The organism is Nocardia speluncae NBRC 108251 (assembly GCF_001613245.1).
Lineage (GTDB): Bacteria > Actinomycetota > Actinomycetes > Mycobacteriales > Mycobacteriaceae > Nocardia > Nocardia speluncae.
On sequence record NZ_BDBZ01000021.1, the window covers coordinates 1 to 56,453 of the forward strand.

General features: G+C 67.3%; 56 protein-coding genes, 1 pseudogene and 1 riboswitch (1 of these 58 running past the window's edge). Of the genes and pseudogenes, 27 read left to right on the top strand and 30 right to left on the bottom strand.

All coding sequences use genetic code 11. The features are described 5' to 3' along the window. Both NS6_RS35230 and NS6_RS20055 read left to right on the top strand, forming a co-directional pair. Positions 1-548 (top strand): Rv0361 family membrane protein (locus tag NS6_RS35230; protein ID WP_443093656.1); only part of this gene is annotated, 548 nt, incomplete at its 5' end. Between the two features lie 197 nt (positions 549-745). Further along, positions 746-3,346, top strand: coding sequence for a LuxR C-terminal-related transcriptional regulator (locus NS6_RS20055; protein ID WP_068044001.1), 2,601 nt, complete (start codon positions 746-748; stop codon positions 3,344-3,346). Between the two features lie 74 nt (positions 3,347-3,420). On the opposite strand, the gene NS6_RS20060 is transcribed toward NS6_RS20055, so the two are convergent. Continuing rightward, complete coding sequence (locus NS6_RS20060) at positions 3,421-3,837, bottom strand: SRPBCC family protein (RefSeq protein ID WP_068044004.1); 417 nt, start codon at positions 3,835-3,837, stop codon at positions 3,421-3,423. A gap of 166 nt (positions 3,838-4,003) precedes the next feature. Here NS6_RS20060 and NS6_RS20065 point away from each other — a divergent pair, with 166 nt between their 5' ends. Both NS6_RS20065 and NS6_RS20070 read left to right on the top strand, forming a co-directional pair. Continuing rightward, complete coding sequence (locus tag NS6_RS20065) at positions 4,004-4,852, top strand: helix-turn-helix transcriptional regulator (RefSeq protein ID WP_157112848.1); 849 nt, start codon at positions 4,004-4,006, stop codon at positions 4,850-4,852. A 200-nt stretch (positions 4,853-5,052) separates the two neighbouring features. Next, positions 5,053-5,340 carry a hypothetical protein gene (locus tag NS6_RS20070; protein ID WP_157112849.1) on the top strand — a complete coding sequence of 96 codons (288 nt, stop codon included), beginning with the start codon at positions 5,053-5,055 and terminating at the stop codon, positions 5,338-5,340. Between the two features lie 190 nt (positions 5,341-5,530). Here the strand turns inward: NS6_RS20070 and NS6_RS20075 are convergent, their stop codons facing one another. Next, positions 5,531-5,755: a hypothetical protein gene (locus NS6_RS20075; RefSeq protein ID WP_068044008.1), complete on the bottom strand. Its 225-nt coding sequence runs from the start codon at positions 5,753-5,755 to the stop codon at positions 5,531-5,533. Between the two features lie 60 nt (positions 5,756-5,815). Between NS6_RS20075 and yczR the strand changes: the two genes are divergently transcribed. Continuing rightward, complete coding sequence (gene yczR, locus NS6_RS20080; RefSeq protein ID WP_068044010.1) at positions 5,816-7,321, top strand: MocR-like transcription factor YczR; 1,506 nt, start codon at positions 5,816-5,818, stop codon at positions 7,319-7,321. On the opposite strand, the gene NS6_RS20085 is transcribed toward yczR, so the two are convergent. Beyond that, positions 7,315-8,517 carry an acetate kinase gene (locus NS6_RS20085; protein WP_068044270.1) on the bottom strand — a complete coding sequence of 401 codons (1,203 nt, stop codon included), beginning with the start codon at positions 8,515-8,517 and terminating at the stop codon, positions 7,315-7,317. The genes yczR and NS6_RS20085 overlap by 7 nt on opposite strands. Before the next feature lie 26 nt (positions 8,518-8,543). Beyond that, positions 8,544-10,616 carry a phosphate acetyltransferase gene (pta, locus tag NS6_RS20090; RefSeq protein WP_068044012.1) on the bottom strand — a complete coding sequence of 691 codons (2,073 nt, stop codon included), beginning with the start codon at positions 10,614-10,616 and terminating at the stop codon, positions 8,544-8,546. Between the two features lie 164 nt (positions 10,617-10,780). Between pta and NS6_RS20095 the strand changes: the two genes are divergently transcribed. Both NS6_RS20095 and NS6_RS20100 read left to right on the top strand, forming a co-directional pair. Continuing rightward, positions 10,781-11,608 (top strand): alpha/beta fold hydrolase, encoded by an 828-nt coding sequence (locus NS6_RS20095; RefSeq protein ID WP_068044014.1) that lies wholly within the window; start codon positions 10,781-10,783, stop codon positions 11,606-11,608. Positions 11,609-11,713: 105 nt separating this feature from the next. Next, positions 11,714-12,655 carry an AraC family transcriptional regulator gene (locus NS6_RS20100; RefSeq protein ID WP_084471236.1) on the top strand — a complete coding sequence of 314 codons (942 nt, stop codon included), beginning with the start codon at positions 11,714-11,716 and terminating at the stop codon, positions 12,653-12,655. A gap of 173 nt (positions 12,656-12,828) precedes the next feature. On the opposite strand, the gene fgd is transcribed toward NS6_RS20100, so the two are convergent. After that, positions 12,829-13,839, bottom strand: coding sequence for a glucose-6-phosphate dehydrogenase (coenzyme-F420) (gene fgd, locus NS6_RS20105; RefSeq protein WP_174552614.1), 1,011 nt, complete (start codon positions 13,837-13,839; stop codon positions 12,829-12,831). A 193-nt stretch (positions 13,840-14,032) separates the two neighbouring features. On the opposite strand from fgd, the gene NS6_RS20110 reads away from it, so the two are divergent. Next, positions 14,033-14,809: an HAD-IIA family hydrolase gene (locus tag NS6_RS20110; RefSeq protein ID WP_068044275.1), complete on the top strand. Its 777-nt coding sequence runs from the start codon at positions 14,033-14,035 to the stop codon at positions 14,807-14,809. 84 nt (positions 14,810-14,893) lie between these two features. On the opposite strand, the gene NS6_RS20115 is transcribed toward NS6_RS20110, so the two are convergent. From NS6_RS20115 to NS6_RS20125, 3 genes are all read right to left on the bottom strand, one after another. Continuing rightward, a complete protein-coding gene (locus tag NS6_RS20115) occupies positions 14,894-16,108 on the bottom strand; it encodes an O-succinylhomoserine sulfhydrylase (RefSeq protein ID WP_068044017.1) in 1,215 nt (404 codons plus the stop codon). Then, complete coding sequence (locus NS6_RS20120) at positions 16,105-16,521, bottom strand: rhodanese-like domain-containing protein (protein WP_068044019.1); 417 nt, start codon at positions 16,519-16,521, stop codon at positions 16,105-16,107. The genes NS6_RS20115 and NS6_RS20120 overlap by 4 nt, the downstream gene beginning before the upstream one ends. 16 nt (positions 16,522-16,537) lie before the next feature. Beyond that, positions 16,538-16,650: riboswitch (SAM riboswitch) on the bottom strand. 64 nt (positions 16,651-16,714) lie between these two features. Beyond that, positions 16,715-17,185 carry an Rv0361 family membrane protein gene (locus NS6_RS20125; protein WP_157112850.1) on the bottom strand — a complete coding sequence of 157 codons (471 nt, stop codon included), beginning with the start codon at positions 17,183-17,185 and terminating at the stop codon, positions 16,715-16,717. 225 nt (positions 17,186-17,410) lie between these two features. On the opposite strand from NS6_RS20125, the gene NS6_RS20130 reads away from it, so the two are divergent. After that, positions 17,411-18,799 carry an FAD-dependent oxidoreductase gene (locus NS6_RS20130; RefSeq protein ID WP_068044023.1) on the top strand — a complete coding sequence of 463 codons (1,389 nt, stop codon included), beginning with the start codon at positions 17,411-17,413 and terminating at the stop codon, positions 18,797-18,799. A gap of 71 nt (positions 18,800-18,870) precedes the next feature. Then, positions 18,871-19,767, top strand: a complete 897-nt coding sequence (locus NS6_RS20135) for an amidohydrolase family protein (protein ID WP_068044025.1) — start codon at positions 18,871-18,873, stop codon at positions 19,765-19,767. A 111-nt stretch (positions 19,768-19,878) separates the two neighbouring features. Here NS6_RS20135 and NS6_RS20140 read toward each other — a convergent pair whose 3' ends face one another. Next, positions 19,879-20,361 (bottom strand): DUF456 domain-containing protein, encoded by a 483-nt coding sequence (locus tag NS6_RS20140; RefSeq protein ID WP_068044277.1) that lies wholly within the window; start codon positions 20,359-20,361, stop codon positions 19,879-19,881. Between the two features lie 143 nt (positions 20,362-20,504). Here NS6_RS20140 and NS6_RS20145 point away from each other — a divergent pair, with 143 nt between their 5' ends. Continuing rightward, entirely contained in the window at positions 20,505-21,311 is an 807-nt protein-coding gene (locus NS6_RS20145) for an MOSC domain-containing protein (protein WP_068044027.1), read from the top strand. 137 nt (positions 21,312-21,448) lie between these two features. Here NS6_RS20145 and NS6_RS20150 read toward each other — a convergent pair whose 3' ends face one another. Continuing rightward, positions 21,449-21,994: a PadR family transcriptional regulator gene (locus tag NS6_RS20150; RefSeq protein ID WP_068044029.1), complete on the bottom strand. Its 546-nt coding sequence runs from the start codon at positions 21,992-21,994 to the stop codon at positions 21,449-21,451. Positions 21,995-22,039: 45 nt separating this feature from the next. Here NS6_RS20150 and NS6_RS20155 point away from each other — a divergent pair, with 45 nt between their 5' ends. The 4 genes from NS6_RS20155 (at position 22,040) to NS6_RS20170 (ending at position 24,897) form a co-directional block, all read left to right on the top strand. Beyond that, complete coding sequence (locus NS6_RS20155) at positions 22,040-22,606, top strand: peptide deformylase (protein WP_068044032.1); 567 nt, start codon at positions 22,040-22,042, stop codon at positions 22,604-22,606. A 281-nt stretch (positions 22,607-22,887) separates the two neighbouring features. Continuing rightward, a complete protein-coding gene (locus NS6_RS20160) occupies positions 22,888-23,817 on the top strand; it encodes an ABC transporter ATP-binding protein (RefSeq protein ID WP_068044034.1) in 930 nt (309 codons plus the stop codon). Beyond that, positions 23,814-24,665, top strand: coding sequence for an ABC transporter permease (locus NS6_RS20165; protein ID WP_068044035.1), 852 nt, complete (start codon positions 23,814-23,816; stop codon positions 24,663-24,665). Before NS6_RS20160 ends, NS6_RS20165 begins: the two co-directional genes overlap by 4 nt. Next, entirely contained in the window at positions 24,655-24,897 is a 243-nt protein-coding gene (locus tag NS6_RS20170) for a helix-turn-helix transcriptional regulator (protein WP_068044037.1), read from the top strand. The genes NS6_RS20165 and NS6_RS20170 overlap by 11 nt, the downstream gene beginning before the upstream one ends. A gap of 48 nt (positions 24,898-24,945) precedes the next feature. Here the strand turns inward: NS6_RS20170 and NS6_RS20175 are convergent, their stop codons facing one another. Then, positions 24,946-25,323 carry a MerR family transcriptional regulator gene (locus NS6_RS20175; RefSeq protein ID WP_084471237.1) on the bottom strand — a complete coding sequence of 126 codons (378 nt, stop codon included), beginning with the start codon at positions 25,321-25,323 and terminating at the stop codon, positions 24,946-24,948. 51 nt (positions 25,324-25,374) lie between these two features. On the opposite strand from NS6_RS20175, the gene NS6_RS20180 reads away from it, so the two are divergent. Continuing rightward, complete coding sequence (locus NS6_RS20180; RefSeq protein ID WP_068044040.1) at positions 25,375-26,004, top strand: NAD(P)H-dependent oxidoreductase; 630 nt, start codon at positions 25,375-25,377, stop codon at positions 26,002-26,004. 80 nt (positions 26,005-26,084) lie between these two features. On the opposite strand, the gene NS6_RS20185 is transcribed toward NS6_RS20180, so the two are convergent. Beyond that, a complete protein-coding gene (locus NS6_RS20185; RefSeq protein WP_068044279.1) occupies positions 26,085-26,888 on the bottom strand; it encodes an alpha/beta fold hydrolase in 804 nt (267 codons plus the stop codon). A gap of 83 nt (positions 26,889-26,971) precedes the next feature. After that, complete coding sequence (locus NS6_RS20190; protein WP_068044042.1) at positions 26,972-27,511, bottom strand: methylated-DNA--[protein]-cysteine S-methyltransferase; 540 nt, start codon at positions 27,509-27,511, stop codon at positions 26,972-26,974. 149 nt (positions 27,512-27,660) lie between these two features. On the opposite strand from NS6_RS20190, the gene NS6_RS20195 reads away from it, so the two are divergent. The 3 genes from NS6_RS20195 to NS6_RS20200 all read left to right on the top strand — a co-directional run bounded on the left by NS6_RS20195 (position 27,661) and on the right by NS6_RS20200 (position 29,508). Continuing rightward, positions 27,661-28,761 carry a CaiB/BaiF CoA transferase family protein gene (locus NS6_RS20195; RefSeq protein WP_068044044.1) on the top strand — a complete coding sequence of 367 codons (1,101 nt, stop codon included), beginning with the start codon at positions 27,661-27,663 and terminating at the stop codon, positions 28,759-28,761. A 130-nt stretch (positions 28,762-28,891) separates the two neighbouring features. Then, a complete protein-coding gene (locus NS6_RS34100; protein WP_084471239.1) occupies positions 28,892-29,110 on the top strand; it encodes a type II toxin-antitoxin system VapB family antitoxin in 219 nt (72 codons plus the stop codon). Continuing rightward, entirely contained in the window at positions 29,107-29,508 is a 402-nt protein-coding gene (locus NS6_RS20200) for a PIN domain nuclease (protein ID WP_068044047.1), read from the top strand. The genes NS6_RS34100 and NS6_RS20200 overlap by 4 nt, the downstream gene beginning before the upstream one ends. A gap of 36 nt (positions 29,509-29,544) precedes the next feature. On the opposite strand, the gene NS6_RS20205 is transcribed toward NS6_RS20200, so the two are convergent. The 3 genes from NS6_RS20205 to NS6_RS20215 are packed head-to-tail and all read right to left on the bottom strand — an operon-like array spanning position 29,545 to position 34,412. Continuing rightward, entirely contained in the window at positions 29,545-31,986 is a 2,442-nt protein-coding gene (locus NS6_RS20205) for a serine/threonine-protein kinase (protein ID WP_068044049.1), read from the bottom strand. Between the two features lie 6 nt (positions 31,987-31,992). Then, positions 31,993-33,042, bottom strand: coding sequence for a glutamate ABC transporter substrate-binding protein (locus NS6_RS20210; protein ID WP_084471240.1), 1,050 nt, complete (start codon positions 33,040-33,042; stop codon positions 31,993-31,995). After that, entirely contained in the window at positions 33,039-34,412 is a 1,374-nt protein-coding gene (locus NS6_RS20215; protein ID WP_068044283.1) for a GlnX family signal transduction membrane protein, read from the bottom strand. The genes NS6_RS20210 and NS6_RS20215 overlap by 4 nt, the downstream gene beginning before the upstream one ends. A gap of 185 nt (positions 34,413-34,597) precedes the next feature. Between NS6_RS20215 and NS6_RS34105 the strand changes: the two genes are divergently transcribed. From NS6_RS34105 to NS6_RS20230, 3 genes are read left to right on the top strand one after another with little or no spacing between them, the layout of a single operon-like run. Further along, entirely contained in the window at positions 34,598-35,347 is a 750-nt protein-coding gene (locus tag NS6_RS34105) for an NUDIX hydrolase (protein WP_084471241.1), read from the top strand. Then, positions 35,347-36,153 carry a RibD family protein gene (locus NS6_RS20225; RefSeq protein ID WP_084471242.1) on the top strand — a complete coding sequence of 269 codons (807 nt, stop codon included), beginning with the start codon at positions 35,347-35,349 and terminating at the stop codon, positions 36,151-36,153. The genes NS6_RS34105 and NS6_RS20225 overlap by 1 nt, the downstream gene beginning before the upstream one ends. Further along, positions 36,123-36,575 carry a deaminase gene (locus NS6_RS20230; RefSeq protein ID WP_068044051.1) on the top strand — a complete coding sequence of 151 codons (453 nt, stop codon included), beginning with the start codon at positions 36,123-36,125 and terminating at the stop codon, positions 36,573-36,575. Before NS6_RS20225 ends, NS6_RS20230 begins: the two co-directional genes overlap by 31 nt. Before the next feature lie 209 nt (positions 36,576-36,784). On the opposite strand, the gene dnaE is transcribed toward NS6_RS20230, so the two are convergent. Continuing rightward, complete coding sequence (dnaE, locus tag NS6_RS20235) at positions 36,785-40,321, bottom strand: DNA polymerase III subunit alpha (protein WP_068044292.1); 3,537 nt, start codon at positions 40,319-40,321, stop codon at positions 36,785-36,787. A gap of 138 nt (positions 40,322-40,459) precedes the next feature. On the opposite strand from dnaE, the gene NS6_RS20240 reads away from it, so the two are divergent. Next, entirely contained in the window at positions 40,460-41,464 is a 1,005-nt protein-coding gene (locus NS6_RS20240) for a LysR family transcriptional regulator (RefSeq protein WP_068044052.1), read from the top strand. A gap of 320 nt (positions 41,465-41,784) precedes the next feature. Next, the gene (locus tag NS6_RS20245; protein WP_068044054.1) at positions 41,785-42,900 is read left to right on the top strand and encodes a CHAP domain-containing protein; all 1,116 of its coding nucleotides are present in this window, start codon (positions 41,785-41,787) and stop codon (positions 42,898-42,900) included. Positions 42,901-43,070: 170 nt separating this feature from the next. On the opposite strand, the gene NS6_RS20250 is transcribed toward NS6_RS20245, so the two are convergent. The 5 genes from NS6_RS20250 to NS6_RS34865 all read right to left on the bottom strand — a co-directional run bounded on the left by NS6_RS20250 (position 43,071) and on the right by NS6_RS34865 (position 47,007). Beyond that, the gene (locus NS6_RS20250; protein WP_084471253.1) at positions 43,071-43,958 is read right to left on the bottom strand and encodes an adenylate/guanylate cyclase domain-containing protein; all 888 of its coding nucleotides are present in this window, start codon (positions 43,956-43,958) and stop codon (positions 43,071-43,073) included. A gap of 581 nt (positions 43,959-44,539) precedes the next feature. Next, positions 44,540-45,307: an ABC transporter permease gene (locus NS6_RS20255; RefSeq protein ID WP_068044056.1), complete on the bottom strand. Its 768-nt coding sequence runs from the start codon at positions 45,305-45,307 to the stop codon at positions 44,540-44,542. After that, positions 45,307-46,299 (bottom strand): ABC transporter ATP-binding protein, encoded by a 993-nt coding sequence (locus NS6_RS20260; RefSeq protein ID WP_068044295.1) that lies wholly within the window; start codon positions 46,297-46,299, stop codon positions 45,307-45,309. Before NS6_RS20260 ends, NS6_RS20255 begins: the two co-directional genes overlap by 1 nt. A gap of 196 nt (positions 46,300-46,495) precedes the next feature. After that, positions 46,496-46,801, bottom strand: coding sequence for a hypothetical protein (locus NS6_RS20265; RefSeq protein WP_068044058.1), 306 nt, complete (start codon positions 46,799-46,801; stop codon positions 46,496-46,498). After that, entirely contained in the window at positions 46,801-47,007 is a 207-nt protein-coding gene (locus NS6_RS34865) for a hypothetical protein (protein WP_157112851.1), read from the bottom strand. The genes NS6_RS20265 and NS6_RS34865 overlap by 1 nt, the downstream gene beginning before the upstream one ends. A 167-nt stretch (positions 47,008-47,174) precedes the next feature. Between NS6_RS34865 and NS6_RS20270 the strand changes: the two genes are divergently transcribed. After that, complete coding sequence (locus NS6_RS20270; protein ID WP_068044060.1) at positions 47,175-48,335, top strand: helix-turn-helix domain-containing protein; 1,161 nt, start codon at positions 47,175-47,177, stop codon at positions 48,333-48,335. A gap of 93 nt (positions 48,336-48,428) precedes the next feature. On the opposite strand, the gene NS6_RS20275 is transcribed toward NS6_RS20270, so the two are convergent. Genes NS6_RS20275 through thiO form a run of 3 tightly spaced genes read right to left on the bottom strand, consistent with a single transcriptional unit; the run spans position 48,429 to position 50,522 of the window. Then, positions 48,429-49,196, bottom strand: coding sequence for a thiazole synthase (locus NS6_RS20275; RefSeq protein ID WP_068044062.1), 768 nt, complete (start codon positions 49,194-49,196; stop codon positions 48,429-48,431). After that, positions 49,189-49,437 carry a sulfur carrier protein ThiS gene (gene thiS / locus NS6_RS20280; RefSeq protein WP_068044064.1) on the bottom strand — a complete coding sequence of 83 codons (249 nt, stop codon included), beginning with the start codon at positions 49,435-49,437 and terminating at the stop codon, positions 49,189-49,191. The genes NS6_RS20275 and thiS overlap by 8 nt, the downstream gene beginning before the upstream one ends. Then, positions 49,434-50,522, bottom strand: coding sequence for a glycine oxidase ThiO (thiO, locus tag NS6_RS20285; RefSeq protein WP_068044066.1), 1,089 nt, complete (start codon positions 50,520-50,522; stop codon positions 49,434-49,436). The genes thiS and thiO overlap by 4 nt, the downstream gene beginning before the upstream one ends. A gap of 52 nt (positions 50,523-50,574) precedes the next feature. Here thiO and thiE point away from each other — a divergent pair, with 52 nt between their 5' ends. Further along, complete coding sequence (thiE, locus tag NS6_RS20290; RefSeq protein ID WP_068044298.1) at positions 50,575-51,270, top strand: thiamine phosphate synthase; 696 nt, start codon at positions 50,575-50,577, stop codon at positions 51,268-51,270. A 321-nt stretch (positions 51,271-51,591) separates the two neighbouring features. Here the strand turns inward: thiE and NS6_RS35235 are convergent, their stop codons facing one another. From NS6_RS35235 to NS6_RS34115, 5 genes and pseudogenes are all read right to left on the bottom strand, one after another. Then, entirely contained in the window at positions 51,592-51,747 is a 156-nt protein-coding gene (locus NS6_RS35235) for a CG2302 family histidine operon protein (protein WP_168443537.1), read from the bottom strand. An 87-nt stretch (positions 51,748-51,834) separates the two neighbouring features. Continuing rightward, positions 51,835-52,125, bottom strand: coding sequence for a site-specific integrase (locus tag NS6_RS35965; RefSeq protein WP_245669430.1), 291 nt, complete (start codon positions 52,123-52,125; stop codon positions 51,835-51,837). A gap of 111 nt (positions 52,126-52,236) precedes the next feature. Next, positions 52,237-52,404 carry a hypothetical protein gene (locus NS6_RS35970; protein WP_245669431.1) on the bottom strand — a complete coding sequence of 56 codons (168 nt, stop codon included), beginning with the start codon at positions 52,402-52,404 and terminating at the stop codon, positions 52,237-52,239. Positions 52,405-52,553: 149 nt separating this feature from the next. Further along, complete coding sequence (locus NS6_RS20300; protein ID WP_068044068.1) at positions 52,554-53,795, bottom strand: amidohydrolase; 1,242 nt, start codon at positions 53,793-53,795, stop codon at positions 52,554-52,556. A 519-nt stretch (positions 53,796-54,314) separates the two neighbouring features. Then, positions 54,315-54,476, bottom strand: a pseudogene (locus NS6_RS34115) (DUF3703 domain-containing protein); the annotation flags it as partial. Positions 54,477-54,823: 347 nt separating this feature from the next. On the opposite strand from NS6_RS34115, the gene NS6_RS20310 reads away from it, so the two are divergent. Beyond that, on the top strand, positions 54,824-56,453 hold the 5' portion of the coding sequence (locus NS6_RS20310; RefSeq protein ID WP_068044071.1) for an acyclic terpene utilization AtuA family protein. It continues 86 nt past the right edge of the window; only the first 1,630 of its 1,716 coding nucleotides appear in the window; the start codon lies at positions 54,824-54,826; its stop codon lies off the right edge, out of view.

Consider the following 56,453-nt stretch of genomic DNA (forward strand, 5'->3'; position numbering starts at 1 on the left):
CGGCGCCCTCACCTGCCGACCTGAAACCCACTGTGGCCGAACAGCGGGTCGCGCAGGCGCCGCCGCAGCGGGCCCAGCCGCAGCGGGTGGAACCGGCACCGAGCCCCGCGGCGACGGGCAGCAGCAACAAGAATTGGCTGATCGCCGGTGGCGTAGCCGTGGCGCTCGTGGTTGCGTTGATCGCGATCCTGGTGGGTGCCGGGTCCGGTGACGATTCTCCGCAGGCCCGGATCAGTGCTGCTATCGGCGATTACACCGGTGCGCTGGAAAGCGGTGACCTGCCGGCATTGCGCAATATCACCTGCGGTGCGCTGCACGACTACTACCAGGGTCTGTCGGAGGAGCAGTTCGCCGGTGTCCATCGGCAGGCGGTGAGCGAAGGCAGCATTCCCGAGGTCACCGGTGTCGACGCGGTCAAGATCACCGATCGCACGGCTTTGGCGCAGGTCACTGTGCAGACCGATGCGGAGGAAACCACCCGCACCTTCGACCTGCAGGAAACCGACTCCGGTTGGAAGGTGTGCGATCCGCCGGCGGGCGCACGGTAGATGCGGTGCATGCGCGACCGGGAACGAGGGGCTTTCACTTTTCCCGGTTGCGCGTGCGGAGGGGGAGTACCCCACGGTCCGGTCTGTGAACTGGGCGAGGGGCCGACCGGGTTCCCGGGTTCGCTCACGCAGTGCCGGTGGCGCCGTGGACAGTTCGCGCCGATCCCTCGGTAATTGCCGGCCTATACAGTAGATATATGGCTCGGAACTGGCCGATGATCGAACGGGCGAACGAGTTCGAAGCGATTCGCGCAACGCTCACCGGCTCGGATCACGTCGGCGCTGTACTCATCGGGGAACCCGGTGTCGGTAAGACCACCCTGGCGCGGCGGGCGGCCACGGCAGGTAGCGGAAATATCCGCTGGGTCGCGGGCACCGAATCGGCGCGCAGTATTCCGCTGGGCGTGTTCGCGCATATGGTCGGTGTGTACACCGCGCACGATCCGGTGACCTTCATGGCCGCGGCCCGGGAAGCGTTGCTCGCCGACGGACTCACGATCATCGGGGTCGACGACGCGCATCTGCTCGACCAACTCTCCGCGACTCTGCTGCTGCAATTGGCGATCGACAAGGCGGCGCGGATCGTCGCCACCGTGCGCGACGGTGTTCCGGTGCCGGATGCGGTGACCACACTGTGGAAAGACGGTCATCTACTGCGGATCCAGCTGCCCCCGTTCACTCAGCAGCAGAGTGTGGACCTGGTGGAATCGATGCTGGACGGGCAACTCGAGGGTTTCACCGCCAACCTGATGTGGGAGTCCTCGGGCGGTAACGCGCTGTTCCTGCGGCATCTGGTGGAGGGTGCACTGGAGGCGGGTTCGCTGCGACAGGTGAACGGGGTGTGGCAGTTGCGGGGGCGGGCCGCGGTCACCTCCGAATTGGCCGCGCTACTGGAGGACCGGGTCGAACAGCTACCCGAATCCGTGCTGCGGGTACTCGAATTGCTCACCTTCTGTGAACCCGCGGATTTTCAGGTGATGGCCGAGCTCGCCGGTGAGGAGGCGGTGGAAGCGGCGGAGAACGGTGGCGTGATCCGAGTGGTGGAGGACGGGCGCGACTTGGTGGTGCGGTACACCCATCCGCTGTTCGGTGAGGTGATCCGGCGCCGGCTGGGTATCGCGACCTCGCGGCGATTACGCGGCAAGCTGTACTCGGCGCTCAAACAGCGCCGCATCAACTCGGCCGCCGATCGGATCCGGCTCGCCGAATTGGCCTTGGACAGCGATAAGTCCGCCGATCTGGAGCTGTTCGAATCCGCCGCCGAGGACGCCATCGGGCTGGCGAATCTACCGCTGGGCGAACGGTTCGCCCGCGCTGCGGTGGAACGCCGCGGCGGGGTGGAATCCGCGGATCTGCTGGCCCGCGCACTGCTGTGGCAGGGGCACCGCATCGAGGCCGAGCGGACGCTGGCCGGTTTCGACGCCGACGACCTCGACGAGGTCCAGCTGGCCCGGTGGGGCAGCACCCGGGTCTCGAACCTGCTGTGGGCCATGGGCGACGCCGACAAGGCCGACGAGGTATTGAGACTGGTGCGCTCGCGTATCACGCATCCCAAGATCGCCCTGATCACGACCGGACTGGCCGCCGCATGCGCGGTGAGCGAAAACCGGCTCGGCGACGCCCTGCGCGAATCCGGACAGGTGCTGCGGGCCGCGGACGCGCCACCGTGGGCAGTGTGGTGGGCGGCTTTCGGTGGTGGGCTCGCGGCGGCGTTACTCGGGCGCGCGGCCGAGGCGCGGGAGTATGCGGAGCGGGGCCGTGCGGTGGAGCCGCATATCGACGGCCTGAACCGGTTCATGTCGACCCATGCCGAGGTGCTGGCGCTCGTGCTCACCGGCGATCTGGCGGCAGCGGGCCATCGGGCCACCGAATACTTCGGGTATTCCGCGCCCGGCCAATACCTGGCGTGGGGTATGTCGAAGATCTTGCAGGGCACCGTCGATGTGGCGTACGGCCGATTCGTCGCCGGTATCGACAATTTGGAGCAGGCGCTGGCCGCGCTCACCGCCGAGGGGGCCGCCGCCTGGATGTTCCCCGCCCGGATCCGGCTCGCCGAGGCCTACGCTGCGCTCGGCCGGCCGGTCGAGGCCGCCGAATCCATTGCCGAAGCCGAGGCGCGCGGCGGCCGGCACAGCGCGGTGTACGGGCCGCAACTCGAGATCGCCCGCGCCTGTCTGGCGGCGGCCGAGGGCACGGTCAGCGCCGCAGTGGAGCGCGCCGTCCGCGCCGCGGACGCCGCTGCCCGCGCGGGTCAGCACGCCGTAGAGGCGCTGGCATTGCACACCGCCGCCCGGTTCGGTGCAGGTTCGGTGGCACCGCGACTGGCCGATCTGGCGGAGCGGGTGGACGGGCCGCTGGTTCGTGCCCAAGCCCGGCATGCGGTGGCGCTGTCCCGGCAGGACGGTGCCGGGCTGGACGCGGCCGCAGCCGATTTCGAAAACCTGGGCGCCCGGCTCTCGGCCGCCGATGCCGCGGCCCAGGCCGCCACCGCCCATGACCGGGCCGGAGACCGGCGCCGACTGCTGGAATCGGCGGCCCATGCCAACCGCCTGGCGGCCGCATGCGGCGGTGCGTCGACCCCTGCGCTGCGCGATGCTGCCCAGCCGTTACCGCTCACCGTCCGGGAACGGGAGATCGCGAATCTGGTGGCGGCGGGTCTGAGCAACCGGCAGATCGCCGACCGGCTCACCGTTTCGATCCGCACAGTGGAAGGCCACCTGTATCGGGCCTGCACCAAACTGGACGTCACCGACCGGGAGTCGTTGGCGGCGCTGCTGCGTGGAGAATCGGCCCGCTGACGTCGGTGTGGATCGGTCGGACGCCGTCCGAGACGCCACCCGTTCGGGCGTCTCGATCGGCCGCTGCGCCGCTATCACCTGTCTGCGGACGCTGCCGTCTCCAATGCTCGATGTATGACAGTCGACCCCTGCTCGACGGCCTCGGCCATCTGTGCAGCGAGAGCTTCGGGCAGGACATCGGTGTGCCAGACGAAGCGGGTTCTGCCGTTCTCGGCGGGTAGGGCCTGCATCGAGGCGTGGTGATGGGCGGGGTGCAGGTGCCCGCCGACGACCGAGTAGGCCACGCGCCTGCTCGGCGGGTCGAGATCGACGAGTCGTTCGGCGACGATGGTGCCGTCGGCGAAGGTGACGGTTCGAGTGTCGGCGTCGAGGCGAGTATCGGTGACGAAGCCCGGGGCGAGGCGCTCGTGTACCGCGCCGAAATCAGCGAGAACAGCCCAGACCTGCTCGGGGGTGGCGTCGACGATGAATTCTTTGTGAATGGATGCCATGGAGTCCTCCTGGTCAGGCTGCGGCGAGGTGCGCGTGGACGGTCATATCTCGTTATCTCCCTGTTGCAGTCGGTGTTGCCGTCTCAGCATCCGTGCCGGGCCCCTCGTAGGTCTTGAAGATTTTTGCGGACAGTTTCCTGTCGTACTCCCGGCGTACGGTCTGTGGGTGCTGTCTGCCACGACGCTCGCCACCCGGCCGGAGTTCACCGTGACCACCGTGAACTGCCGCTCCGATCACACACACCTCTCGGCTCCGGAAGTCCGTGACGATCATCGGCTCGTGCTCGTGCGCCGAGGTCGGTTCCGGCGGCAGGCCGATGGCGAACTCGCCGACCTGGACCGCACTGTCGGCTACATCGGCACCCCGAGTGAGGAGGAGGGGTTCTCCCACCCCGCCGGCGGTGACATCTGCACCGCGGTGACCATCGCGCCCCATCTCCTGGAAGGGGCGGTGAGTCCGCGGGCGGTCTACGTCGATGCGCGTATCGAACTCGCGCACCGCCGAATGCTCACCGCTGCCGCGGGCGGCGATATCGACTACGCCGTGACCGAGGAACTGGTCCGGCTCGTCGCACTCGCCGCCGGGCGGCCGGTCCCGCGGCCGCGGCCCGCCGACCGAGTGCTGGTCACCGCGGCCCGCGAGGCGATTATCGACGGTGCACCGGAGTCGGCCGGGCTGCGTTCTCTGGCCGCACTGCTGAAGGTTTCGCACTATCGGTTGAGCCGGGTGTTCTCCCAGCACATGGGAGTGACACTGACCCGCTATCGCAACCGGATTCGAGTCGGGCAGGCCCTCGACCGGATCATCGACGGTGAAACCGGCCTCGCCGACCTCGCCGCACATCTCGGCTTCGCCGACCAGGCACACCTGACCCGCACCGTCCGCGAACACCTGGGCCACACCCCCACCGCCCTGCACCGACTGATGACCTCACCCACCAACCGCACTCTCGAGAGCCGCACCGGAGTGGCGCTGATCGTGGCGCCGCAAACACCGGCTGCCCTGCCCACGTGAGTGCTGGGAAGCGCGCATCACCGCCTGATGGGTGGCTCTGCGTCGACACCGGCGCCGGCCCCGTGTCGCCGGACAGCGAGTCCATCGTCATCATCGCTGAACAGCGTGGATGGCGGCCGAAAGTGTCCAAGAGTGTATAGGTCCTCTTGGGATCGGTTACGCTGTCCGCTCGTTGAACACCTGGGGATGTGGAGGTGCGTATGGGCAGGAAATTCGCCGCCCGGTTCGCCGCGACCGTATCGCTGTGCGCCGCGACGGCGCTGCTCTACGGGTGTGCGCAGGACACCGGTGGACACGCCACCGCCGCGGCTCCGGCGGCTTCGCAGGTGGCGACCGAGACTCCGCAGGAACGCAGTCTGCGTATCCGCGACGAGCTGGTGCGGCTGGGGTGCGATTCCAATTCCTGTATTCAGACCTATTTCGCCTGTGAAGACGGTTTGCTGTCAGGTGAGGCGTGCGAGTTCTACCGGAAGCATCCATTGAAGTAGCTGTACCAGTCCAGTTGAAAAACTGGACTGGTATGGCGATGTGATTCTTCGGGGTGGCAGCGGCAATACCGGTGGGTTGTATCGCTGCCGTTCTGTGGCCGACCCCGGTGCTCGGCGGACGAAGCGGCGCCGAGTTCGGGGTGTTACCGGAACAAGTGCCCTGCCTGGGATTTTCCCGGAGTGGTGGGCCTCAGATGGTGCGGGTACGCAGCGACAGCGCTTCCCGGTGCGACCGTGCGGCATCCAAGTCCCGGTATCCGCGTTCGGCGTCGAAACGTGTCGCCGATCCGTCGGTGACCGAGCCGAGTGGCCGGTAGCGTTCCAGCAGCTCCGGTATCCGCGATTCGGTGACCAGGTATTGGTAGGCGAAATAGACGAAAGTTCCCACTCCCACGAGTGCCACAAAGAGTGTCATGATCCCACTATCGCCCAATTGGACTTGCCGATAAAGAGCCAATTGGTCGATACTGGACCTATGTCGACGAGAGTGCTCGGCGCCGCGGGTCTGGCCCGCGATCTGGGGCAGTGGCGCGGCCCGGACCCGGCATCGGCCGATGGGGGCGCCCGGCGCCCGGCCCGGCCCGCCTACCTCGCCTTGGCGGAGGGCATCCGGCTGCTCATCCACGACGGCAGGGCGCCGCTGGGGATCGCCCTGCCCAGCGAACGCGATCTCGCCGCCACCCTCGGGGTCAGCCGCACCACCGTGACCTCCACTTACGCGCTGCTGCGTGAACACGGCTACCTCATCACGCGGCAAGGATCGCGATCCACCGTCGCGCTACCGCCCGCCATCGCACACGACGGCGGCCGCGCCGGGCGTGGGATCCTGGCCACCATGGCGACCGGCACCCAGCCTGCGGTCGATCTGACCTATGCCGCGATGACCGCGCCACCGGAGATGGCGGAAGCCTATTCTGTTGCTTTGCAGGGTATTCCGTCATATCTCAGCACGCACGGCATGGATCCGGTCGGTATCGCACCGCTGCGTGAAGCGATCGCCCGCCGCTACACCGAACGCGGATTGCCGACCGGCGCCGACCAGATCCTGGTGACCCTCGGCGCCCAGCACGGCCTGCGGTTGCTGCTGAACGTGCTGGCGCCGCCCTCGGCCCGGGTGCTCATCGACCACCCCACCTACCCGAATGCGATAGAGGCGATCCGGGATGTCGGTGCCCGTCCGGTGCCGGTGCCGTTACGTCTCGAGGATCCGAGTACCGCCTGGGACCTGGACGGTTTGCGCAGCGCTGCCCGGCAGACGGCAGCGAGCCTGGCCTATCTGGTGCCCGACCACAACAATCCGACCGGGTTCCTGATGGACCAGCCGGCGCGTGCCGAACTGGCCGCGATCGCCCGGGAGACCCGGATGATGCTGATCATCGACGAATCCATGGCGAACCTGTCGCTAGGCGATGCGGCCCCGGTGGCGCCGGTCGCCGCGTTCGCGAAGGGCGCCGAGGTGATCACCATCGGCTCGGCGTCCAAATCGTTCTGGGGCGGGCTGCGAGTCGGCTGGATCCGAACCTCGGAATCACTGATCACCCGGTTGCTCACCACCCGCGCGACCGTCGACCTGGGCACACCGGTGATGGATCAACTCGCGGCGGTCCATCTGCTCGAACATGCCGACCCCATTCTCGCGCGCCGCCGCAAACTGCTGCGCGATCAAAGGGAGGCATTGCTGACGGCGATGGCCGAGGACCTGCCGGACTGGTATGTGCTGCCCGGCGTGGGTGGAATGTCGGTCTGGGCGCAGCTGCCCGCCCCGGTCTCGACCGCGCTGGCGGCCACTGCCCCCAATCACGGCGTGCTGCTGGCGGCGGGGCCGCGGTTCGGGGTGCAGGGGGCGTTCGAACGTTTTCTACGCCTGCCCTATACGAACCCCGAACCCGAACTCCGCCGGGCCGTAACGGCCATCGCGGCCGCCTACGACGGTTTGGGGCCGCGAGCTGGAGACCAGTTGCAGCCGCTCACCTGCTATTGACCCTTCTCGGTGACCGTGACCGCCGCCCGGGCGATGGCCAGTTCCTCGTTCGTCGGGATCACCAGGACCTGCACCGGGCATTGCGGCGGGGAAATCCGGCGAGGTCCACGCGCTTTCGCGGTGTTGAGTTCGGGATCCACGACGATCCCGAACCGGTGCAGCCCGGCCAGGGCGTCCGCGCGGACGTCGGGATTGTTCTCGCCCACGCCCGCCGTGAATGTGACCGCATCGACCCCGCCCAGGTCGATCAGGTAGGCGCCGAGATAGTGGCGCAGACGGTGTACGTAGACGTCGTAGGCTGCGCGGGCGGCAGTATCGCCGGCATCGATCCGGTGGCGCAGCTCCCGGAAGTCGTTGACCCCGGCCATCCCGCGCAGCCCCGACCCGCGGTTGAGCAATCTGTCGATACCGTCGACGTCCAGATGCGCGGTCCGCATGAGGTGCAGGATTATCCCGGGGTCCAGATCGCCGGACCGGGTGCCCATGACCAGCCCCTCGAGCGGGGTCAGTCCCATGCTGGTATCCACCGGGCGTCCACCGCTCAGGGCTGATACCGAGGCGCCGTTACCCAGGTGGAAAACGATCTGGTTCAGCGTTTCCGGTGGGCGGCCGAGTAATTCGGCGGCGCGCCCGGAAACGTATTCGTGCGAGGTGCCGTGGAAGCCGTAGCGGCGGATACCGTGCGTTTCGGCGATCTTGCTGTCGATCGCATATGTTTTCGCGGCGGCCGGCAGACCGTGGAAGAAGGCCGTATCGAATACCGCGACCTGCGGTGTATCGGGCAGTAGTTCGCGCACCGCCATGATCCCGCGGACATTGGCCGGATTGTGCAGCGGCGCGAGCGTGCTCAGCTCGCGCACCGTGTTCAGAACCGCGTCGTCGATCAGAGTGGGCCGATAGAAGACTTCGCCGCCGTGCACGACGCGATGCCCCACCGCGGTGATCCCGGCGGTGGTGAGATCATGGCCCGTCTCGGCGAACTTGGCGAAAGCCAGGCGCAGACCGGCAGTGTGGTCCGGGATATCTCGGTGTTCGGTGAGTGTCCGATCATCGGCGGTGTGCTCGATCGCACCGCCTCCTTCGCCGATCCGCTCGACGAGACCGGACGCGATGATGGTTCCCGAATCCGGTTCCAGCAGCTGATATTTGATCGAGGACGAACCCGAGTTGACCACGAGTACGCGAATCGGTTCCACCGCCGTCTCCTCTTCGCCGGGGCGCGTCACTGCTGCTGCGCCTGAATGGCGGTGATGGCCACCGTGTTCACGATATCGGCAACCAGCGCCCCCCGGGACAGGTCGTTCACCGGTTTGCGCAAACCCTGTAGCACGGGCCCGATCGCGACCGCGCCCGCACTGCGTTGCACCGCCTTGTAAGTGTTGTTGCCGGTGTTCAGGTCGGGGAAGATGAAAACTGTGGCCCGCCCGGCTACTTCGGAGCCGGGGAGTTTGGCATCGGCGACCGTCGGCTCGATCGCGGCGTCGTACTGGATGGGGCCCTCCACCAGCAGCTCCGGCGCCCGGTCCCGGACGAGTCCGGTCGCGACCCGCACCTTGTCCACATCCGCGCCCGTACCGGATTCGCCGGTGGAATAGGACAGCATCGCCACTCGCGCATCTATACCGAAACGGGTCGCGGTGGCCGCCGAGGAAATGGCGATATCGGCCAGCTGCTGGGAGGTCGGATCGGGAACGACGGCGCAGTCACCGTAGGCGAGTACCCGGTCGGCCAGACACATCAGGAAAACACTCGATACCGTCGAAACCCCGGGGACGGTTTTGATGATCTCGAAGGAGGGGCGGATGGTGTGCGCGGTGGTGTGGGCGGCGCCGGACACCATTCCGTCGGCGAGCCCGCGATGCACCATCATCGTGCCGAAGTAGGAGATATCGCCGACTGTTTCGCGGGCCCGTTCGACCGTCATCCCCTTGTGTTTGCGCAGTTCGGTGTATTCGCGGGCGAAATCCTCGAGATGTTCGGAAGCCCGTGGGTCCAGCACCTGCGCATCGGTGATATCCACCCCCAGCTCGGCGGCCCGGGCCCGGATGGCCGTCTCGTCACCCAGGATGATCAGATCGGCGACCTTGCGTTGAAGTACCCGCCCGGCCGCGCGCAGCACCCGATCGTCGTCGCCCTCGGGCAGCACGATGGTTTTGCGGTCCGCGCGGGCGCGTTCGATCAGCTGGTACTCGAACATCTGCGGAGTTACCACGCTTGTCAACGGCACCTCGAGCCGCCGCAGGAACTCCGCCGCATCCACATGGGTCTCCATCAGCGCCAGCGCGGTATCCACCTTGCGCGGGTTGTCGGCGGACATCCGGCCGCGGGTGCGGTGTGCGACCCCGGCAGTGTCGTAGGTCCCCGAAGCGGTGGTCAGGATGGGTAATCGGGGTTTCAGCCCGGTGATCAGGCGGGCGATCGCGGGATGGGGGAGCAGCCCCCCGTTCATGACGATCCCGGCCAGCGACGGGAAACTCTCCGCCTCGTGCGCGTTCACCACACTCAGCAGCACATCGGACCGGTCGCCCGGCGCGATCACCACCGCGCCGTCGAAAAGCCGTTCCAGGATGTGTTCGGCGGTCATTCCGCCCACCATCACCCCCAGCGCCTCACGGTGCAGGAGTTCGGGGTCGCCGCTGTAGAGTTCGCCGTCCAGCGCCTCCCGTAGCTCGGCCATGGTGGGCGCGATCAGCAGCGGCACCTCGGGCAGGCTCCAGCACGGGACTCCGAATCCGGCGAGCCGCTCGCGCACCGGCTCGAGGGCGTCCGGCGCACAGCGGTTGGCGATGATCGCCAGCAGTTGTGCGTGTTCGCTCGCCAGTTCGGCAGCGCACAACTCCGCCAGCTGTTCGACTTCGTCCGGCGAGCGCTGCGACCCGCGCACCACCAGCAGAACCGGCGCACCCAGATTCACTGCGATCCGCGCATTGAACCGCAGCTCACTGGGGCTGGCCACATCCGTGTAGTCGCTGCCGATGATCACCACGGCATCACAGGCCGCCGCCACCTGGTGGTACCGCATGACGATTTCGGAGATGGCGGCGTCCGGATCGGCATGTACCTGCTCGTAGCTCACCCCCACCGCCTGCTGATATTCGATATCGACGGTGCTGTACTCGAGCAGCAGTTCGAGAATGTAATCGGGTTCGGTCACCGACCGGGTGATGGGCCGGAACACTCCCACCCGCGCGGTGGTCGCGCACAACATCTGCAGCACACCGAGCGCTACGGTCGATTTCCCGGTATCACCCTCCGGCGATGCGATGTACACACTGGACGCAGCAACCTCGGCCATGAGCTAGAGCGTAACGGTGTGCGCCGGTGCGTCGGCGCCCATGGCCCGGCACGGCCCGGGTCACCGCTCGACAAGGACCCGGGCACCTGTTGTGCGCGTTTCCGGATGCCTTTTGCGTGAATACGGTCGAATGCCCGGGGCGCGGTCATGAGAATGAGCAGCCTATGGAAACCAGAGATGTATTCGTCCCCACCCGGCTGGGGCAATTGCACGTTGCCGTCAGCGGCCGGGGCGACCCCATTCTCATGTGGCCGAGTCTGCTGATGGATGCGAGCCTCTGGGATGCCCAGATCGACTACTTCGCGCGAAGTCATACCGTTATCGCGGTCGATCCTCCCGGCCACGGCAGGTCCAGTCCGCTCGAACGCCAGTTCACCTTCGGTGAATGCGCGCAGTGCATAGTCGACATACTCGACCATTTCGAACTGCCGTGGACTTACTTCGTCGGAAATTCCTGGGGCGCGATGGTCGGCGCGACATTCAGCGCCGGATTTCCGGAGCGTGTCCGAGCGGCCGTCTTCATGAACGGCACAGCATCGCCGGCTTCCCGGCGCCAACGGCTGGAGTACCGAGTTCTGCTGTTTCTCGTGCGCATGTTCGGCGGCATCAGACCACCGTTGACCAGGTCGGTCGTCCACGCTTTTCTCGGCCCGACATCGCAGCGATCCCGCCCGGATGTCGTCCGCCGGGTCCAGACCATCGCGCAGAAGAACGATCGGGATTCGCTGATCCGAGCCGTCCGGTCCGTGGTGATCGAACGTCCGGATCAGCGCACTGCGTTCGCATCGATCACCTGCCCCACTTTGGTGATCGCCGGCAGAGAAGACCGGACATTTCCACTGCGCGAGCTCGAGGCCATGGCCGAGGCCATTCCTGGGGCGACACTGGTCGTTATCGACGACGCCGCCCACTTGGTGGCGGCGGAGGTCCCCGATCGTGTCAATGTCGAGATCCGGGCCTTCCTGGCCGGCCGAACCCATAAAGGGCGATGAGCGCAACATCGCACTGGTAGGTTCGCTTCCGACTGTCCGTGCCCGTCCACGCCGGAACCGGTCCGTGCCGCGGATACCGGGGCACACAGCGGGTGGAGGTTGCACATGGCACCGGTCGAATCGTATTCGGTGGGCGAGGCCGATACCTCCGCGGTCCCGGCCGGCTCATCGGCCGATTTCTGGGCCGAACACGTGTGCCGCAACCAGGGCACCCTACAGTTCTGTTTTTCCGACGCGCCGACGTTCCGGGGCAGCATGTCGATCCAGGGCGATGCGGACTACCTGCTGATCGATGTCTGTTCCGACGACATCGTGTACACGCGAACGCGAAAAGATATCCGCCGCGACGACGATGCCGGCCTGCGCCTGGCCGTCCCGACCACAGGTGTGCTCGGTCTCCGGCAAGACGACCGTGCCGTGCGGGTTCGTCCCGGACAGGCCGCAGTCGTGACGAAAACCCGGCCGGCGGATTTCCGTCAGCCGCGGGGCACGCGGGCACGGGTACTGAGCATGCCGGCCGGTGCGCTGCCGCTCGACCCCGGCAGCGGTCCCGCGGTCATCGATTTGGAGCTGGGGTTGGGGCCGGTCGTCGCGGGTATGGTCGGCGGCCTCGTCGAACAGCGCGCGGCACTGGACGGACAGGGGTTCGCGGCCGCCTGCGACATGATCGTCGAACTACTCGGATTGTGCCTGCGTCCCACCGGAAACGCCGCCACCACCCTGGGGGCGATCGATATCGCGGTCCGTGACTTCGTTCGCCGGAATGCTGCGCAACCCGAGCTCACGCCCGCAGTGATCGCCCACAGCTTGGGATGGTCGTTGCGGCAGATCCAGCTCGCGCTGCACACCACGGGGACAACCCCCAGCCGGCTGATCCGTACCGAGCGCCTCGCCAGGGCACACCGATTACTGCGCCGTGGCTCCGCCGACCGCACCATCGCCGATATCGCCCATGCCAGTGGCTTCCGCTCGCTCAGTGTTTTCGGCGCCGCCTTCAAGGCGCGGTACGGATGTACGCCGCACGAGGTACGCACCGGCGGTCGATAGCAACCACCGCGCGGGCACCGTGGCCGACAAGCAGACAGGCCGTCTCACCGCCTGTCCACCGGGATCGGCGGCGCCGCACGCACGCTCGGTGTAGTGCTCGGCGGTGCCCGGCCGCAGGTGACGACACTTCGTCACCTGCGGCCGCGGGGGAGGGGCACCGGCCGAGCTGCCGCCTAACCGAGGTTGCGCAGGCGCGGTGCCAGGTCCCGCTGGAACAGGTCCAGGAACCGCCGCTGGTCGTGCCCGGGGGCGTGGAACACCAGGTGGTTCAGGCCCGCGTCCAAGTACGGCTTGATCAGTTCGACCGCCTGGTCCGGGTCGCTGGCGACGATCCAGCGTTTGGCGATCTGCTCGATCGGCAGCGCGTCGGCCGCTTCCTCCATTTCGATCGGGTCGGTGATGCTGTGCTTCTGTTCCGCGGTCAGCGACAGCGGCGCCCAGAAGCGGGTGTTTTCCAGTGCCAGGTCGGGGTCGGTGTCGTAGGAGATCTTGATTTCGATCATCCGGTCGATCGTGCTCACCTCCCGGTCCACCTTCGCCGCGCCTTCGGCCACCGCCGGCATCAGCTTCTCGGTGTAGAGATCCATTCCTTTGCCGGAGGTGCAGATGAATCCGTCGCCTGCCCGGCCCGCGTATCTGGCCACCACCGGGCCACCGGCCGCGATGTAGACCGGGATACCGCCTTCGGGCACGTCGTAGATCGAGGCGCCGACCGTCCGGTAGTAGGTGCCGTCGAAATCGGTGCGCGCGCCCGTCCACAGCGCTCGCATCAGATCCACCGATTCACGCAGGCGGGCGAACCGTTCCTTGAACTCCGGCCAGTCCCCGGCATACCCGGTGGCGATCTCGTTCAGCGCCTCACCGGTACCTACGCCGAGCATTACCCGGCCGGGATACAGGCAGCCCATCGTCGCGAAGGCCTGCGCGATCACCGCCGGGTTGTACCGGAAAGTCGGGGTGAGCACCGAGGTGCCGAGCATGATCCGCTCGGTGCGTTCACCTGCTGCCGCCATCCAGGCCAGCGAGAACGGCGCGTGCCCGCCCTTGTGCCGCCACGGCTGGAAATGGTCGCTCACCGTGGCGCTGTCGAGGCCGTGTTCCTCGGCCAGCACCGCCAGCTCCACCAGTTCTCGCGGCCCGAATTGTTCCGCCGACGCCTTGTATCCGAGCTTCAGCTCACCCATATGCGCCACTCCTGTCGCGTTGTGTTCGCACCGTTTCCGGCCCGGATTCGACCATAGCCAGCGCGGCGGACGGCTGCGCCCGGTGGTCCGGCTCACTGCGGGTTCCGGGCGCGGCATACCCATCGGCGGCGCCGCGAAGCGCAGAATCGAATGGGTGAGCACAGACGAACCGATTCTGTCCTATCTGACCGATATGGACGGGGTCCTGGTGCGCGAAGAGCACCTGGTACCCGGCGCCGACGAATTTCTTGCCGAGCTGCGCGCCGAGCAGATCCCGTTCCTCGTGCTGACCAACAATTCGATCCGGACCCCGCGCGATCTACAGGCGCGACTACGCCAGAACGGGCTCGATATTCCGGAGCAGTCGATCTGGACCTCCGCGCTGGCCACCGCCAGTTTCCTGAACGAACAGCGGCCCGGTGGCACCGCCTATGTGGTGGGCGAATCGGGCCTGACCACCGCGCTGCACGAGATCGGCTACGTGCTCACCGATGTCGATCCGGACTATGTGGTGCTCGGCGAGACACGCACGTACTCGTTCGAGGCGATCACCACCGCCATCCGGCTGGTCGAACGCGGTGCCCGCTTCATCGCCACCAACCCCGATGCGACCGGGCCCTCGCGCGACGGCGTACTACCGGCCACGGGCTCGGTGGCGGCGCTGATCACCCGCGCGACCGGCCGCGACCCGTACTACATCGGCAAACCGAACCCGCTGATGATGCGGTCCGCGCTACGCCGGATCGATGCGCATTCGCGTAGCAGCGTGATGATCGGCGACCGGATGGATACCGATGTCATCTCCGGGATGGAGGCCGGTATGCGCACGATCCTGGTCACTACCGGCATCTCCACCCGGCATTCGATCGAGCACTACCCGTACCGCCCCACCATGGTCCTGGATTCGGTGGCCGACCTGGTCGGACGAGTAAGAACACCCTTTGCCGAACCCACCGCGAACCAGAGCTGACCCCAGAACTACTCGGCCGGCCGGATACCCGCCCCGGCCGGGCCCCAGCCCAACCGAACCTGCCTCGCCGCAAATAAACACAGCTCAGCGCAACGCGTGGTCCAGATCGCCCAGAAGGTCCTCGATATCCTCGAGCCCCACCGAAACCCGCACGACTCCGTCCGAGAGGCCGATGCTCGCCCGCCCCTCCGGGCCCATCGCCCGGTGGGTGGTGGTGGCCGGATGGGTGATCAGCGATTTCGCATCGCCGAGATTGTTGGAGATATCGATGATCCGCAACCCGTTGAGCACCTCGAAGGCGCGTTTCTTGGCTGCGTCCGCGGCGGCTTTCAGTTCGAAGGTCACCACGGTGCCGCCGCCGTTCATCTGATCGGTGGCCAGCTTGTACTGCGGATGCGTTTCCAGGAACGGGTAGCGCACCCAGCTCACTGCCGGATGTTCGTCGAGGTATCGCGCGATCCGCAGCGCCGATTCGGTCGACTGCCGGACCCGCAGCGGCATGGTTTCCAGGCCTTTGAGCAGTGTCCACGCGTTGAACGGGCTCAGTGCGGGACCGGTGTGCCGCATAAGCGTTTTGACCGGGCCTTCGATGTACTCCTGCGACCCGAGGATCGCACCGCCCAGCACCCGCCCCTGGCCGTCGATGTGCTTGGTGCCCGAATACACGATCACATCGGCGCCGAGTTCGAACCCGTGTTGCAGCAGCGGGGTGGCGAAGACGTTGTCCAGCACCACCTTCGCGCCCGCCGCATGCGCGAGATCGCAGACTTTCCGCACGTCTACGAGGGTCTGCATCGGGTTGGCCGGGGTTTCGAAGAACACTGCGGCGGTGGGTTCGGCCAGGGCCGCCTCCCACTGGTCGAGATCCTCACCGTCGACGAAAACCGTTTCGACACCCCAGCGCGGCAGGATCTCGTTGCACACCACGAAACACGAGCCGAACAGGCTGCGCGCAGCCACCAGCCGGTCGCCTGCGCGCAGCAGGGCACCGAGCGCGACGAATACCGCCGCCATACCGCTGGCGGTGGCGAAACACGCTTCGGCGCCGTCGAGCAGCCGCATCCGTTCCTGGAAGGTGGCCACGGTCGGGTTGCCGTAGCGGGAGTACACGTAATGCGGGGAATCGCCGGTGAATGCGGCCTCGGCGGCCTCGGCGCTGGCGTAGACGAACCCCGAATTCAGGTACAGGGCCTCGGAGGTCTCCTCGAAACCCGACCGGTTCAAGCCGCCGCGTACGCCCAGCGTGGCCGGTCCGACACCGTCGGGTAGGACACGTTCGAACGCGCCGCCGCTGATCACGACTGCCGCCAGGGCAGGCCGAGGGCTCGCCAGCCGCTGCCGCCCCGATGCCCGAACTCGTCCAGCGGGCCTTCGAAGCCGTCGGAGATGTTGTAGGAGGGCGCGATACCGGCAGCCGTCGCGATATCGGCGGCATGCGCCGAACGCTGACCCGAGCGGCACAGGAACAGCACCGGGGCGTCGGTGGGGCGTTCGCCCAGGGCTGTACGCAACTGGTCCAGGAACCCGGTGTTGCGGGCGCCGGTGGAATCGACCCACTCCACCAGCAGCGTCGGTGTGGCGACAGAGCTGGTGTCGGGAACACCGACGAATTTCCATTCGGCTTCGGTGCGCACGTCCACCAGGACGGCGTCCGGGTTCTCGGCCAGCAGTTCCCAGGCCTGCTGTGGACCGATATCACCTGCGTAACTCAACGTGGTACCTCCTGCGAATCCGCACTTGCCGCATCCGTTCGATGCGTGCCAGGTCGTCACCCGGAGCACCCCACCGCGGAGGAGGGTTGCCGACCAGCGAGCCGGGGCTTGGCGCTGGTACTCATGACCTATTCAATGAGATTGCCCGGACCGCCCCGGCTGTGTCAAACCCCGGTTGCCGTCCGGTCCGGGCTCATTCGACCGGCTGGTTGCACACTTTCCAGTCCCCGTCGGTCCGGAACAACCACCAGGTCGAGGTCGCTTCCTGATCTTCGACCCGGCTGGTCACCTCGATGGTCGCCGTCTCGCCGTTGACCTCTACCGGCCCGAATTTCGTGATCTCGATATCTTTTCCGGTCTCACCGGGTTGTAGCCGTCCGGCCATCGGCGAGCGCGCCGGAACGAAACCGGGACACACCGCTTCGCGCGGTGGCTGCGGCCCGTAGCGGCTGCTCACATCGGCGAAGTCGCGGACCGCGCCCGCGATCCGGTCGGAATCTGTGACATTTTTCTCAACCGGCGCCAGCCAGCCGGTGAGCACGATGCCGCCCAGGATCACGGCCGCGATCGCCGCAGCCACGACGAACGGCGTGATCGCGCGCTGTGGTGGGGTGTCTTCCGGGTCGGTGGGCGCCGGTTCTTCTGCGGGTCCGGAATCGCTCATACCGATGATCATCCCTGGTCCCGCGATCGGTGGTGTGCCCACACCCCGATAGAATCGGGATCGACCGCGGGTGGACGACACAGCAGTCGCCGCGGGGACGTGGGAATACGTAGTGCCGGACGACCGGTACGGCGCGATCACGGCGCATACAAGCCACGCGTCAACTTAGCCTAAGCTAAGTGCAACGCCAGTGATTCTTTCGACCGATAAGGGTGCGCGAAACAGATGACCGAGCAGAAGGAAGCGAATCGCCCGCTTCGGATCGCGATCGTGGGGGCTGGTCCGGCGGGTATCTACGCCGCTGATGCGTTGATGAAGTCGGATGCCGAGGTCTCGATCGACCTGTTCGAGCGGATGCCCGCCCCGTTCGGGTTGATCCGCTACGGCGTCGCGCCGGACCATCCGCGGATCAAGGGCATCGTCACCGCGCTGCACAAGGTGCTGGACAAGGAACAGGTGCGCCTGCTCGGCAATATCGACTACGGCACCGATATCACGCTGTCGGATCTGCAGCGCTTCTACGATGCGGTGATCTTCTCCACCGGCGCCAATGCCGACCGCGCGTTGCCGATTCCGGGTATCGATCTGGACGGCTCCTACGGTGCGGCCGATTTCGTGTCCTGGTACGACGGGCACCCGGATGTGGCGCGCGAGTGGCCGTTGGACGCGGAGAAGGTCGCGGTGCTGGGCGTCGGCAATGTGGCGCTGGATGTGGCGCGGGTGCTGGCCAAAACCGGTGACGAACTGCTGCCGACCGAAATCCCGCCGAACGTCTACGCCGGGCTGAAGGAGAACAAGGCCGTCGAGGTGCACGTCTTCGGGCGCCGCGGTCCCGCGCAGGCCAAGTTCACCCCACTGGAGCTGCGGGAACTGGATCATTCGCCGACGATCGAGGTGATCGTCGATCCGGAGGACATCGACTACGACGAGGGCTCGGAAGCCGCGCGCCGGCACTCCAAGCAGGTCGATATGGTCGCCAACACCCTCGAGCAGTGGGCTATCCGGGACCAGGGCGACCGCCCGCACAAGCTTTTCCTGCATTTCTTCGAATCGCCTTCGGAGATCGTCGGCTCCGACGGCAAGGTCGTGGGGTTGCGTACCGAACGCACCCAGCTCGACGGCACCGGCAACGTGAAAGGCACCGGAAACTTCCGCGACTGGGATATCCAGGCGGTCTACCGGGCTGTCGGATACCTGTCGCAGAACATCTCGGAACTGCCGTTCGACGATCAGGCCGGGGTCATCCCGAACGAGGCCGGGCGCGTGCTGGTCGACGAGACCGCCGACGGTTCCGCGCGGTACATGCCGGGCACGTATGTGACCGGTTGGATCAAGCGCGGCCCGGTCGGGCTGATCGGCCACACCAAGGGCGACGCGAACGAGACGGTGGCCTGCCTGCTCGACGACAGCTCGCACTTCGGCGCCGCCGAGAGCCCGGAACTCGACGCGGTGACCGACTTCCTGGAGAGCCGCGGTATCCCGTTCACCACCTGGGCGGGCTGGTACCGCCTGGATGCGCACGAGCGTTCACTGGGCGAACCCGAGGGCCGGGAACGGGTGAAGGTCGTCGAACGCGAAGATATGCTGCGCGCCAGCGAACCCCATAAGGTGTAAACTCCGAGCCCGCTTCGGGCCAGGACTTCCCGGAGCGGGCACCACCACGACATATCAGGCATTCTGTATCCGTGTTCGATGCCCATGTGCACATCATCGATCCGCGATTTCCGCTGATCGAGAACGAGGGCTACCTACCGGAGCCGTACACCGTCGCCGACTACCGGCGCCGGATGTCGCGGTTCGAGCCCTCCGGCGGCGCGGTGGTCAGCGCCTCCTTCCAGGCGAACGACCAGAGCTATCTGCGGGCCGCGCTGGCCGAACTCGGGCCGGGCTGGGTCGGGGTGACTCGGCTCGACCTGGACGCCTCCGATTCGGAGATACTCGACCTGCACGAGGCCGGGGTGCGGGCGGTGCGGTTCAACCTCAAACGTGCCGCCACCGATATCGCCGGAATGACCCGTCAAGCCCTGCGTGCGCACGAACTCGTGGGCTGGCATGTGGAAATCTACGTGGACGGCCAGATGCTGGCCTCCTTGCAGCCGGTGATCCTGAAACTGCCGAAGGTGTCCGTCGACCACCTCGGGATGTCGGAGGAAGGGCTGTCCTACCTGCTCGACCTGGTCGACCGGGGCGCCCGGGTGAAGGCAACCGGATTCGGGCGGGTCGATATGGACGTCGCGACGGCGCTGCGCCGGATCCACGCGGTGAACCCCGAGGCGCTCATGTTCGGCAGCGATCTGCCCGGTACCCGTGCCGGGCGCCCCTTCCGGGAAGCCGATGTGGAGCTGATCGCCGATGTGGTGGGCACCGATATGCACGCGGTTCTCGAGGACAACGCCCGCGCGTTCTACGGTCTGCCGCCCATCGACCGCACCTTCGAAGATCCCACCCCCACGCTGCCGCTTTTCGCCCCGGCGGTCCGGGAAGCGGCGCGCCGTCCTTCCTCCGACGGCACCACCCGCCCGCTCCCGGTCGTCGGCCCACGGCCGCGACGGCGCCCGGGGCCTGGTCCTGGTCCGCGCTGACGATCCGCGCGCAAATATGAGAGTGCGGCATTGCGCTCGGCAGCCGTCGGCTCCGCGTTCAGGCGTGAGGTGACAGATCCGGGCCGGCGTGCCCGGCCGTGGGCGACGATCTCAGGCGGCGATCGCCCCGATCACCCAGATCCCGGTCGCGAGCAGGGCGCCCAGCAATTCCACCAGGATCGACAAACCCACACCCTTGATCGCATGCTTACTCGACGCCCACGCCTGCCGGTTGTCGGGCATTCGGGCCATTTCCGAGAGGTAAACCCCCACAACGAAACCCACGAACAGCCCGATCACCGGAATCACGAAGAAACCGACGATTCCGGCGAGCCCACCCAGCAGCAGGGTCCGGTTCGGAATCCCCGCCTCCTTCAGATTCCGGCCGGGCCACGTGTATTTCACCACCCCCGAGATCACCAGCAGCAGCGTGCTCAATCCCAGCACCACCCACGCCACAGTCCCGCCGGTGAGGAATGCCCACACCGCGACCGCCGCGAAGATCAGGATCACACCCGGCAGAATCGGCACCACGATACCGGCCAGGCCGACCAGAATCACCAGGCCGACGATGATTTCACCCCATACGCTCACATCACCAACGTAGCCCGAGTCCCCGTTGGGTGCCGGGCCTGCGGAAAGCGCGGTCGACGCCGGCGGGGCAGTCGATAGAATCACAGGTTCCGTCACGATCGGGCCCGGTGAACGGGTAACCGAGCAGAGGAGGTCGACAGCTAGTGCAGGTCACGACACTGCGCCGGTACCCGGTGAAATCCATGCTCGGCGAGGACGTACCGGAACTGGTGGTCGACGAGAGCGGTGCCGCTGGGGACCGGGCGATGGCGGTGATCGATACGGCCACCGGCCGTATCGCCACTGCCAAACAGCCACGGTTGTGGCGTCGGCTGCTGCAATGCTCGGCTACCGGAGAACCAGGCCGGGTACAGGTCACATTGCCGGATGGGCGCACCATCGCGGCCGGTTCGGACGACGCCGGGCGGCTGCTGAGTGAACTGCTGGAGCACGACGTTCGCCTTGCCGGCCAGCGCCCCGACGGTGCGGAAATGGAAAGAGCCGACCCCGAAGATGTGCTGGCCCGAGGAATCGATGCGGCCTCGAGCTACGTGACCGGACCCGTGGCCACCGCCACTCCGGGAGCATCGTTCGTCGATTACGCTCCGCTGCATTTGATAACCACCGCCACGCTCGACCGGCTCGACACCGAGGCCGTGCGATACCGGCCGAACCTGATAGTCGCGACGCCCCCGGAATTCCCGCCATACGGCGAAAATGACTGGGTCGGAAAGGAATTGTCCATCGGCAGGGTCCGGTTGTCGGCGATCACGGCCACCCCCCGGTGCGCGGTACCGACCCTGGAGCACGGGGACCTTCCCCGCTCATCCGAGGCAGTCCGCCGCCTGATGGCCGAGAACCGGGTCGATGTCGCCATCCCCGGGCGCGGCGCTCTACCCTGCGCCGGGGTGTATCTGACCGTGCTGCAGGACGGCACCATCAGTACCGGAGACCGGCTGGTGATCGGTTAGCCCATCATCGGGCCCATCCCTGAACCCGCTCAGCAGGCGGCGATTTCGCCGAGCCCACAGGCAGGTCCCCGCGTGGACGCCGAACAGTCGGTACGGATAGTGCTGGGCCGGCGCCGTGTGCCCGGCACTGCCGGGGCTCACCGGGGTGCAGTGAGTTTGTCGATATCGGCGAGGACGCGTTCGTGCCAGTCGATTTCGCCCTGGATGCGTATGCGGGCGTGTTCGACGATCAGGTCGTCGGCGATGTTCTGGTCCGGCCAGCGGCGGTCGAGCTGGTGTTCGATGCGGGAGCCGCGGGCGCGCAGAGCGGCGATCCGGTCTTCGAGGTAGCCGCGCAGTAGTTCGCGGTCGAGGTCGGTGCTGACGGCGAGGGCCAGGTCGACCGGGTCGGGTCGCAGGTCGACCTCAGTGAAGGCTTCGTCGCGGAGCGCGCGCAGTTCGCGATGCCCCTCGTCGGTGATCTCGTAGATGGTGCGTGCGGGCAGTGCGCCCTGCTGTTCGGTGCGCAGGGGGCGGATGAGCCCCTCATCGGCCATACGGTGCAGGGCGCCGTACAGCGAGCCGGGTTTGACCTGCGACCACAGGTCGGCGCGGTCGAGGCGGGCATCCCGCCGGAGCTGATGGCCGTGCATCGGCCCGCGCCGGGAGAGTGCGGCGAGGACGAACAACCGGGTTTCGTTCACCGTTTCAGTCTGACACGACTACTCGTATTTGAGTACTCTGTCGACATGACCGTCCGACCGATTCTGATCGCCGGGGACCCGCGCCTGATCACCCCGGCAGCCCCGGTAACCGTGTTCGACGACGAACTGGCCGCCTTCGTCGAGGACCTGTTCGAAACCCTCACCGCCGCCGACGGAGCCGGCCTGGCCGCGAACCAGGTCGGCGACCCGCGCGCGGTTTTCGTCTACGACCTTGTGGACGCGGACGGTCGGCAACGTGGTCATGTGGTGAACCCGGTCCTGGAGACGTCCGCGATTCCGGAATCCATGCCCGACCCGGACGATCTGGAAGGCTGCCTCTCGGTACCGGGTGAGTGGTTTCCGACGGGACGTGCACACGGCGCCCGGGTCAGGGGTGTCGATCTGCGCGGTGATCCGGTATCGGTCGAAGGTGCGGGCTATCTGGCGCGTTGTCTGCAGCACGAAACCGACCATTTGGCCGGACGGCTTTATCTGGACCGCCTGCTCGGCCGCAACCGCCGCGAGGCCCGCCGCATGATCAAACAGCGGCAGTGGACCGAACCCGGCCGTAGCTGGCTTCCCGGGGTGGATCCCGGTATGGACGACGCCTGAGCGGCCATTCCGAACGCGGGCCGATCGCTGGGATGCCGGTGCGATGCTCCATGCGGCCGGGTCCGCTGATCGCGTCCGCGGCGAAGGCGCCGCGGACGATGGTTTCCTCCCGGCGCGGGTCGTCGATATGGAGTCCGTTCATCGCTGATTTCTTGCGCGACCGTGCGGCCTGCACCCTTGCTGTCATTTTCTGTTCGCAATCGAATAGCCGGGGAGCATTACCGCACCGATATGTAGTATGTATGCTACATTTTGTCGAAGTTGGGCAATTTGGAGGTCTCATGACTTCGGGTGACGGCGTAGTACTCGATGTCGGCGCGCTGCGGATGCGCTACGACACCACCGAGGTGCTGCGTGATGTGACGTTCCAGGCGCGGCGCGGGGAGGTCCTGGTGATGCTCGGGCCCAACGGGGCGGGTAAGACCACCACGCTCGAGATTCTGGAGGGGTTCCGCACTCGTTCGGCGGGTGAGGTGCGCGTTCTGGGCGTCGACCCGGCACTCGGCGACGAAGCCTGGCGGGCGCGGGTCGGTGTGGTGTTGCAGTCCTGGCGCGACCATGCCAAATGGCGAGTGCGGGAACTACTCGCACATCTCGGCGCCTATTACCGGCCCTACTCGGATGGACGAACCCAGAAGCCTTGGGATACCGGTGAACTCATCGAAATGGTGGGTCTCACCGGACAGGCGGGTGCCAAGATCTCCGCCCTGTCCGGTGGGCAGCGGCGGCGGCTGGATGTGGCGATCGGGATCGTCGGTCGGCCGGAATTGCTGTTCATGGACGAACCCACCGCGGGTTTCGACCCCGCGGCCCGGCGCGATTTCCACGATCTCGTACACCGCCTCGCCGACCTCGAGGACACCACGGTGCTGCTCACCACCCACGACCTCGACGAAGCGGAGAAACTCGCCGACCGGATCCTGATCCTGGCCGGTGGGCGCATCATCGCCGACGGTTCGGCAGATGAGTTGTCCCGCAGTATCGCCGGCGAAGCCGAGGTGCGCTGGACCGTGGGCGGTCAGCGCTTCGTGCACACCACCACGGAATCCACGAAATACGTGCACGAACTGTTCAAACAGCACGGCGACCGGATCGGCGATCTGGAGGTCCGCCGTGCGTCGCTGGAAGACACCTATATAGCGCTGGTCCGCCGCCACGAATCCGGGGAGTCAGGTGCAGCGGTGCACACTCTCGCGGAGGTCACCCGATGAATCCCACCGCCACCGCCGTACGCGTCGGTTTCGCCCGCGCCTGGATCGAACTGCGCCAGATGTACCTCAGCGCACCCGAACTGATCGGGCAGTTCCTGACACCCGCCCTGTCCTTGTGTGCGCTCTACCTACTGCGCAACCGGGAGTATGCGGACAGCGGACTGTCGATCGCCGAACTCGCGCTACCCGGCCTGCTCGGCAGCATCATCGCCTTCAACGGCCTGTTCGCGATAACCAATGTGCTGGTGCTCGACCGTGAGGACGGCACACTCCTGCGAGCCAAGACCATCCCGGACGGCATGGTCGGATATTTCGTCGGCAAGATCACCACCGCGGCGGGATCGGTTCTCGTGCAGGTGCTCGTGGTGCTCACGGCCGGCATGCTGATCATCGGCGGATCGTCACTGGACGGTCCCGGGGCGTGGCTCACGTTCGGCTGGGTCGTCCTGCTCGGCCTGCTCGCCACCCTGCCGGCCGGTGCGGTCCTCGGGGGTGTCCTCGAGGGGCCACGCGCGACCTTCCTGCTGACCATGCCGCTGATGGGCCTTATCGCGATCTCCGGCATCTTCTACCCGATCACGGCGCTGCCCGGTTGGTTGCAGGCGGTGGCCCAGGTATTCCCGATGTACTGGGCGGGCCTCGGTATGCGGTCGGCGCTGCTGCCACCCGAAACGGTGACCATCGAAATCGGGCAGTCCTGGCGGCATCTCGAAACCGCCGCGGTACTGGGGGCATGGGCCGTCGTGGGCCTGCTTGTCGCGCCGGTAGTGTTGCGACGCATGGCGCGTCACGAATCCGGGTCGAGTATGGCCGCCCGGCGGGAGAAGGCGATACAGCGTGCCTTCTGAGGTCATCTTCAACCGGATCGCGATGCTGCGCGCCGAGCGCGGTATCTCGCGGCGGCAGCTGGCCGAGGCGCTGGGCGTCCACTATCAGACCGTCGGCTATCTGGAACGCGGCGAATACAGTCCCAGCCTGCATCTGGCCCTGCGGATCGCGGCGTATTTCGAGGTGGCTGTGGAGGTCGTGTTTTCCACTGAACCCTTTCCGCGGCTCGGTTCGGGATCCGAAACCGCCTGATCTGCCGGGCGACCCCATTGCGCCCGGCCGGTTGCGTGTTCTGCCGAATCAGTCCGATGTGGGACTCGCCTGCGTCTCGATGCTCGAGCGAAGTCCGAGAATTTCGGCCTTCTGAGCCTGGAGCCGGGCGATTCCGGCGTCCAATTGTGCTGTCCGCTCGTCGAGTTGTACCAAGGCGGCCTCGCGGTCGGAATCGGAGGCACCGGCCGGGTCGATACACGCGACCTGCAGTATCGCGGAGGCTTCGGACAGCGACAGGCCGGACGCGAGCAGGCAGCGTATGTGCTCCACGGTCTGGGCATCCTCGGGGCGGTAATTCCGGTACCCGTTGGTATCGCGTTCGGGCGAGAGGATCCCGGCACCCTCGTAGTGCCGCAGCATTCGCGGGCTCGCCCCGGTGGCAACGCTCAGATCGCGTATCCGCATCTACCTGCTCTCCTTGACATTGACGTTAGTGTCACACCTTAGTTTGCTCATATGACGAACGAAGACGGTCGACCGAAGGTGCTGGTCGTGGTCGCGCATCCAGACCACGACTCGGCTACCTGGGCCATCGCGCGGGCCCTCGAGCAGGGCATCAGGTCCGACGGAAGCGCCACCGCCACAACCCACGACCTGGTGGCATCCGGGTTCGATCCGGTCTACGGCAAGGCGGACCTGGCGCATCACCGAGGGCTTTCGGGACTGCCCGCCGATGTCGGGCGTGAGCAGAAACTACTCGAAACGGCCGAGGTGACCGTCGTTCTCTTTCCCGTCTACTGGTGGTCCATGCCCGCACTCGCCAAAGGCTGGTTCGACCGCGTATTCGGAGCCTACGACGATGTTTCGCACGGCAGCCCGAGCGCGGTGAAGGAACTACATCTCGTCGCACTGGCCGGTCTCGGCGAACCCACATTCGCCCGGCACGGCTACAAGACGGCCCTGACGACCCAGACGATGCACGGCATCGCCGATTACTCCCAGATCGGCGATTCGTCTATCGAATTCCTCTACGACACCGAATCCAAGGACCCGGGAGTCCACGAGCAACTGATCGCCCGGGGATACGAGATCGGGGCCGAGATGGCTCGATATGCGCACAGGGCATCCGACCGGGTAGCGGTCTGAGCGATCCGGCGTTCAGTACCAGCGGTCGATCGAACCGTCGGGAGACCGGCCCCACCGCACATCGGCAGCGGGCCGGGGCGTCAGCACAGGAAGTCCGCGAGGATACGGGCAACATCAGCGGGCACTGTGGAAGGCGCGAAATGCATCTGTCCCGGCAGGGTTTCGACGTGGGCGCCCGGCATCACCGCAGCGAGCCGTTCGATGGTTTCCGGCATCGGCTGCCAGGTGTCCGAGCCGCGCATGAGCAGCGTCGGCGTGGTCACCGAAGACCAGCGGTCCAGGTAGCTGGTGTCACCGACCATCGATTCCAGATCTCGGGTCCAGCCGTCGGAGTCGTCCGGGGTGTCCGAGGCAGCGCCCGGCGACTCCGACAGGTCCAGCATCGCGGCCGGAACCCGGGCGACCTTCTCGGCCAGTAACCGCTGGGCTCTGTTGTGCTCCCCGTTCGCCGTGAGCAGCTCGAACCGCGACAGGACGGGCGCGAGCTCCGTGCCTGCCGCGTACAGCGGGGGCTCCCACAGGGCCAGCGAGCGGACCGCCAGCCCGGATGCTGCCGCGTGCAGGGCCACGGTCGCACCGTAGGACATCCCCACCAGGTGGGCCGGCCGGCCGATCATTTCGATGATCACCCCCAGATCGCGCACCTCGTCCGCGAAATATTTCGGAGCATGCCCCGGCCCGCTCGGTGCATAGCCGCGCCGGGCCGGCAACCACAGATCGAACCGGTCCGGCAGTTGCTCGGCCACCGGCTGCCAGGAATGCAGGCCGCCGCCGGATCCGTGGACCATGATCACCGGTGCCCCGTCCCCGGCCCGGTGGTAGTGGATCATGGTCCCGTCGAACGATCGGAAGGTCGCGGTCGGCTGGTCGGTGAACAACGGCATGCGCATACTCTCGCAAAAGTTGTCCCCGCCGCTCCAGTACATTTGCGTCCGGATTATCGCGGACCCGTGTTCCGCAGGCATGTTCAGAAAAGGGTCGGCTCGCCGAACCCTGAGGTGCGTTCGATGGCGAGTAGGCGCTGTTTCGTCTCTACACCGCCCGGCGCGGAGAAACCGTGCAGGGCGTGATCGGCGGCCAGGACCCGGTGGCAGGGGATTATCAGGGGGATCGGATTGCGGCCGAGCGCTTGGCCGACAGCCTGGGCGGCACCGGGCGCGCCGATGCGGCCGGCGACCTCGCCGTAGCCGAGGGTGCGGCCCGGGTCGATGGCGCGGGTGACGGTGTAGACCGCGCGGTGGAATTCCGGCAGGCCGGCGAGGTCGAGCGGGATCCAGCGGAGATCGTCCAGATCGCCGTCGAGGTGGGCACGGATTCGGGTGAGCATCGCGGCACGGGGCCCGGTGGCGGGGGTGGCGACCCGGTGGGTGTCGTCCGGGAGCCGGGTGGTCAGGGGATCGTGGCCGGGCAGCCGGAACCGGACCACCGCGTCACCGCGCCAGGTGACGGCGCAGCGGCCGATTGCGGTATCGAAATCCGTCGCGTCGAATGGGGTGGTGCCGGGCATGTCCACAGTCTGCCCGCACCCACCGACAGCTGCGTAAACCGGATCGATCGCGGGCGACACCGTGACGTGGGGCGCCTGTTGTCATACTGTCAATATGTCCGCGGGCGGCCGCGGGCAGACACTGGATCGACGACGAACCGAGGTAAGGCGTGAGCACACCATCCACCGCCACCAAGCAGGGCCCGCTCGCGGGCATTCGCGTGATCGAACTGGCCGGGATCGGGCCGGGGCCGCATGCCGCATTGCTGCTCGCCGACCTCGGCGCCGATGTGGTGCGGATCCAGCGCGCCGGACAGCTCCCGGGCGGCGCCGATCGCCCGACGCTGCGCGGCCGCACCGTCGTGGAGGCCGACCTGAAGGACCCGGCGGATATCGAGAAGGTGCTCGGCCTGGTGGAGAAGGCCGATGTGCTGCTCGAAGGGTTCCGGCCAGGGGTCACCGAGCGGATGGGACTGGGGCCCGATACCGCCCTGGAACGCAACCCGCGCCTGGTCTACGGGCGGATGACAGGCTGGGGTCAGTTCGGCCCGCTGGCCGACCGCGCCGGTCACGACATCAACTACATCAGCCTCACGGGTGTCCTGCACGCCATCGGCCGTAAGGGCGAACGCCCGGTGCCGCCGCTGAACATGGTCGGCGATTTCGGCGGCGGTTCGATGTTTCTGGTGTTCGGTGTTCTCGCCGCCTTGGTGGAACGCCAGAACTCCGGGAAGGGACAGGTCATCGATGCCGCGATGATCGACGGCACCCTGGCACTGTCGCAGATGATCTGGGCCTTCCGCGGTATGGGCGCGTGGAGTTCGGAACGCGGCACCAACCTGCTCGACACCGGTATGTCGTTCTACGACACCTACGAAACCTCCGACGGAAAGTACATGGCGGTCGGCGCCATCGAACCGCAGTTCTACGCGCAGCTGCTGACCGGACTCGACATCGATCCCGAGGGCCTGCCGTTCCAGATGGACCCGGCCGGGCAGGACGAGCTGAAGAAACTCTTCACCGACAAGTTCCGCAGCAAAACCCGCGACGAATGGTCGGAGATCTTCGCTGGTACCGACTCGTGCGTCACCCCGGTCCTCACCTTCGAAGAAGCCACCGAGAACGAGCACATAGCCGCCCGCGGCTCGCTGCTCGAACTGGAGAACGTCACCCAGCACGCCCCGGCGCCGCGCTTTTCCCGCACCCCCAGCGCGGTCCCGACCCCGCCGCCCACCGAGTCCACGCCGATCGATTCTGTCTGGGCGGACTGAACCGCGGGTAGGCCGGTTCGGGTTTTCTGATCGAACCGGCCGTATCCTGTACTCCCATTGTGAGCGGTTTCTACGCTCACCCATCCCTGATATCCTATTTTCAGTACGTATATCAAGGGGAGGTCGTGGTATGTCCAGAACGGTGATCGATGTCGATGACGAGGCGCTCGCCGAAGCGGCGCGACATCTGGGTACGACAACAAAAAAAGACACAGTCAACGCTGCCCTCCGGGAGATCGGCGATCGTCGGCGCAGAGCTGCCGCCATTGCCCGCATGCGTGAGATGGTTGCTGATGGGGAAATCGACTTCGACGCACCTCAGCCGTCTTCCAGCGGTCGGGTGGCGTGACAGAGCTGTTCCTGGCCGATACCAGCGCGCTGGTTCGGTACTTCCGTCGTCAAAGCGATCCGAACTGGGACCATGTCGTTGCTGCCGGGCGGATAGGCATCTGTGAGCCCGTCCGGCAGGAGTATCTGCGTGCAGCGGGAGCCCGCAGCGCGTACTACGAGGCAGACAGTTTGTTGCAGGAGACATTCCCTTATTACGTAGTGCGGGACGATGTATGGGATGGCACTGCGGCGCTGCAGCATCGGCTCGCGGAGAAATCTTGGCATCAATCGGCGAGTCCGGTCGATCTGCTGGTCGCTGCGACAGCGGCTCATCATGAATTGACTGTTCTGCACGCAGATACCGATTTCGAAACCATCGCACGCCTGACCGGTCAACCAGTTCGGCGAATCGACTGACCCGAGAGCCCGCGCCGGGCGGCGGCGAACAGGCGTTCAGAACCAGGTGGTGGGGCGGATGTAGTTGGCCAGGTCCACCAGGGCGTAGCGGTGGCGGCGGCCGGGGGCTCGCCGGGCCAGGGTGCGCAGACCTTTCTCGGTGGCGTCGCGTAGGGCGTTCTCGGTGAACGCGATACCGATGAGCGGTGGGTTCGGGGCCGCCGGGGTGTGGCCGGTCTGCAACCAGGCGAGCGCGCTGCCCAGGACGATGACTTTCAGTTGCAGCGTCCGGCGTTCGTCGGGCGGGAGCGTCTCCACTCGTTGCGCGGCGCGCCGGATCGTGTGCCCCGGGAGATCGCCGACGGGGGCGCTGGTGAGCAGCAGCAGGACCGCGGTCATCCGGGCGGTGGTGAAATAGCGGGAGGACCCGGGCACTTCGTCCAGGGCGGTGACCGCCTCGGCATAGCGGCCGGTGGCCGACAGGAGGCGGGCCAGGCCGAACGCCGCGCTCACCAAGCCGTGATCGGTGCGCCATGCGGTGGCGTAGAAGTTCTCGGCATAGGCGCGCCAAGCCTTGGTCTCGTCCGGGTGCCAGTGCTGGAGCACGAGTTCGGCGGTCCCGGCAAGCGCCAGCTTGGGCGCCAGCTCGCCCGGCAGCACCCGCAGCACGGAATCGAAAGCGGAGTAGGCCTTCTCGTAATCGTTCTCGCGCAACCCGGCCAGCCCGGTGTACCAGTCGATCCGCCAATCGCGGCGGCCCGCGTGAGCGATCGCGTCCAGCAGTTCGCTCGCGTCGCCGGCCCGGTCCGAATCGATCAGGATTCGGGCTTCGGCCAGCCGTAACTCCAGTTCCAGATTCTCCGGGGCGGACGCCGGGTCGCGCGCCAGATCTTCCCGCGCCTCGTGCAGAGCGGCCAGCGCCTGATCGGGTTCTGCCTGCAGGATATCCACCAGCCTGCGGGCGGCCGGGTCCGACGGCGACGGCAGCGGGACCGGCAGTGCGGCGGCGATATCCGTGGCGGCGAGGGCGGTGTCGTGGTCGGCGCCGTCGGCGTACGCGTCCGTCAGGCCGATCAGCTGTTCGGTGCCGAAAGCGGTGCGCTGTTTCCCGAAAACCACCGACCGATGCGGATGTTCGACCCCGGTGTCGAGGGCGAGGATTTCGCGCAGCACCCCGGCCAGCTGGTCGGCCATCGCACCGGCCGAACCGAACCGGCGTTCCGGATCGGGGTCGGTGGCGCACAGCAGCAGGCGATGGAACGATTCGTACTCGGCCAGGACCGGTTCGTCATCGGGGGCGGGTAGGCCGTCACGATAGGCGCCGTGCTCGGTGGGGATGTTCAGGGTCAGCACGGACAGCGTCCGACCGACCGTATAGATATCGGAGGCGACGGTCGGTCCGGTGCGGGCTATTTCCGGGGCCTGGAAACCCCTGGTGCCGTAGAGGTTGCCGTACGCTTCGATCGGGGCCACCGCACCCAGGTCCAGCAGTTTGACCTGATCCTCGGTGACCATGATGTTGTCGGGTTTCAAATCGTTGTAGGTGAGCCCGGTGGCGTGCAGGTAGTCGAGGGCCGGCAGCACCTCGAGCACATAGGCGATCGCCTGCGCCACCGGAATCCGTTCGGGGCGGCGGTGGTCGTCGAGCATACTGCGCAGCGAGCGACCACCCACGTACTCCATGACGATGAACCCGATCGGCTCACCGACCGGGGTGCGATGTTCGACGAAATTGTGGATTTTCACGATGCCCGGATGGGCGACCTCGGCGAGGAATTCGCGCTCGGCCACTGCTACGGCCTGCGCTTCGATATCGTCGGCGTGCAGCAGACCTTTGAGCACCACCCAGCGGTCGCTGACATTGCGGTCGATCGCCAGATAGATCCAGCCCAGCCCGCCGTGCGCGAGGCAGCCTTGGACTTCGTACTGTCCGGCAACCATATCGCCGGTCCGCAGGGCCGGCCGGAAGTCGAAATAGGCGCCACAGTTCGCACAGGTCCCGCGGGTGGTGGCCGATCCGTTCGCGCCCGCCCGCCCCACCGGGTTCCCGCATCGCCAGCAGAACCGTTTGCCTTCCGCGACCACCGGATCGGTCAGGACCGCCGCGCCCGGGTCTGCCGGCTCGACGCGTGGAACCTCGACCAGCCCGGCCACCAGGGTGCGCACGGTGGGCCGGGAACGCACAGTCCGGGTACTGCGCCCGGTCCGCAGCTGGCCGCCGCTGCCCCGGCCCGACCCGAGACTGGTCGCGGCGCGTATTTCGCCGGATCCCACGGCAGCGGTACCCAGAACTGCTGCCGTGCCGGTGACGGCCGCCGTGCCGGGTGTCTGCGCGGTATCGCCGGAATCTGCTGTGCCGGTTGCTCCACCGGAATCGAGGGGCGCGCCTGCGCCGGGGGCCGAGCCGCGGCGCGGGCGGTTGGGTTCGACGGCGCGGGTTTCCGGCGGCTCCGGGGCGTTCCCGGAGCCGGGGCGGTTGCCGGACTCGTCCGTCGCCACCGTCGATCAGTCCAGATAGGTCGCCGGCGGGGGCGCCGGGGTGGGGCCCAGGGCCGAGAGCCACTGGCTGTAGAGCCGGCTCCAGGTTCCGTCGGCACGGATGCGGTCGAGGGTTCCGTTGACCAAGCGCACCAGATCCTGGTCGCCCTTCGGGATTCCGATACCGTACGGTTCCTGGCTGATACTCGGGCCCACCAGTTCGGTATGCGGGTCCTGTGCCGCGAGACCGGCCAGGATCGAATCGTCGGTGCTCACTGCGTCCACCTGCCGCTGTTGCAGCACCACCAGGCAGTCGGCCCAGGTGGGGACGGTGAGGATGGAGGCTTTGGGCTGGATCCGCCGGATATGTTCCAGCGAGGTGGTGCTGCGGATCGTGCAGACCCGTTTACCCGCCAGGTCTTTCAGGCTCTCGATCCCGGAATCCTGTACCGCGAGCACACGCTGATGCGCCTGCAGGTACACCGTGGAGAACGCCACCCGTTGTAACCGCGCGCAGGTGATGGTCATCGTCTTGACCACCATATCGACCCGGCGCTCGATGAGCGCGTCCTCCCGTTCTTCCGAACCGAGGCTGCGGTATTCGATCCGATCGGGGTCGCCGAACAGGTCACGGGCCACTTCGCGGGCGATATCGGCATCGAATCCGACGATCACACCGCTGTTGGGGTCACGGAAGCTGAACAGGTTGCTGCCGGTGTCCAGGCCGACCACGAGACGGCCCCGGGCACGTATCCGGTTCAGGGCGGGCCCGGTGGCTGCGGCGGTGGGGCGCAGGCTCGCGGTGGGGTCGCCGCAGTTCGGGTCGTTGGGTACCTGGACCGGGGCGTTGCTGGGTATCGCGGTCGCCTGGGCGGGCAGCGGCGGTTCGGCGTAGTCGCCGTGCGGTGTATCGCTGTGCGGGCCGGGGCCGGTGGCGCAGCCGGCAAGGAGCAGCGCGGTACAGACGATGGCACTGCGTAGCGGCCAGGACCGTACGCCGGAGCGGGGCAGAGCGCGGCCGGTTCGGCGCTGCCGCGGCCGCGCCGCCGGTCGGGGCGTGTGGGGCGCAGGTCTCATCGGTACTCCCGCAGTCTCGGCCAAATTCCGAAGGCGATATACGCCGCGGCGGCGATCCCGAGAATCACCGCACCAGGCGCCAGGTAGTCGAGTACCCGGGCGCTGTGGAAAATATTGCTGCGCAGGGCGTCCCGGGTCTCGGTGATGCCGGTGGCCAGGGCTTTGTCCAGGGCTTCGACGTGCAGCGTGGCGTTTTCGGCACCGGGCGCGGTGGCGATCGTAGCGGCACGGGCGAATTCCCCGCGATTCAGTGTCTCGTTCATCCGCTGATGCGCCGCCAGCCAGTGCAGTAGGGCGGCACGGGCCTCGGTGGTCGCGCGGTCGGTGTGCCCGGCGAGTAGCTCGTTGAGCCGGGTGATGTTCGCGTCGAAGGTGTGGTCGTAATCGCCGGTGGTATCGCGCCGCACCAGTTTCAGGGTTTCCGCGGAGCGGGCCTGCTGGGCCAGGATCCGGCTCTCGGTGAGCCGGGCAGCCGGTATCGTGCCGTCGGAGCGGCCCCCCGACATCGCCGACGCCGATACGGATCCCGCGATCACCGTCCACAGCAGCAAGATCAGCACCGCACCCGAGGCGAGTAGCAGGCCGGGGTTGAATGTCCGGTGCCAGCGCCGGGCCATCAGTCGCTGCGCCCAGACGAGCGCGGTCAGCGCCGCCAGCAGCACGATGATCGCGACCAGCGGCGGCCGCACGTGCCGGTCCTGCGCTTCGGCGACGGCGTCCGCGCGACGGACGTAGAGTTGCTCGGCCGTCGGCAGCAACTCGCTCTGCATCTGGTGTGACGCCTCGCTGAGATACGCGGCGCCGACGGGGTGGCCTTCGCGGTTGTTCGCCCGCGCGGTCTCCACCAGACCCGAATAGACCGGCAACCCGGAACCGATACCGATCCGCTGTCGATCGTCGTCGCTGCCCTCACCGGACAGGGTCACCAGTTCGGCGCCCGCCTCGCCCAGCGCTTGGCTGTAGCGGTCGCGCACCTGCTGTGGCTCGAGACCGGCGGAGATGAAGGCGGTGGCCGCGGCGGCGTCGGCAACCGAGAGCGAGGTGTAGAGCCGGTGTGCGGCATTGGCGTCGGGTTCGGTTCCGGCGAGCAGGATGTCGAGATCGCGCTGGCGGTCGTGCACGCTGGCCCCGGTGATCGCCCCGGATCCCAGGCACAGCACCACCAGTAGCAGTCCGACCCCGATGAGCCGCCCCGGCGAGGATTGCGCGAACCGGCGCAGCCGGGTGGGATCCAGCCATTTCCAGGCCGTTTCGACCCGGGGCCGCACAAGACCGGTCCACCCGGTCGTGGGCGTAGGTTCCGGCCGGTCCGGTTCGGGCTGGGCCGGTTCGGGTTCGGAGACCACCCGATCCACCGCCGACCGCGTCATGTCCACCCTCCAACTCTGGGCGCCGTGTGCGCTGTATCGCTCTGCGGTATGTGGGCGATCCCGCTCACACCGCTGTCCTGAGCGTATTCGGTATTGTGCCCGCTCGCGCTTCGACGGCCACAACGACCATCCCCGCAGCCGGGTACGGCAGGATGGAAGGGGACGGTCGACGAGGACGGTGCGAGATGCGCGGTGATGGAGACGGGTGGGCTGTAAGCCCCGGTGGGGTACGGCACTGGGGGAAATTCGGTGCGGCCGGGCTGCTGCTGCGCGCCCCGATCGCGGCAGGTGGCGTGGCGGTGTTGCTCCAGCACCGGGCGCCCTGGAGTCACCAGGGCGGTACCTGGGCGCTACCCGGCGGGGCCCGGGACAGCGACGAGACCGCGGTGCACGCCGCGGTGCGTGAGGCCGATGAGGAAGCCGGGATCAAGGCCACCGATATCCAGGTGCGCGCCGAACGGGTCACGGCCGTCGCGCCCAGTGGCTGGACCTACATCACCGTGATCGCCGACGCGGATAAGCCGTTGCCCGTCGAACCCAATATGGAAAGCGTCGAACTGGCCTGGGTACCGGAGCACGAGGTGGACCAGCGGCCGTTGCATGCGGCCTTCGCCGCGGCGTGGCCGGATCTGCGGGTGACCCTGGCGCGAATGGATACCGATGAATGCCCGCGGGCCGATATCGCCGAACTGGCCGCGACCCTGCCCCGCACGATCGATCTGGGTGCGGAGTTCGTCTGGTTGCATGCCGACCCCGAAGGTCCGGGAGAGCGTGCCGTCCTGGTGAATCCACCCTATCCGGCCGAGGAATCCGATGCCGGTGAGTCGGCAGCGGTTTCGGCGGCCGGTGACTCCGCCGCGGAACCGGGTGTGGCCGCCGCGGAGGCCAGGGTGCTGGGAATTCCGCGGAGCCGGGTGTTCGGGCCGGAGGCCTGATGATTGCCGCGGGTGAGCACCGGACGGGCGGTCCCGCCGGCTCGGACGGGCCGGCGGATACTTCCGGCCGGGCCCGGCCTTTTGTGTTGCTTTCGGTGGCGGTGAGTGTCGACGGATATATCGACGACACCACCGACGAGCGGCTGCTGCTGTCGAACGAGGCCGATTTCGACCGGGTGGACGAGCTGCGGGCCTGGTCGGACGCGATTCTGGTGGGGGCCGAAACCGTGCGCCGCGACAATCCGCGGCTGATGGTGAAGGACGAGGGTCGCCGGCGGGCCCGTGCCGCCGCCGGGAAACCCGAGCATCCCCGGAAGGTCACGGTGACCGCGGCCGGAGATCTGGATCCGGCTGCCCGCTTCTGGCATCACGGTACGGCCGGGCACCCACCGCTGGTCTACACCACCGAATCCGGTGCCCGGCGGCTGGCCGGAACACTGACCGCGCCCGCGGAGGAACGACCGGCCGCGCCCGCGGAGATCGTCGCGCTGGGCGCCGAGCTGGGATTCGGGGCCTTGCTCGACGACCTCGCTGCCCGCGGCGTCACCCGGTTGATGGTCGAGGGCGGTGGCCGGATCCACACCGCGTTCCTAGCCGGCGGTCTGGCCGACGAACTGCATCTCGCCATCGGCCCCACCCTGGTCGGCGACCCGCAGGCACCGCGCTTCCTGTACCCCGCCGCGTTCCCGGGTGGGTCCGCCCACCGCATGTCGCTGCTCGGGGTAGCGCAGCTCGGGGATGTGGCAGTGTTGCGTTATCGACCCCAGGAGGCCCGATGCCCGAACCCGACCACCACCGATGGATGAACCGGGCGATCGAGCTGGCGCGGCGCAGCCCACCGGTTCCGGGCGCATTCTCGGTGGGCGCGGTGATCGTCGCCGACGGACAGGAGCTGGCCACCGGCTTCTCCCGCGAAGGCGATCCCAAGAACCATGCCGAGGAGGCCGCGCTGGCCGAACTCGACCCGGCGGATCCACGGCTACGCCGCGCCACCCTGTACAGCACTCTGGAACCGTGTTCGGAGCGGGCCACCAAGACCAGGCTGCCGTGTACCGACCGGGTCCTCGCGGCCGGTATCCCGGTCGTGGTGATCGCCTGGCGTGAACCGGCGACGTTCGTCGCGAACTGTGTGGGTGTGGAGAAACTACGGCAGCACGGGGTGCAGGTGCTGGAACTCCCGGAGTTGGCCGAGGCCGCGATGTCGATGAACCGGCATCTCGAGCTGTGAACTACACCTGGTAGCGCGCATCACATAGTGGGCGGGAAATAGCTCGCCGGGTGCCCGGGTTGAATAGCTGTGTCGGCGTTCGGACAGCCCCGGGCCGCACCCCATCCGTCGCTACGAGCGACCACTCGCCGAGAGGCGCTTGTTGGACGCCGATCTCGAACGACGCCGCCGGGACCACCACCCGGCGGCGTTTTCGTGCCCCCTTTGGCTCATCGCAGGCAGGCGGGCCCGAACAGCGCTTTCAATTCGCCCATCAGGGCGGGTGAGGTGGTGATCCGGAACCGGGGGTCCAGCGCCAGCAGCCGGGGACCCCGGGCGCCGGTCAGGTTGATCCGGAGTTCGGTGGTGCCGGGGTGACGTTGCAGCGTTTCCCGTAGGGCCCGCACCGACCGCGGCGTACAGGCGGTGGCGGCCAAGGTGAGGGTCACCGGCCGGTCCGACCCGTCTGCGGTCAGTTCCGGGTCACGTACCTGATCGCCGAGCAGCGATTGCCGGCCCTCCCGGATGCTGACCTGTGCGCCGATGGCCACGACGGCATCCTCGACAAGGAGCGTGGCGGCACCGGCATAGGCGGCCGGAAAGAACAGGATCTCGGTTCCGGCTTCGAGGTCCTCGAGGCGCACGATCGCCCAGGCTTCCCCTTTTTTCGTGACGCGGCGGTCGATTGCGGCGATGATGCCGGCCACCGTGACCTTCCGCCCGTGCGGAACCCGGCCTTCGGTCAGCGCACTGATCGGGGTGTCGCCGACTGTGGCGAGCGCGGTCGCGATCTCGTCCAGGGGATGGCCGGAAACATAGAGCCCGAGCATTTCGCGTTCGTAGCCGAGCCGTTCCCGGGTCTCCCATTCCTGATCGGGCACCGGGATATCGAAAACCCCGGTGTCGTGGTCCGGGTCGGTGCCGTCACCGGTGAACAGGTCGAATTGCCCGCGTGCGGCAGCTTTCTTGGTGTGCATCACGGCGTCGACGGCATCGCCGTGGACGGTCCACAAGCCCTTGCGGGGATGTCCCAGGGAATCGAACGCGCCAGCCTTGACCAGTGATTCGACCACCTTCTTCGTGCAGCCGGTGGTGTCGACCCTGGTGAGGTAGTCGGAGAAGCTGGTGAACTCGCCCCGTTGCCGCGCGCGGGTTATTGCTTGCACTACCGGTTCACCGACATTGCGCACAGCACCCAGGCCGAAGCGGATATCGGCGCCGACACTGGTGAAGGTGGCAGCGGACTGGTTCACGTCCGGCGGGAGTACCCGGATACCGCGTTTGCGGCAGTCGGCGAGGTAGGTCGCGGATTTGTCCTTGTCATCGCCGACCGAGGTGAGCAGCGCGGCCATGAATTCTGCTGGATGGTTCGCCTTCAGGTAGGCGGTCCAGTACATCACCAGGCTGTACCCGGCGGCATGGGATTTGTTGTAGGCGTACCCGGCGAACGGCAGCACGGCCTCCCACAGCGCGGTTACCGCGTCGTCGCTGTACCCGTTGCCGCGCATACCGTTACGGAAGTTCTCGAACTCCATGGCCAGTACCTCGGGCTTCTTCTTGCCCATGGCGCGACGCAGCAGATCGGCCTGCCCCAGTGAGTATCCGGCGACCTGCTGCGCGATCTGCATGATCTGTTCCTGGTAGACGATCAGCGCATAGGTTTCGGCGAGGACCTCGCGCAGCGGCTCGTCGAGTTCGCGGTGGATCGGTGTCACCGCTTCCCGGCCGTTCTTGCGGTCGGCGTAGGCCCAGTGCGCGCCCACGCCCATCGGGCCGGGCCGGTACAGCGCGTTGGAGGCCACCAGATCGTTGAATTCCGTCGGCGCCATCCGCAGCAGCAGTTCCCGCATCCCGGCCGAATCCATCTGGAATACACCGAGGTTGTCGCCGCGGGCGAGCATCGCGTAGGTGGCCTCGTCGTCGAGTTGCAGGGTGTCGAGATCGATCTCGACACCCTGGTCGGCGCGGATATTGTCGAGACAGTCGCCGATCACCGTGAGCGTCCGCAAACCCAGGAAATCCATTTTGAGCAGGCCGATGGCTTCGCACGACGGATAGTCCCATCCGGTGATGACGGCCCCGTCCTGCGGACGTTTCCACAGCGGCACCACATCGAGCAATGGTTCGCTGGACAGGATCACCGCGCAGGCGTGGACACCCGCGCCGCGGACCATCCCTTCCAGGCCCACTGCGGTGTCGTAGATCCGGCGGATATCGGGATCGGCGTCGATGAGCGCCCGGACCTCCGCCGCCTCGCCGTAACGTTCGTGACCCGGATCGGTGATACCCGCGACGGAGATATCCTTCGCCGCCACCGCCGGCGGTAGCGCCTTGGTGATCCGGTCGGCCACAGCGAACCCGGGCTGCCCGAACTGCACCCGCGCCGCGTCCTTGATCGCGGCCTTGGTCTTGATGGTGCCGAAGGTGATCACCTGCGCGACCTTGTCCGCGCCCCACCGCTCGGTGGCGTACCGGATCATCTCGCCGCGGCGCCGGTCGTCGAAGTCGATATCGATATCCGGCGCGGACGGCCGCTCCGGGTTGAGGAAACGTTCGAACAGCAGCCCGTGCTCGATCGGGTCGATATTGGTGATGGCCAGCGCGTAGGCCACCAGCGACCCGGCCGCCGAGCCGCGCCCCGGCCCCACCCGGATCCCGGCGCGTCGCGCATACGCGATGAGGTCGCCCACCACCAGGAAGTAGGCGGGAAAGCCTTTGTCGCGGACGATGTCCAGTTCGAAATCCGCGCGATGACGGTAGCCCTCCGGCACTCCGCCGGGGAAGCGCCAGCGCAAGCCGGCCGCCACCTCCTGCCGCAACCAGCTGTCTTCGGTATGCCCCTCGGGTACCGGGAACACCGGCATCCGGTCGCGGAATTCCCACACCTCGTCGTAGGGCTCGATACGTTCGGCGACCGCGAGGGTGGCGTCGCATGCGCCGGGTACCTCGTCGTCCCACAGCGCCCGCATCTCGGCCGGGGATTTCAGGTAGTAGCCGTCGCCACCGAACCGGAACCGTGCCGGATCGGACAGTGTCTTCCCGGTCTGGACACACAGCATGGCCTCGTGGGCGGCCGATTGCTGCCGCAGCACATAGTGACAGTCGTTGGTGGCCAACGGGGTCAAGCCGGCCTTTTCCCCGACCGCCAGCAGATCCGCGCGGACCCGGCGTTCGATCGTGAGCCCGTGATCCATCACCTCGAGCAGGAAATTCTCCGGGCCGAAGATATCGCGCCACCGGCCGGCCGCCTCGTAGGCTGCATCGAATTGACCCAGCCGCAAACGGGTCTGGACCTCCCCGGACGGGCAGCCGGTGGTGGCGATCAGCCCCTCGGCGTATTCCGCGATCAGCTCGGCATCCATCCGCGGCCATTTCCCCAGCTGCCCTTCGAACGACGCCCGCGACGACAGCCGGAACAGGTTGCGCAGGCCGACGGCATTGCGGGCGAAGATCGTCATGTGCAGGTAGGCGCCGGAGCCGGAAACATCGTCGGATTTCTGTGACGGGTCGCCCCACCGCACGCGTTCGCCGGAAAACCGCGACCCCGGAGCGATATACGCCTCGATCCCGATAATCGGTTTCACGGCCGACTGCCGGGATCGCCGGAAGAACTCCGCCGCCCCGTACATGTTCCCGTGATCGGTCATCCCGGCAGCCGGCATACCGAGCCGCTCGGCCTCGGCGAACAGTGGATCGACCTTGGCCATCCCGTCGAGCATCGAGTACTCGGTGTGGTTGTGCAGATGCACGAAAGAAGCGTTCGTCATCGGTGAACCCCCGTGCCGTCGAGCCGTGTCCGGGCGATCCGGTTGTTCACCCGGATCGGCCGATAAGGTTGATTCGGCTACATATGACCAGGTGAAATGCTGTAGGTCGAACAATCGACACGAGGGTCCGAACAACTAATGGGTGTACTACGAGGTGAGGTCGGCGACCTCGACCTGGCGACGGTGCGGGCGTTTGTGGCCGTCGCCGACGAAGGTCAGTTCAGCGCGGCGGCGGCGCTGCTCGGTATCAGTCAGCAGGCGGTGTCCAAACGTGTCGCGCGACTGGAGAAGCAGTTCGGCCTCGAGTTGTTCGACCGGGTGCCCACCGGCGCCGTGCCCACCGCGGCCGCAGCCCGGTTCCTGCCGCACGCGCGTTCACTGCTGGCGGTCGCCGATGAGGCTGTGGCCACGGTGCTACGGCGACCGCGGCCGTTACGGGTCGCGGTCCTGGGGGAGCGTGCGACCGAGATGCGGGCCATGCAGTACTATCTCGGTTGCCATCCCGACCGCGATACCGAGATCGTGCTGACCAACCCGTTCGTCACCGCCCGCGACGCACTGGTGGCGGGACGGGTCGACGCGGCCTTCGCCCGCGCACACGGCGGACCCCGCGCCTTGCCGCCGCGGATCGCGGCTACCCCGTTTCTTCTGGACCCGCTGCATCTGCTGGTCGGCAAGGATCATCCGCTCGCCGGGCACGCGGCGGTTCCGCTCGCCGAGCTCGCCGGGGCCACGGTCTGGGTGCCAGGGACATCGGTGGAGTCGGAATGGGCCGACTATTACCGCGAACTGAGCGGGTACAGCGGGGTCGTGATCGACAGCCGGCGGCGGGCGGAACTGTTCCCGGATATTCCCGCCGAACGCGGGCCGGCGCCGGTCGAGATACTGATCGAGCACATAGCCGGTTCGGATTCCCTGGCCACCTTCAGCGCCGAGGGTTTCGAATCCCCGTGGCATCCGAATATCCGCCGGGTCCCTGTGGTCGACCCGATGCCTGCGTACCCGCATGCGCTGTTGTGGGACACCGGCGCCCCGCATTCGGGTATCGCGGACCTGGTCGCCTATTTCCGCGACAACTACAACCGCGATATCGCGCACGACTGCTGGATACCGGACAGCGACAGAGCGCTGTTCTTGTCGTGAACCTATTGCTGCCGAATGTGTTCGTGATGCCCTGACAGCAGCCCAGGTGGGAGGTGTTGCACGGCGTTGTAGCCCGTTCGCATGCCGGGCGGGGGGCCGGCCGCGTGCTGGTACACAGGTCTCAGTAGTGTTGCGGCACTTGCCGGCCGGGTGCCGGCCCCGAATATCGCCAATGCCGGGAATGTCCGATAATCGGAGCAGTCTGTGGTGGTGCACCGCCGACGGGTACACGGCGGCTGGGCGAGTGTTCGGGAGGTGCTGATGAGGTTCGAACGCCGGCCGGTCGATCCCACCGGCTTCGAGCCTGGGTGGATGCTCGGATGACAACGCGTGCGGAACTGGAAATCGACCTGGACCCGCCCGCTGGGGCGCGACCCATGGCCATAGTCGTCATCGAGGCCGTCGAAGAGGGGATTCAGGCACAGGTCTACACGCTGGCGACGGGTAATTCGGACTACGACGTGGATCTGGTGGGGTGGTTGACCAACCAAGGTCTGCTGGGTGCGGAAGGTCTCGACGCCGACGTGGGGGAGTCCGTCATGATCGATCAGCATCGCGACACCCGCGAAAAGATCGAGGGTAAGACCGGGGAGCTGCAGAGCCAGCACGATGCGGTGAATGCCTCGGCCTTCGACGCATTCAGTATCACGAACGGAACCTTCCAGCAGATCAAGTCGAAGGTCGAAACGCTGCAAGAAACCTTGTCGCAGCAGCCGGGGCCGGCAGAGGGCGAGGTGTACATGCCGATAGCCGCGGAATACGCGGCGGTCGGCGCTGCCCTGAATACCCTCGACGAGGTTATCGACCTCGTCGATACCGCACAGCGGGGTATGGAAAGCCATGCGGAGGATATCGAGCGCAGCAATCCGGGCAACAGTGGCAACCCCAGCCAAATCTGGGGTGCGACTTCGCCGAAGAGCGATATGACCTTCACCGTGACAGGCGACGCCACCCCTGACAGCATCGTCGACATCGCCCGCGACGAACTGGAGCGTGGTGTGGCCGAGCGTGGTGGTAGCTCGAACAACGCGTACTACACCGATACCGGGGAAAGGACTCCCTTCGATATCGGCGACGCCTGGTGTGCCTCGTTCACCAGTTATGTGTGGGAAAAGGCCGGTTACGAGGTCGATTGGACGAACAAGAACTATGTGCCCGCGATCTGGAACGATGCCAAGGCCAACCTCGAGACCGCCGATGCCGGCTATGCGGAGAAGGGGGATCTGATCATCTTCGATTGGCAGGGCGACGGTACCCCGGACCACATCGGCATCGTGGATAAGGTCGAAGGCTCCACCATCTACACGATAGAGGGGAACTCCAGCAACCAGCTGAAGCGTAATGAGTATCAGATGGGCAACAATGACCTGGTCGGTGTCGTCAAACCACCTGCACGCAAGGTTCCCACTCCGGCACCCGAGCCTGTTGCGCAGTAGCGGGAACCCACGTTATCTTTCCTCGGCCTCGGTATGCAGGAGCGGGGCTACCGCTTCCTCTGAAGGGACGCGGAACCCTCTGATTTTTCCGGACCCGGCCGATGGTGAAGCGCGCCGCAGCTCCGGGGCGGGCCCGGAGCTGCGGCGGGCGAATTGCGCCGGCTCGGGGGCTAGCTCGAGCTGATGCGGTAGATACGCAGATCTTCCGGAACTCCGCTCAGCGGGGCGGCGAAAAAACTGCGCCGGTAGGGCCGGGCGGTATGCCCCAGGTCGGCCAGCGTCTCGGGTTCCAGCGCGGCGAGAGTGGATTCGGAGATCATCATCCGGCCATTGCCGGCCGCTTCCATCACGCGGGCCGCGATGGTTACGTCCACGCCCAGCCAGTCGCCGCCGATCTCGCGCGGCGAACCGGTGTGCAGCCCAATTCGCATCCGCGGCCGATAAGTGCCCACGGTGGTGTCGGCGAGGTTGCGCCGGGCCGCGATCGCGGCTTCGACCGCCCGGTCGGCGGACGGGAACACCGCCATCACACCGTCGCCCATCCGTTTCACGACCTGCCCACCGCGTTCGGCGATGGGCGGTTCGATGGCACGGGCGACCTTGCGTAGCAAGTCCAGGGTGGCTTCGTCGCCGGCGGTCAGCGACCACGACGAGAACGAAACCAGGTCGGTGAACATCACGGTCATTTCCTGGGTGCCCTTGCCGCGGCCGAGGCGTTCGAGCGCGGCCTGCCAGACCTGCAGGGCGCCGAAACCGATCTCGCGGGCTGCGCTGGGGCTGTCGCCGACCAGCCGGTCCGCGGCGCGGGCTACGGCGCGGGCGCCGCCGGGGCCGCTGACCGAGAGCGGATCGCCGAAGGCGGGATCACCGGGGAGCTGTTTGCGGGCTTTGCGCAGGATGTCGATCACATCCGGACGGTTGTTCGTGGCGTACATGAATGCGGAGAGCGGCCCGATCCGAGGGCGGGCGGGCTCGTCTGCGTTGTCCGGTGCGTTGCTGTCCGGGTTGCCGGCCTCGGTGCCCTGCGCTGTAGTGCCGCCCGCGTACTCGGTCGGCATGTTTCCCCCGGTCGTTTCACCGTGCCGCCGGCGCCGCGTTCGTCGTGACCGCTCGGTCGCCGTATCACCGTTGTTCCGGACGGGGTTCGGGTCGGCTATCGGGCCCTCGTCGCCGACGCGAGCCGCGGCATCGCTGTCGACCTCCGGCTCCGGCGTGGCGCTGCCGGAGGGTTTCTCGTTCACGTCCCGAGGGTATCTCAGGGGGTCGGCCGTGGTGGCAGTGCTGAGAATGGTCACCTGTCACCTCTCTATCGGAGGAGTGCGGCACGCCGTTGGGTCCGCCGATGGAAAATGTGTGGTGCCTGACCTGTTCGGTCCCGAGTTCGATAGTAGCCAGGACCGTGGGTCGGGAGGTGAACTCCCGGTAACCGATAGTGGGCGCCCGCCGGACGCGGATCGATGATCAGGTCGGACGTCCGGGGTGTGATAACCACCACCGGTCCGGTGCGCGGGCGCACCGGACCGGTGGTAGAGCACCCCGGCGACCGGGCAGTGGCCGCCGAGGCGCGGGTGCGCGAATTCTCCCGACGAGGTCGCGCACCGTACCCGAGCGGCGAGGGAAGCAGCTCGGGTGGTTCGGGTCAGGCGTCGCGCCGGTTCACCACCATCCACGCGATGCCGTTGACTACCGCGACGAAAATAGCGAAATAGGCGAGGCTGCCGTTCACGTCCCAATGCCAGTTCGCCGAGCTCAGAGACTCATCCACCGTCGCGAAACGGCTTGCGTTCTGGAACGGCAGGAAGGCGCTGATCTCACGCCCCACTTTACCCAGTGCCCCGACCAGAGGTTCGATGATCAGCTGCCAGAGCACGATGAGGGAGATGGCCGCGGCGGACTGCCGGACCAGTACACCGACCGCAATGGCCAGAATCATATTCAGAAACGCCAGAATCGGCACCGCAAACAACGCCCGCCAGTTACCCTCCAAGACGAGCGTGGCCCCGGCATCACCGGCCACTGCTTTGGCAACGGCGTAGGCCGCAAAGGCCAATATTGTGGTCAGAACGGCCGCGTAGGTGCCGACCAGCAGCCCCTTCGCCATGATGACGCGGATCCGGTTGGGTATGGCCTGAAATGTGGTCCGGATGATGCCGAACCGGTATTCGCTGGTCACCGTCAGGGTCGCCATGATGGACAAAACCAGGATGCCGAAGCCGGTGACACCGAGAAAGGCGGTATCGACCGTGATGACGGGGGTTCCGGCGGCCTGCGGGTCGTCGGCGGCGATACGCGCGATCAGGCCGAACAGGGCAGCGAACCCGACAGCCAGCGCCACCACGATCACCGAACACCACCACGGCGAACGAGTGGAGGTGAGTTTGATACGTTCCGCGGCGATCACACCCATTATTTCGTACCTCCCGTGAACAGCGGCTCCGAATCCGCCGGCTTGTCCATCACCACAGTGGCGTCCGCCGGTGACCCGATCTCGCCGTGGTATTGGACGTCCCCGCCGGTCATCCGCATGAACGCCTCCTCCAGAGAGCCGCGCTGCGGGGCGAGTTCGAAGAGGGTGATCTGATGTTCGGCGGCCAGCGTCCCGACGGCATCGCTGGCGACGCCGTTCACGATGAGCGCCGCGCCGTCGGCATTACCGTCGTTCTCCTTCACCGTCATCCCGTGCGAGGTGAGCAGGCTGCGCAGCTCGTCCAGCTGCGGGCTGCGCACCCGCACCGAAGCCTCCGACGCCCGCTCGATGAAATCGGACGTCGTGGAATCGGAGATGAGCCGGCCGCGTCCGATCACCACCAGGTGATCGGCGGTCTGCGACATCTCCGACAGCAGATGGCTCGACACCAGAACTGTGCGCCCCTCGGCCGCCAGCCGCTGCATGAACCGGCGGATCCACAGGATCCCCTCCGGGTCCAGGCCGTTGACCGGCTCGTCGAACAGCAGCACCTTCGGGTCGCCGAGCAGCGCCCCCGCCAGACCCAGCCGCTGCGACATCCCGAGCGAGAATCCGCCCGCGGATTTCCCGGCGACCTCCGAGAGGCCGACCAGCCGCAGTACCTCTTCGACCCGCGATTTCGGCAGATCGTTGGAGGCGGCCATCCATTCCAGATGGGCGCGTGCGGAGCGGTTGGGATGGACCCATTTCGCGTCGAGCAACGCGCCGACCTGACGTAATGGGTGTTTCAGCTCGGCATACGGCTTGCCGTCGATCAACGCGGTACCCGATGTGGGCCGGTCCAGGCCCAGAATCATCCGCATAGTGGTGGATTTACCGGCGCCGTTCGGTCCGAGGAAACCGGTGACCTGCCCCGGTCGCACCGTGAAGGTCAGGTCCTGGACCGCGACGGTCTGCCCGTAATGCTTGGTCAAGCCCCGGACTTCGATCATGCGGACCAGCATGCCCTATCCGAAATGGATACGCGTCAACCGATGGTCGCCAGTCGTGGTCATCCTCGAGGATGATCTCCGACTGTCTCGATGGGTACAAGTCCGTACGGGTAGGTCCGCAGTCATGGATTCCGGAACAACACCACAGTGAGCCCGGTCAAGCCGACCACGAGTATGACCAGGACGAGATCGGCGATCACCGTTCGGCCACCGGCCACCGGTACCCCTTCGGGTACAGGCGCAGTGGTGTGGCGAGCGCGGCGTGCTCGGTGATCGCATACCGCACTGCGTCGGCGTGTTCGAGCGCCGGGACTGTGACGGCTGCCGCGGCGTGCTCCGCGACCGCGCCGGTCACGATCAATGCCGAGAGCAACGGTCCGGTATCGAGGTAGAGCGTGTGCACCACCCGGAATCCGTGCTGCTCGGCTACCTCGTGCACATCGGCCCCAAGTCCTTGTAGGTCCCGGCGGATCATCGCGACCGCTCGCTGCGTCCGGGGCATCACCGATTCACCGCCTCGACGTACTCGGCGGCCAGGGAGTAGCGCGGGCAGCGGTGTCCGGCGTGGATCGCCATGACGTGGTGGGCATGGGACCGGCCACGTAACGGGTCCGTCCACCGGCACGCCGCCGGATAGATCTCCAGCCGCCGCAATCCCGCGGCTACGCGGCGCAATGTCCGCGAATCAGTAAGCCATTCCCCGACCACTCCACACCCCTTGTGTCCCCGACCTGCTGCAACTGTGTAAGGCACCCGCCGCCCGGGGCAGTCGGGGGTCAACCCGGTGGCGAGGCATGCCACAGAGATTCGCGTCAGACAAGGGGACAGAGGGACAACGAGGGGACAGTTCCGTCGGATCGATCTACCCTCGGGGCATGGGCGAGAACGTGGGCCAGCGGCTCGCATCCGAACGTAAACTGGCCGGCCTCAACCAGCGAGCATTGGCCGCGCGGGCGTCATACAGCTTGTCCATGGTCAAAGCTGTCGAACAAGGACGAGAGCCGGCTTCGGCTGGTTTCATCTCCGCTGTAGCACGGGTACTGCGCATTACTCCGGAACAGTTGACCGGCGCCCCTTACGACGACGGCCGCCCGCTGTCGGACGCCGTGAACGAACTCTCGGTACTGCTCACTGAAGGCCGCTATGCCCGCGCCACCGAACCGGGAAAGCTAGTGCAGCTCGAGGCCGACGTGCTCGCCGCGCAGCAGCTGTACCGGCGTGACCGCACCCGCCAGACCATCGAGGTACTGCCGGGCATCATCCGACGGCTACACGGCGCTACCCGGGAAATGTCGGGCGATGAGAAGGCGCACGCCTACACCCTGTTGACCGCCGCTTACGTGCTCGCCGAGTGGTCAGCGCGCCGGACCGGTCACCTGTTGCTCACTCTGCCCGCCTTGGACCTGGCCGACGCGTACGCTCCGATGTCCGATGACAGGAACTGGGGTGCGTTCTCCATCCTGGCCCGCGCTCGCGTCCTCACTCACTACGGGGAATCCGAGGTGGCCGGTCAGCTCATCGAGACAGCGATATCGTCGGCCGACGAATCTCGTCGCGGGTTGATCCTCGGCGGGTACTCACACCTCGCCGGCGCCGTGAACGAGGCCAGGAAGCTGAACTATTCCGGGGCCTCCGACCACATCGGGGCAGCGCGGGAGATGGCCCGTCGAACCGGCGAGACAGACGACTACCTCGTGTCATTCGGGCCGCTGAATGCCGAGATCCACGCCCACGAGGTCGAGTTGGAAGCCGGGGACCCGAGCCGGGCTGCGGTCGACGGCGCGAAGCTCGCCTATCCGGCGAGCGCGTCACCGACTCGGATCGCGCATCACTGGCAGGACAACGCGCGGGCGTGGTTGATGGCGGGGAAGTCGGATAAGGCGCTCGCCGCATTGAACAAAGCTCGGCTTGCTGCACCGCAGCAAACCCGGCTGCACCCGTCGGTGCGGGAGACCGTTCACGGGATTGCCGCGGCACAGCGGCGGCAGAGTGAAGGGCTTGTCGGGTTCGCATCATGGCTGGGGACGTCACTGTGATGCCGTCGAATGGGAGTACAGCGCCGATCTCGGAATCGATTCCCTGACCGCCTTCGCGACCTGGGCGACTATCAAGGCTTCACCGGCCAAAAGTCACTCCGGCTGCAGCCCGGGTGACGACGCCTGTGCCCAGAACCGTTTCGGTATACGACCCGCTTCGCGTGCCCGGTGCCCGGCCCGTACCGCATCCGCCATGGCGGCGGCCATCAACGCCGGTTTCCGGGCCCGGGTCACGGCGGTCGCGAGCAGCACGGCCGAACAGCCGAGTTCCATGGCGAGCGCGGCGTCGCTGGCGGTGCCGATTCCGGCGTCCAGGACCACCGGCACCTGCGCGCGGCTCACGATCATCTCGATATTGTGCGGATTCCCGATGCCCAGCCCGGTCCCGATCGGCGCGCCCAGCGGCATCACCGCCGCGCAGCCCGCATCCTCGAGCCGCCGCGCCAGAGCCGGGTCGTCGTTGGTGTAGGGCAGGACGGTGAACCCGGCGTCGACCAGCTGTTCGGCCGCGTCGAGGAGTTCGATGGGGTCGGGCAGCAGGGTGCGTTCGTCGGCGATCACCTCGAGTTTGACCCAGTTCGTTTCGAGCGCCTCGGCCGCCAGCCGGGCGGTGAGCACGGCTTCGGCGGCGGTGCGGCAGCCCGCCGTGTTCGGCAAGGGGGCGATATCGAGTCGTTTCAGCAGATCGAGTACGCCGGTACCGCCGGCGGCGTCGACCCGGCGCATGGCGACCGTGGTCAGTTCGGTGCCGGAGGCGAGCAGTGCCTCCTCCAGCACCGTCAGGTTCTCCGCCCCGCCGGTGCCCATGATCAGCCGGGAGCCGAAGGTCCGGTCGGCGATCCGCAACGGTTCGTCAGCCACCCTGGACCGCCGTCAGCACATCGATCTGCCAGCCGCGCCCGACCGGTTCATCCCAGCGTGATTTCGGGAACACCGCGCCGTCCACCGCGAGCGCCACGCCCTGGCACGGCAGTTCCAGCCGCTCCAGCAGTTCGCGGACGGTGAGCGAATCGGCGAATTCGTGATCGGTCCCGTTCACCGTGACACCGATCGGGACCGGCGACCCGGCCGCGGGTGACCCCGATGCTGATGACACTGTCATCGATTACCTCCTGAGGGTGTGGACGCACCGAAACGGTGCGGATCGGCCGCCGCGACTTCGGTCAGCGGCTGTCCGCCGAGTTCGGCGAGAACAGCATCGGCCGTGAGCGCACTGGTCAGCATGCCATTGCGGCCGTGCCCGGTGGCGGCGATCACGCGGTCGGACAGCCGGCCGATCAATGGGAGATTATCCGGAGTGCCCGGCCGGGACCCGGCGCTCGCCTCGGTCAGTTCGTATTCACCTATCCCGGGGAGCACGGTTTCGGCGTCGGCGATGAGATCGCGTACTCCGGCGACGGTGACATCGGTGTCGAAACCCGCCTCGTACTGGGTCGCGCCGACCACGACGCCGTCGTCACGCGGCACGAAATACACGGGCCGCCCGTGGACCCGGGCCCGCACCACGCGAGTGGGTGGCGGCTGCGACCCCGGGCGCTGCCGCAGACGCAGGATCTCGCCCTTCACCGGCCGCACCGGCAGCCCCGGCCAGAGCGCCGCCGATGCGGCGCCGGCGGCGAGCACGATCCGGCTGTGGTCGAGTTCGGCGAGGTCGCGTACCCGGTCCGGGCGAACGGTGACCCCGGCGTCGGTGGCGGCCTTGCGCAACGCCGTGATCAACCGCCGATTGTCGATGGCGGGTTCGGTGGTGGCGAGCAGCCCGGCTCGCACGGTGCGGGCCAGCGCGGGTTCCAGTGCCCGCACCCCGGCGCGATCCAGGAGCTGTAGATCGTGTCCGTGCCCGTTCACCCAATCGGCGATGGTGCGCAGGTCGGCGGCGTCGGCGCCGTCCTGGGCGATGGTCAGTGTTTCCCCGGCCACGAAGACGTCCACCCCCGTGATCGCTGCCAGCCGTGCCGCGAAATCCGGCCAGTGGGCCAATGCTGCCGCCCCGAACGCGAGCACATCGTCCTCGCCCGGCCAGCCTTCGGACAGGGGAGCGAGCATCCCACCGGCAACCCATGAGGCACCGCTACCGACTGCGGGGTCGAAGAGGGTGACCGACCAGCCCGCTTCCGCGGCCCGCCAGGCCGCGCCGAGCCCGATCACACCGCCACCGACCACGGCGACGGTCGCGGATGTTCGCACTACGTTCCACCTCCTGCAACGTTTCCACGTTAGCGCGGTTACGGTGGCAGTTGTGCAACCGTCCTCCGCTCGCCGACAGCTCCCGCCGCGTGATCGTCTCGCGACTGCCCGGCTGTACCTGTGCACCGATGCCCGCCGGGAGAAGGGGGATCTGGCCGCGTTCGCGGATGCGGCGCTGGCCGGTGGTGTCGATATCATCCAGCTTCGCGACAAGGGATCGCCCGGGGAGCAGCAGTTCGGTCCGCTGGAGGCCATGGGCGAACTCGCGGCGCTCGCCGAGTTACGGGCCGCGACCCGCCGCCACGGCGCATTGCTGGCGGTGAACGACCGGGCGGATATCGCCCTGGCCGCCGCGGCCGATGTACTGCACCTGGGTCAGCAGGACCTGCCGCCCTGGTACGCCCGCCGGATCCTGGGCCCGGATGTGGTGATCGGCCGCTCCACCCACGATCGTGAACAGGCTCACCTGGCGGCCGCCGACGAACATCTCGACTACTTCTGCACGGGTCCGGTGTGGGCGACGCCCACGAAACCGGGTCGTGAACCGGCGGGTCTGGAACTGGTGCGGGAAACCGCCGCCGCGGCGCCGGCTCGACCGTGGTTCGCCATCGGCGGTATCGACGGCTCGACGCTGCCGGAGGTCAGGGCCGCGGGTGCGGAGCGTGTGGTGGTGGTGCGGGCGATCACCGCGGCCGACGATCCGGAGGCGGCGGCCCGGGAGCTGAAGTCCGCGCTGCCGGCAGACTGACCGGCCTGTGCGCGGGTGCCGCGTCAGGGCGCGGGCCGACTGTGAGCGCTATCCGTTCATCGTCGCGTAGTCGTGTGTTCCTGCTGTGCCGGGTACGCCGGTCCCGTCCGGCGCAGATGGACAGGACCGGCGTATCGCAGGGGCGGGGAACCACCGGTCGCCGCCTGCGGCGGAGTGGTTCCGGGACACCTTTCGAGGACTGCCCCATCGGTCCGGGCCGGAAACCTCACGGCCGGTGATCGCATCGGAATCCGGACCCGAGCAGCCGTGCCGGGGTGCGGTGGTCGGTGCCTGCCCCGGTGGGAGTGGACGGGTGCGCAGTCACAGCAACCAGAGCACCGCGCCCGCTACCGCGAGCAACGCGCCCACTCCGAGGCTGATCGCGAGTGGGCGGGTGGTCTTCCAGGTGGTGTAGGCGCCGCCGATCAGGAATCCGGCGAGGGTGAACAACAGCACTACGGCGACATCGGTGGACACGGAAACCCATTGTGCCTGGTCGCCCTGGGGGGACGTGGGTTCCGGTAGTAATCGCCGAAAAACCAACGGATATGGCGTAGCTGCTGGTCAGCGTCGGAGTTCGGCTCCCGGGCCGAGTAGCGCGGTGAGATCGCGCATCGCCTGCGGGGATGGTTTGAAGTAGCGGCGCAGGTTCTCGGCCTTGCGGTGGCGGGACTTGGCCATGAGTTCGAGCAGGCCGGCCCCGGCTTCTCCGAGGTGGGTCAGTCCGGAGTGGCGCAGTTCGTGCAGGTCCCAGCCGGTTCCGGGGCCGTCGATGGCGGTGGCGGTTTCGAGCGCCCCGCCGAGGTCGGGAGTGCCGGTGCGGTCCATCCTTGTTCGGCGCACCAGCTCAGCCATTTGCCGACCGCCGCGCGTTCCAGGTGTTGACCGCCGCGCTGCCCCACAACGATTCCAGCGCCGCGCCGATATCGGCGTCGGTGACCGAGTCCAGAGCACGGCTGGCGCCGATCAGCCCGTCGGGGCTCGGCCGTCGATCGCGTCGACGGGCTTGACGATGGCGATGCCGTAGGCACGGCGGGTGTTCGCCGACCCGATCGTGTCGAGGAACGCCTCGGCGGCGGTGCGCAGGGTGCGCGCCGGTGGTGCGGTGCGTAGCCGTGTCACCTTCGCGGCCATCGGTTCCCCGTTTCCGGCTTACCCCGGGATAACAGCCCGTTATCCCGGGTAGTGCCTCGGTGAGGAACCGCAGCCTACTGACCAGGGACTGTATCCATATCCGCCCGATTTTCGGCGGTTACTACCGGGAACCCGCTTTGGCGCGGCTCTCAGGCCGTGGCGAGCCAGGTACGTGCGGCGGTGACCAGCGCCGTCACTCCGAGCGGGAGGGTCGGTTCGATCGCCGGGGCGTAGTGCGGCGAATGATTGGACGGCACTCGCAGCAGGGCGGGATCGTTCAGGTCGCCGGTGGTGAAGAGGGACGGATCGCTACCGCCGAGCAGCCAGTAGGCCAGCGGCGCCTCTGCGCTCGTCGCCAGAATGCCCACATCCTCGCTTCCGGCGCCCGCGCCCGGATCGAGTACGTGGTCCTCGCCGAGCTGGGCGGCGAACGCATCGAGTGTTCTGCGCAGGGCCGCGGGATCGTTGGATACCACCGGGAACCGTTCTGTCTCGGTGATCTCGGGTTCCTGCGGCGCGCCCGCGGTCGCGGCCATACCCCGGACGATACGGGTGACACCGTCCAGGATCGTCCGCCGGACCTGTTCGTCGTAGCTGCGGATATTGAGCTGGAGTTCGGCCTCACCCGGGATGACATTGGCCGCGTCGCCGGTATGCAGCGACCCGATGGTGAGCACCGCTGTGGCGGTACTCGGGATCTCCCGGGAGATGACGGTCTGTAGCCGCAGCACGGTTTCCGCGGCCATCACGATCGGGTCGATCGACGATTGCGGCATCGACCCGTGGGCACCGCGTCCGATCAGACGTACCCGCAGCGAATCGGAGGCGGCGTAGGCGGGACCGGGATGCGCCGCGACGGTTCCGGCCGGCAGCGGGGACACATGCTGGCCCAGGACGATATCCGGGCGTGGGAAACGGTCGAAGAGGCCATCTTCCACCATGGCCTGCGCGCCCGCGCCGAGTTCTTCGGCCGGCTGGAACACCACGACCAGCGTTCCGCGCCAGCTGCCGGCATCGGCGGCCAGCGCGTCGACGGCGCCGAGCAGGCAGGTGATATGGAGATCGTGACCGCAGGCGTGGGCCACCGGGACGACCTTGCCGTCCGATGTCGCCGTTGCCGTGCTCGCGTAATCGAGGCCGGTTTCCTCGGCCACCGGCAGCGCGTCCATATCAGCGCGCAGGAGAACGGACGGCCCGGGCCCGTTGGCAAGGACGCCCACCACTCCCGTCCGGCCGACCCCGGTCGTCACCCGCAGGCCCCGCCTGTTCAGCCGATCGGCGATGATGCCCGCAGTCCGGTGTTCGTGGAAGCCGAGTTCCGGATGCCGGTGCAGATCCTGATACAAGCGGGTCAGCGTGGGATCGACCGGGACGTTCTCATATGCACGCATAACTTCTCCCTCTGCGTTCTCATGGGGCCGGGAAGTTGGGGAGTGCGATGCCGGTCGCGGGGACCGGCGGGGTGGGCGGAGACCGCTGGTTCCGCCCGTTGTCCAGGTATTCGGTCTGTTGCTGCCGTGCCGGTGGCGCCGGATTCGTCGCCACCGTGTGCTGTCCATCCTGGCACGCCTGCCCGGCCTGCGCGGTGGCCTGCCGCCGATCGGAACCCCCGCCGGTCCGCCCGCTGCAGAGTCCGGGGTAACGGGCACCGACAGGGCTTCGGCGATGGCGACGGGAATCGGCGGTGAGCACCACAGCACCGCCGATCCGGAACAAGGTCTGCACCAGACCCGACGCCAGGCCCTGTTCTTGGTCGGCGATGCGCCCGGTGGTCCTGTAGGGGTCCCGGTATTAACCGCCGAAAATCGGGCGGATATGGATACAGTCCCTGGTCAGGAGGCTGCGGTTCCTCACCGAGGCACTACCCGGGATAACAGGCCATTATCCGGGGCGACACGGGATCGGTGAAGCTATGCCGCGGCCGGGTGCAGCAGCGCGGCGAGGCCGGGTGGCGTGGGCATGGTTTGGCGCAGCCCGACGTTGGCGCGGCCGGTGTTGCCTTCGGGCGCGAGCCCGGCCAGTGTTCCTGGGGCGGCGACGATGACGCGCACGATCTGGCCGAGAGCCTCGCGGCAACCACCGCCACGGCACCCGGCGCTCCACCCCGGCCCTGGTCACAAACACTGCCTCGAACTCATCATCGGCACAGCTCAACTGCGCGATCTCCCAGCACCGCGACATAATCCCCGCCACATACAGCGAACATCCGCCACATACAGCGAACCTCCGCCACATACACCGGGAATCCGCCACTTCCGACGGGAACCGACAGCCCGGGTGGACGTGGCCGGGCACGGACCCTGCGAATTTAACAAGCACGCGTGCTTGATTTTTTTTCGGACGCCTGTGATGCTGAACTCGTACACGAACAGCCCCGGGCGCGCTATCCCGCCCGTAGCGGTAGGAGGCACAACCGCTGATGAGTGCTCTGGCCGCCGATCCGGACGTGATCCGGATCGGCAACTGTTCCGGGTTCTACGGTGACCGGCTGACCGCCATGCGCGAAATGCTCGAAGGTGGGCATCTCGACGTGCTCACCGGTGACTACCTCGCCGAACTGACCATGCTGATCCTGGGTCGCGACCGAATGAAGGATTCCGGGCTGGGATACGCCAAAACCTTCCTCCGCCAGCTCGAGGACTGTCTCGGCCTGGCGCTGGAACGCAAGGTGCAGATCGTCACGAACGCCGGGGGCCTGAATCCGGCCGGGCTGGCGGAGAAGGTGAGCGAACTGGCGGCCCGGCTCGGCCTCGACGTGCGCGTCGGTTTCGTCGAGGGCGACGACCTTCTCGACCGCGCCACCGAACTCGGCCTGGGGTCCCCATTGACCGCCAACGCCTACCTCGGCGCCTACGGCATCGCCGACTGCCTCACCGCCGGGGCGGATGTGGTGGTCACCGGCCGGGTCACCGACGCCTCGGTGGTCGTGGGCCCGGCAATCGCCCATTTCGGCTGGCAGCGAACCGATTACGACCAGCTCGCCGGCGCGGTTGTCGCCGGTCATGTGATCGAATGCGGCACCCAGGCCACCGGTGGCAACTTCGCGTTCTTCACCGAACTGCCCGATCTGGGCCGGCCCGGTTTCCCCCTCGCCGAAATCCGGGCCGACGGCAGCACTGTGATCACCAAACACGCGAGCAGCGGCGGTGCGGTCACGGTCGATACGGTCGCCGCGCAGCTCATGTACGAAATCCAGGGTGCGCGCTACGCCGGGCCCGATGTCACGACCCGGCTCGACACCGTCGAGTTGACGGGCGACGGACCGGATCGGGTGCTGATCAGCGGAGCGCAGGGCGAGCCGCCACCACCGCAACTCAAGGTCTCGCTGAATACGCTGGGTGGTTTCCGCAACGAGATGGAATTCATCCTCACCGGGCTCGATATCGAGGCGAAAGCCGAACTGGCACAGCGGCAACTGGAATCCTGGCTGCCGCAGCGTCCCGCCGAACTCGACTGGACGCTGGCCCGGCTCGACAGCCCCGATGCCGAAACCGAGGAACAGGCGAGCGCCCTGCTGCGCTGCGTGGTCCGCGACCCCGACCCGAACAAGGTGGGTCGCGCTTTCTCCAGCGTCGCCGTGGAACTCGCGCTGGCCAGCTATCCGGGCTGTAGTTTCACCACCCCACCCGGTAACGGTTCGCCCTACGGTGTGTACCGCCCGGGGTTCGTCGATGCCGCCGAGGTTCCGCATACCGCGGTGCGCCCCACCGGCTGCCGGGTCCTGGTGGGTGCCCCCTCGGAAACCCGGGTACTCGCCGATGTGCCCGAACCCGAACTACCCGAACCTCTTCCGGTCGCACCGACGAAGCGTGTCCCGCTCGGCAGGGTCGCGATGGCCCGCAGTGGCGACAAGGGCGGTGACGCCAATATCGGCGTATGGGTCCGCACCGACGAGCAGTGGCGCTGGCTGGTGCACACCCTCACCGTCGACCGCCTGCGTGAACTGTTACCGGAAACCGCCGGGTCGGCGGTCACCCGGCACGTCCTGCCGAATCTACGGGCACTGAATTTCCTGATCACCGGCCTGCTCGGCGAAGGCGTGGCCTATC

Excerpts from the sequence above, each read along its gene's own strand:
- NS6_RS20125 (WP_157112850.1), bottom strand. The coding sequence starts at position 17,185 with ATGAGCGATTCCGGACCCGCAGAAGAACCGGCGCCCACCGACCCGGAA.
- NS6_RS20075 (WP_068044008.1), bottom strand. The coding sequence starts at position 5,755 with ATGACACTCTTTGTGGCACTCGTGGGAGTGGGAACTTTCGTCTATTTC.
- NS6_RS20245 (WP_068044054.1), top strand. The coding sequence starts at position 41,785 with ATGACAACGCGTGCGGAACTGGAAATCGACCTGGACCCGCCCGCTGGG.
- fgd (WP_174552614.1), bottom strand. The coding sequence starts at position 13,839 with ATGGGTGAGCTGAAGCTCGGATACAAGGCGTCGGCGGAACAATTCGGG.
- NS6_RS20225 (WP_084471242.1), top strand. The coding sequence starts at position 35,347 with ATGATTGCCGCGGGTGAGCACCGGACGGGCGGTCCCGCCGGCTCGGAC.
- NS6_RS20185 (WP_068044279.1), bottom strand. The coding sequence starts at position 26,888 with ATGCCGTTGTTCACCGACCAGCCGACCGCGACCTTCCGATCGTTCGAC.
- NS6_RS20240 (WP_068044052.1), top strand. The coding sequence starts at position 40,460 with ATGGGTGTACTACGAGGTGAGGTCGGCGACCTCGACCTGGCGACGGTG.
- yczR (WP_068044010.1), top strand. The coding sequence starts at position 5,816 with ATGTCGACGAGAGTGCTCGGCGCCGCGGGTCTGGCCCGCGATCTGGGG.
- NS6_RS35965 (WP_245669430.1), bottom strand. The coding sequence starts at position 52,125 with ATGGCTGAGCTGGTGCGCCGAACAAGGATGGACCGCACCGGCACTCCC.
- NS6_RS20155 (WP_068044032.1), top strand. The coding sequence starts at position 22,040 with ATGACCGTCCGACCGATTCTGATCGCCGGGGACCCGCGCCTGATCACC.
- NS6_RS20250 (WP_084471253.1), bottom strand. The coding sequence starts at position 43,958 with ATGCCGACCGAGTACGCGGGCGGCACTACAGCGCAGGGCACCGAGGCC.
- NS6_RS20210 (WP_084471240.1), bottom strand. The coding sequence starts at position 33,042 with ATGAGACCTGCGCCCCACACGCCCCGACCGGCGGCGCGGCCGCGGCAG.
- NS6_RS20160 (WP_068044034.1), top strand. The coding sequence starts at position 22,888 with ATGACTTCGGGTGACGGCGTAGTACTCGATGTCGGCGCGCTGCGGATG.
- NS6_RS20165 (WP_068044035.1), top strand. The coding sequence starts at position 23,814 with ATGAATCCCACCGCCACCGCCGTACGCGTCGGTTTCGCCCGCGCCTGG.
- NS6_RS20300 (WP_068044068.1), bottom strand. The coding sequence starts at position 53,795 with ATGCGTGCATATGAGAACGTCCCGGTCGATCCCACGCTGACCCGCTTG.
- NS6_RS20070 (WP_157112849.1), top strand. The coding sequence starts at position 5,053 with ATGGGCAGGAAATTCGCCGCCCGGTTCGCCGCGACCGTATCGCTGTGC.
- NS6_RS20175 (WP_084471237.1), bottom strand. The coding sequence starts at position 25,323 with ATGCGGATACGCGATCTGAGCGTTGCCACCGGGGCGAGCCCGCGAATG.
- NS6_RS34105 (WP_084471241.1), top strand. The coding sequence starts at position 34,598 with ATGCGCGGTGATGGAGACGGGTGGGCTGTAAGCCCCGGTGGGGTACGG.
- NS6_RS20270 (WP_068044060.1), top strand. The coding sequence starts at position 47,175 with ATGGGCGAGAACGTGGGCCAGCGGCTCGCATCCGAACGTAAACTGGCC.
- NS6_RS20055 (WP_068044001.1), top strand. The coding sequence starts at position 746 with ATGGCTCGGAACTGGCCGATGATCGAACGGGCGAACGAGTTCGAAGCG.
- NS6_RS20180 (WP_068044040.1), top strand. The coding sequence starts at position 25,375 with ATGACGAACGAAGACGGTCGACCGAAGGTGCTGGTCGTGGTCGCGCAT.
- thiS (WP_068044064.1), bottom strand. The coding sequence starts at position 49,437 with ATGACAGTGTCATCAGCATCGGGGTCACCCGCGGCCGGGTCGCCGGTC.
- pta (WP_068044012.1), bottom strand. The coding sequence starts at position 10,616 with ATGGCCGAGGTTGCTGCGTCCAGTGTGTACATCGCATCGCCGGAGGGT.
- NS6_RS20190 (WP_068044042.1), bottom strand. The coding sequence starts at position 27,511 with ATGCCCGGCACCACCCCATTCGACGCGACGGATTTCGATACCGCAATC.
- NS6_RS20130 (WP_068044023.1), top strand. The coding sequence starts at position 17,411 with ATGACCGAGCAGAAGGAAGCGAATCGCCCGCTTCGGATCGCGATCGTG.
- NS6_RS35970 (WP_245669431.1), bottom strand. The coding sequence starts at position 52,404 with ATGGCCGCGAAGGTGACACGGCTACGCACCGCACCACCGGCGCGCACC.
- dnaE (WP_068044292.1), bottom strand. The coding sequence starts at position 40,321 with ATGACGAACGCTTCTTTCGTGCATCTGCACAACCACACCGAGTACTCG.
- NS6_RS20260 (WP_068044295.1), bottom strand. The coding sequence starts at position 46,299 with ATGATCGAAGTCCGGGGCTTGACCAAGCATTACGGGCAGACCGTCGCG.
- NS6_RS20230 (WP_068044051.1), top strand. The coding sequence starts at position 36,123 with ATGCCCGAACCCGACCACCACCGATGGATGAACCGGGCGATCGAGCTG.
- NS6_RS20110 (WP_068044275.1), top strand. The coding sequence starts at position 14,033 with ATGGACGGGGTCCTGGTGCGCGAAGAGCACCTGGTACCCGGCGCCGAC.
- NS6_RS20265 (WP_068044058.1), bottom strand. The coding sequence starts at position 46,801 with ATGCCCCGGACGCAGCGAGCGGTCGCGATGATCCGCCGGGACCTACAA.
- NS6_RS20060 (WP_068044004.1), bottom strand. The coding sequence starts at position 3,837 with ATGGCATCCATTCACAAAGAATTCATCGTCGACGCCACCCCCGAGCAG.
- NS6_RS34100 (WP_084471239.1), top strand. The coding sequence starts at position 28,892 with ATGTCCAGAACGGTGATCGATGTCGATGACGAGGCGCTCGCCGAAGCG.
- NS6_RS20100 (WP_084471236.1), top strand. The coding sequence starts at position 11,714 with ATGGCACCGGTCGAATCGTATTCGGTGGGCGAGGCCGATACCTCCGCG.
- NS6_RS20255 (WP_068044056.1), bottom strand. The coding sequence starts at position 45,307 with ATGGGTGTGATCGCCGCGGAACGTATCAAACTCACCTCCACTCGTTCG.
- NS6_RS20215 (WP_068044283.1), bottom strand. The coding sequence starts at position 34,412 with ATGACGCGGTCGGCGGTGGATCGGGTGGTCTCCGAACCCGAACCGGCC.
- NS6_RS20095 (WP_068044014.1), top strand. The coding sequence starts at position 10,781 with ATGGAAACCAGAGATGTATTCGTCCCCACCCGGCTGGGGCAATTGCAC.